Annotated in this window: 59 protein-coding genes, 2 tRNA genes and 1 pseudogene (1 of these 62 only partly in view); 25 read left to right on the top strand and 37 right to left on the bottom strand. The window is 55.1% G+C overall.

The window, feature by feature from the left end:
- From fabD to yceD, 5 genes are all read right to left on the bottom strand, one after another.
- Nucleotides 1-637, bottom strand: partial view of an ACP S-malonyltransferase gene (gene fabD, locus QQF33_RS25140; RefSeq protein ID WP_285150772.1) — the 5' portion only. The gene continues 293 nt to the left of window position 1, outside the view; the window shows 637 of its 930 coding nt (coding positions 1-637); it begins with the start codon at nt 635-637; its stop codon lies off the left edge, out of view.
- 13 nt (nt 638-650) lie between these two features.
- Nucleotides 651-1604: a beta-ketoacyl-ACP synthase III gene (locus QQF33_RS25135; protein WP_282494916.1), complete on the bottom strand. Its 954-nt coding sequence runs from the start codon at nt 1602-1604 to the stop codon at nt 651-653.
- Between the two features lie 6 nt (nt 1605-1610).
- The gene (gene plsX, locus QQF33_RS25130; protein WP_206732569.1) at nt 1611-2645 is read right to left on the bottom strand and encodes a phosphate acyltransferase PlsX; all 1035 of its coding nucleotides are present in this window, start codon (nt 2643-2645) and stop codon (nt 1611-1613) included.
- A gap of 80 nt (nt 2646-2725) precedes the next feature.
- Nucleotides 2726-2899: a 50S ribosomal protein L32 gene (rpmF, locus tag QQF33_RS25125; protein ID WP_071844907.1), complete on the bottom strand. Its 174-nt coding sequence runs from the start codon at nt 2897-2899 to the stop codon at nt 2726-2728.
- A gap of 16 nt (nt 2900-2915) precedes the next feature.
- Nucleotides 2916-3437, bottom strand: coding sequence for a 23S rRNA accumulation protein YceD (gene yceD, locus QQF33_RS25120; protein WP_282494915.1), 522 nt, complete (start codon nt 3435-3437; stop codon nt 2916-2918).
- A 140-nt stretch (nt 3438-3577) separates the two neighbouring features.
- On the opposite strand from yceD, the pseudogene QQF33_RS25115 reads away from it, so the two are divergent.
- Nucleotides 3578-4147 (top strand): annotated as a pseudogene (locus tag QQF33_RS25115) (Maf family protein); the annotation flags it as partial.
- 145 nt (nt 4148-4292) lie between these two features.
- On the opposite strand, the gene rluC reads toward QQF33_RS25115, so the two are convergent.
- Complete coding sequence (gene rluC / locus QQF33_RS25110; RefSeq protein ID WP_282494913.1) at nt 4293-5240, bottom strand: 23S rRNA pseudouridine(955/2504/2580) synthase RluC; 948 nt, start codon at nt 5238-5240, stop codon at nt 4293-4295.
- A gap of 570 nt (nt 5241-5810) precedes the next feature.
- Between rluC and rne the strand changes: the two genes are divergently transcribed.
- Complete coding sequence (gene rne / locus QQF33_RS25105; RefSeq protein ID WP_285150774.1) at nt 5811-8975, top strand: ribonuclease E; 3165 nt, start codon at nt 5811-5813, stop codon at nt 8973-8975.
- A gap of 55 nt (nt 8976-9030) precedes the next feature.
- On the opposite strand, the gene QQF33_RS25100 is transcribed toward rne, so the two are convergent.
- Nucleotides 9031-9963 carry a LysR family transcriptional regulator gene (locus QQF33_RS25100; protein WP_285150775.1) on the bottom strand — a complete coding sequence of 311 codons (933 nt, stop codon included), beginning with the start codon at nt 9961-9963 and terminating at the stop codon, nt 9031-9033.
- Nucleotides 9964-10072: 109 nt separating this feature from the next.
- Between QQF33_RS25100 and QQF33_RS25095 the strand changes: the two genes are divergently transcribed.
- Complete coding sequence (locus QQF33_RS25095) at nt 10073-11287, top strand: MFS transporter (protein ID WP_285158806.1); 1215 nt, start codon at nt 10073-10075, stop codon at nt 11285-11287.
- Nucleotides 11288-11364: 77 nt separating this feature from the next.
- On the opposite strand, the gene flgL is transcribed toward QQF33_RS25095, so the two are convergent.
- The 11 genes from flgL to flgB all read right to left on the bottom strand — a co-directional run bounded on the left by flgL (nt 11365) and on the right by flgB (nt 21219).
- Entirely contained in the window at nt 11365-12318 is a 954-nt protein-coding gene (gene flgL, locus QQF33_RS25090; RefSeq protein WP_282494909.1) for a flagellar hook-associated protein FlgL, read from the bottom strand.
- A 14-nt stretch (nt 12319-12332) separates the two neighbouring features.
- Nucleotides 12333-13976, bottom strand: coding sequence for a flagellar hook-associated protein FlgK (gene flgK / locus QQF33_RS25085; protein ID WP_282494908.1), 1644 nt, complete (start codon nt 13974-13976; stop codon nt 12333-12335).
- Between the two features lie 73 nt (nt 13977-14049).
- Nucleotides 14050-15003, bottom strand: a complete 954-nt coding sequence (gene flgJ, locus QQF33_RS25080; protein WP_282494907.1) for a flagellar assembly peptidoglycan hydrolase FlgJ — start codon at nt 15001-15003, stop codon at nt 14050-14052.
- Complete coding sequence (locus QQF33_RS25075; protein WP_282494906.1) at nt 15003-16100, bottom strand: flagellar basal body P-ring protein FlgI; 1098 nt, start codon at nt 16098-16100, stop codon at nt 15003-15005. The genes flgJ and QQF33_RS25075 overlap by 1 nt, the downstream gene beginning before the upstream one ends.
- 12 nt (nt 16101-16112) lie before the next feature.
- On the bottom strand, nt 16113-16811 hold the full coding sequence (flgH, locus tag QQF33_RS25070) for a flagellar basal body L-ring protein FlgH (protein ID WP_282494905.1): 699 nt from the start codon (nt 16809-16811) through the stop codon (nt 16113-16115).
- 57 nt (nt 16812-16868) lie between these two features.
- Nucleotides 16869-17651, bottom strand: a complete 783-nt coding sequence (flgG, locus tag QQF33_RS25065) for a flagellar basal-body rod protein FlgG (protein ID WP_282494904.1) — start codon at nt 17649-17651, stop codon at nt 16869-16871.
- An 11-nt stretch (nt 17652-17662) separates the two neighbouring features.
- Nucleotides 17663-18418 (bottom strand): flagellar basal body rod protein FlgF, encoded by a 756-nt coding sequence (locus QQF33_RS25060; RefSeq protein ID WP_282494903.1) that lies wholly within the window; start codon nt 18416-18418, stop codon nt 17663-17665.
- Nucleotides 18419-18438: 20 nt separating this feature from the next.
- Entirely contained in the window at nt 18439-19647 is a 1209-nt protein-coding gene (flgE, locus tag QQF33_RS25055; protein ID WP_285150777.1) for a flagellar hook protein FlgE, read from the bottom strand.
- 25 nt (nt 19648-19672) lie between these two features.
- Nucleotides 19673-20383: a flagellar hook assembly protein FlgD gene (gene flgD, locus QQF33_RS25050; protein ID WP_285158805.1), complete on the bottom strand. Its 711-nt coding sequence runs from the start codon at nt 20381-20383 to the stop codon at nt 19673-19675.
- Between the two features lie 11 nt (nt 20384-20394).
- Nucleotides 20395-20799: a flagellar basal body rod protein FlgC gene (gene flgC / locus QQF33_RS25045; RefSeq protein ID WP_282494900.1), complete on the bottom strand. Its 405-nt coding sequence runs from the start codon at nt 20797-20799 to the stop codon at nt 20395-20397.
- Nucleotides 20800-20802: 3 nt separating this feature from the next.
- Nucleotides 20803-21219: a flagellar basal body rod protein FlgB gene (gene flgB / locus QQF33_RS25040; RefSeq protein WP_282494899.1), complete on the bottom strand. Its 417-nt coding sequence runs from the start codon at nt 21217-21219 to the stop codon at nt 20803-20805.
- 158 nt (nt 21220-21377) lie between these two features.
- Here flgB and flgA point away from each other — a divergent pair, with 158 nt between their 5' ends.
- The 3 genes from flgA to flgN all read left to right on the top strand — a co-directional run bounded on the left by flgA (nt 21378) and on the right by flgN (nt 22850).
- Nucleotides 21378-22037 (top strand): flagellar basal body P-ring formation chaperone FlgA, encoded by a 660-nt coding sequence (gene flgA, locus QQF33_RS25035; protein ID WP_282494898.1) that lies wholly within the window; start codon nt 21378-21380, stop codon nt 22035-22037.
- A gap of 92 nt (nt 22038-22129) precedes the next feature.
- The gene (flgM, locus tag QQF33_RS25030; protein WP_282494897.1) at nt 22130-22423 is read left to right on the top strand and encodes a flagellar biosynthesis anti-sigma factor FlgM; all 294 of its coding nucleotides are present in this window, start codon (nt 22130-22132) and stop codon (nt 22421-22423) included.
- Nucleotides 22424-22427: 4 nt separating this feature from the next.
- Nucleotides 22428-22850 (top strand): flagella biosynthesis chaperone FlgN, encoded by a 423-nt coding sequence (gene flgN, locus QQF33_RS25025; protein ID WP_282494896.1) that lies wholly within the window; start codon nt 22428-22430, stop codon nt 22848-22850.
- Between the two features lie 59 nt (nt 22851-22909).
- On the opposite strand, the gene murJ is transcribed toward flgN, so the two are convergent.
- The 4 genes from murJ to rimJ form a co-directional block, all read right to left on the bottom strand.
- The gene (murJ, locus tag QQF33_RS25020; RefSeq protein WP_282494895.1) at nt 22910-24445 is read right to left on the bottom strand and encodes a murein biosynthesis integral membrane protein MurJ; all 1536 of its coding nucleotides are present in this window, start codon (nt 24443-24445) and stop codon (nt 22910-22912) included.
- A 120-nt stretch (nt 24446-24565) separates the two neighbouring features.
- A complete protein-coding gene (locus tag QQF33_RS25015; RefSeq protein ID WP_285150778.1) occupies nt 24566-25489 on the bottom strand; it encodes a Gfo/Idh/MocA family protein in 924 nt (307 codons plus the stop codon).
- Nucleotides 25490-25491: 2 nt separating this feature from the next.
- Complete coding sequence (locus tag QQF33_RS25010; RefSeq protein ID WP_285145849.1) at nt 25492-26142, bottom strand: YceH family protein; 651 nt, start codon at nt 26140-26142, stop codon at nt 25492-25494.
- An 11-nt stretch (nt 26143-26153) separates the two neighbouring features.
- Nucleotides 26154-26738, bottom strand: coding sequence for a ribosomal protein S5-alanine N-acetyltransferase (gene rimJ, locus QQF33_RS25005; protein WP_282494892.1), 585 nt, complete (start codon nt 26736-26738; stop codon nt 26154-26156).
- Nucleotides 26739-27027: 289 nt separating this feature from the next.
- On the opposite strand from rimJ, the gene mdtH reads away from it, so the two are divergent.
- The 9 genes from mdtH (at nt 27028) to QQF33_RS24960 (ending at nt 33773) form a co-directional block, all read left to right on the top strand.
- Entirely contained in the window at nt 27028-28236 is a 1209-nt protein-coding gene (gene mdtH, locus QQF33_RS25000; protein WP_282494891.1) for a multidrug efflux MFS transporter MdtH, read from the top strand.
- Between the two features lie 127 nt (nt 28237-28363).
- Nucleotides 28364-28924, top strand: coding sequence for a lipoprotein (locus tag QQF33_RS24995; RefSeq protein WP_282494890.1), 561 nt, complete (start codon nt 28364-28366; stop codon nt 28922-28924).
- A gap of 140 nt (nt 28925-29064) precedes the next feature.
- Entirely contained in the window at nt 29065-30111 is a 1047-nt protein-coding gene (gene pyrC / locus QQF33_RS24990; protein ID WP_285158804.1) for a dihydroorotase, read from the top strand.
- 74 nt (nt 30112-30185) lie between these two features.
- Nucleotides 30186-30431: a DNA damage-inducible protein I gene (gene dinI / locus QQF33_RS24985; protein ID WP_285150779.1), complete on the top strand. Its 246-nt coding sequence runs from the start codon at nt 30186-30188 to the stop codon at nt 30429-30431.
- Between the two features lie 271 nt (nt 30432-30702).
- Nucleotides 30703-30957, top strand: a complete 255-nt coding sequence (bssS, locus tag QQF33_RS24980; protein ID WP_095281565.1) for a biofilm formation regulator BssS — start codon at nt 30703-30705, stop codon at nt 30955-30957.
- Nucleotides 30958-31074: 117 nt separating this feature from the next.
- Entirely contained in the window at nt 31075-32193 is a 1119-nt protein-coding gene (solA, locus tag QQF33_RS24975) for an N-methyl-L-tryptophan oxidase (protein WP_285158803.1), read from the top strand.
- 60 nt (nt 32194-32253) lie between these two features.
- A complete protein-coding gene (locus QQF33_RS24970) occupies nt 32254-32367 on the top strand; it encodes a YceO family protein (RefSeq protein ID WP_282495016.1) in 114 nt (37 codons plus the stop codon).
- A 261-nt stretch (nt 32368-32628) separates the two neighbouring features.
- A complete protein-coding gene (locus tag QQF33_RS24965; RefSeq protein ID WP_285158802.1) occupies nt 32629-33195 on the top strand; it encodes a cytochrome b in 567 nt (188 codons plus the stop codon).
- Between the two features lie 2 nt (nt 33196-33197).
- Nucleotides 33198-33773, top strand: coding sequence for a YceI family protein (locus tag QQF33_RS24960; RefSeq protein ID WP_282494885.1), 576 nt, complete (start codon nt 33198-33200; stop codon nt 33771-33773).
- Nucleotides 33774-33810: 37 nt separating this feature from the next.
- On the opposite strand, the gene trhO is transcribed toward QQF33_RS24960, so the two are convergent.
- Nucleotides 33811-34860, bottom strand: coding sequence for an oxygen-dependent tRNA uridine(34) hydroxylase TrhO (gene trhO / locus QQF33_RS24955; protein WP_282494884.1), 1050 nt, complete (start codon nt 34858-34860; stop codon nt 33811-33813).
- A 220-nt stretch (nt 34861-35080) separates the two neighbouring features.
- Between trhO and QQF33_RS24950 the strand changes: the two genes are divergently transcribed.
- The 3 genes from QQF33_RS24950 (at nt 35081) to QQF33_RS24940 (ending at nt 37818) form a co-directional block, all read left to right on the top strand.
- Nucleotides 35081-36007 carry a Kdo(2)-lipid IV(A) acyltransferase gene (locus tag QQF33_RS24950; RefSeq protein WP_285158801.1) on the top strand — a complete coding sequence of 309 codons (927 nt, stop codon included), beginning with the start codon at nt 35081-35083 and terminating at the stop codon, nt 36005-36007.
- Between the two features lie 123 nt (nt 36008-36130).
- Complete coding sequence (gene mdtG / locus QQF33_RS24945) at nt 36131-37357, top strand: multidrug efflux MFS transporter MdtG (RefSeq protein ID WP_282494882.1); 1227 nt, start codon at nt 36131-36133, stop codon at nt 37355-37357.
- Nucleotides 37358-37443: 86 nt separating this feature from the next.
- Complete coding sequence (locus QQF33_RS24940) at nt 37444-37818, top strand: MysB family protein (RefSeq protein WP_285145843.1); 375 nt, start codon at nt 37444-37446, stop codon at nt 37816-37818.
- Between the two features lie 6 nt (nt 37819-37824).
- On the opposite strand, the gene QQF33_RS24935 is transcribed toward QQF33_RS24940, so the two are convergent.
- Genes QQF33_RS24935 through mdoG form a run of 3 tightly spaced genes read right to left on the bottom strand, consistent with a single transcriptional unit; the run spans nt 37825 to nt 42183 of the window.
- Nucleotides 37825-38052 (bottom strand): YceK/YidQ family lipoprotein, encoded by a 228-nt coding sequence (locus tag QQF33_RS24935; protein WP_285150786.1) that lies wholly within the window; start codon nt 38050-38052, stop codon nt 37825-37827.
- A 56-nt stretch (nt 38053-38108) separates the two neighbouring features.
- Nucleotides 38109-40637, bottom strand: coding sequence for a glucans biosynthesis glucosyltransferase MdoH (gene mdoH / locus QQF33_RS24930; protein ID WP_282494879.1), 2529 nt, complete (start codon nt 40635-40637; stop codon nt 38109-38111).
- A complete protein-coding gene (gene mdoG / locus QQF33_RS24925; RefSeq protein ID WP_282494878.1) occupies nt 40630-42183 on the bottom strand; it encodes a glucans biosynthesis protein MdoG in 1554 nt (517 codons plus the stop codon). The genes mdoH and mdoG overlap by 8 nt, the downstream gene beginning before the upstream one ends.
- A gap of 255 nt (nt 42184-42438) precedes the next feature.
- Here mdoG and mdoC point away from each other — a divergent pair, with 255 nt between their 5' ends.
- Entirely contained in the window at nt 42439-43578 is a 1140-nt protein-coding gene (gene mdoC, locus QQF33_RS24920; RefSeq protein ID WP_285158800.1) for a glucans biosynthesis protein MdoC, read from the top strand.
- A 30-nt stretch (nt 43579-43608) separates the two neighbouring features.
- Here mdoC and QQF33_RS24915 read toward each other — a convergent pair whose 3' ends face one another.
- The 6 genes from QQF33_RS24915 to csgB form a co-directional block, all read right to left on the bottom strand.
- Nucleotides 43609-45093 (bottom strand): phospholipase D family protein, encoded by a 1485-nt coding sequence (locus QQF33_RS24915; RefSeq protein ID WP_285145888.1) that lies wholly within the window; start codon nt 45091-45093, stop codon nt 43609-43611.
- The gene (ymdB, locus tag QQF33_RS24910) at nt 45029-45571 is read right to left on the bottom strand and encodes an O-acetyl-ADP-ribose deacetylase (protein WP_282494876.1); all 543 of its coding nucleotides are present in this window, start codon (nt 45569-45571) and stop codon (nt 45029-45031) included. The genes QQF33_RS24915 and ymdB overlap by 65 nt, the downstream gene beginning before the upstream one ends.
- Nucleotides 45572-45678: 107 nt before the next feature.
- On the bottom strand, nt 45679-45999 hold the full coding sequence (locus QQF33_RS24905; protein WP_282494875.1) for a type 1 fimbrial protein: 321 nt from the start codon (nt 45997-45999) through the stop codon (nt 45679-45681).
- A gap of 114 nt (nt 46000-46113) precedes the next feature.
- The gene (gene csgC / locus QQF33_RS24900; RefSeq protein ID WP_285145838.1) at nt 46114-46437 is read right to left on the bottom strand and encodes a curli assembly chaperone CsgC; all 324 of its coding nucleotides are present in this window, start codon (nt 46435-46437) and stop codon (nt 46114-46116) included.
- A gap of 60 nt (nt 46438-46497) precedes the next feature.
- The gene (gene csgA, locus QQF33_RS24895) at nt 46498-46953 is read right to left on the bottom strand and encodes a curli major subunit CsgA (protein ID WP_282494873.1); all 456 of its coding nucleotides are present in this window, start codon (nt 46951-46953) and stop codon (nt 46498-46500) included.
- A gap of 39 nt (nt 46954-46992) precedes the next feature.
- Nucleotides 46993-47448 (bottom strand): curli minor subunit CsgB, encoded by a 456-nt coding sequence (csgB, locus tag QQF33_RS24890; protein WP_282494872.1) that lies wholly within the window; start codon nt 47446-47448, stop codon nt 46993-46995.
- A 741-nt stretch (nt 47449-48189) separates the two neighbouring features.
- Between csgB and csgD the strand changes: the two genes are divergently transcribed.
- The 4 genes from csgD to csgG are packed head-to-tail and all read left to right on the top strand — an operon-like array spanning nt 48190 to nt 50536.
- The gene (csgD, locus tag QQF33_RS24885) at nt 48190-48840 is read left to right on the top strand and encodes a biofilm master transcriptional regulator CsgD (protein ID WP_282494871.1); all 651 of its coding nucleotides are present in this window, start codon (nt 48190-48192) and stop codon (nt 48838-48840) included.
- Between the two features lie 4 nt (nt 48841-48844).
- A complete protein-coding gene (gene csgE / locus QQF33_RS24880; protein WP_282494870.1) occupies nt 48845-49234 on the top strand; it encodes a curli production assembly/transport protein CsgE in 390 nt (129 codons plus the stop codon).
- 25 nt (nt 49235-49259) lie between these two features.
- Nucleotides 49260-49676, top strand: a complete 417-nt coding sequence (csgF, locus tag QQF33_RS24875) for a curli production assembly/transport protein CsgF (RefSeq protein ID WP_282494869.1) — start codon at nt 49260-49262, stop codon at nt 49674-49676.
- 26 nt (nt 49677-49702) lie between these two features.
- Complete coding sequence (csgG, locus tag QQF33_RS24870) at nt 49703-50536, top strand: curli production assembly/transport protein CsgG (RefSeq protein WP_282494868.1); 834 nt, start codon at nt 49703-49705, stop codon at nt 50534-50536.
- 45 nt (nt 50537-50581) lie between these two features.
- Here the strand turns inward: csgG and QQF33_RS24865 are convergent, their stop codons facing one another.
- The 4 genes from QQF33_RS24865 to ghrA all read right to left on the bottom strand — a co-directional run bounded on the left by QQF33_RS24865 (nt 50582) and on the right by ghrA (nt 53497).
- Entirely contained in the window at nt 50582-51073 is a 492-nt protein-coding gene (locus tag QQF33_RS24865) for a DUF1097 domain-containing protein (protein ID WP_282494867.1), read from the bottom strand.
- A gap of 87 nt (nt 51074-51160) precedes the next feature.
- Nucleotides 51161-51715 (bottom strand): TorD/DmsD family molecular chaperone, encoded by a 555-nt coding sequence (locus QQF33_RS24860; RefSeq protein ID WP_282494866.1) that lies wholly within the window; start codon nt 51713-51715, stop codon nt 51161-51163.
- Nucleotides 51716-51735: 20 nt separating this feature from the next.
- Complete coding sequence (locus QQF33_RS24855) at nt 51736-52473, bottom strand: phosphatase (protein WP_282494865.1); 738 nt, start codon at nt 52471-52473, stop codon at nt 51736-51738.
- 85 nt (nt 52474-52558) lie between these two features.
- Complete coding sequence (gene ghrA, locus QQF33_RS24850; RefSeq protein WP_282494864.1) at nt 52559-53497, bottom strand: glyoxylate/hydroxypyruvate reductase GhrA; 939 nt, start codon at nt 53495-53497, stop codon at nt 52559-52561.
- Nucleotides 53498-53729: 232 nt separating this feature from the next.
- On the opposite strand from ghrA, the gene QQF33_RS24845 reads away from it, so the two are divergent.
- Both QQF33_RS24845 and QQF33_RS24840 read left to right on the top strand, forming a co-directional pair.
- Nucleotides 53730-53817 (top strand) — tRNA-Ser (locus QQF33_RS24845).
- A 204-nt stretch (nt 53818-54021) separates the two neighbouring features.
- Nucleotides 54022-54109: transfer RNA gene (locus QQF33_RS24840), tRNA-Ser, on the top strand.
- 114 nt (nt 54110-54223) lie between these two features.
- Here the strand turns inward: QQF33_RS24840 and QQF33_RS24835 are convergent.
- Nucleotides 54224-55014 (bottom strand): IS3 family transposase (locus tag QQF33_RS24835; RefSeq protein WP_285158798.1); only part of this gene is annotated, 791 nt, incomplete at its 5' end.

Here is a 55014-nt window from a genome sequence, read left to right as displayed (position 1 = left end):
CCAGTTTATCAGCAGCCGGTTTCATCAGCGCACAGTGAGACGGAACGCTCACCGGCAGCGGCAGTGCGCGCTTCGCGCCTGCAGTTTTACAGGCTGCGCCTGCACGCTCAACGGCTTCTTTGTTACCCGCGATCACAACCTGACCCGGCGAGTTAAAGTTTACCGGAGAAACCACCTGCCCTTCGGCAGACTCTTCGCAGGCTTTTGCGATAGAAGCATCATCCAGACCAATAATGGCGGACATGGCGCCAGTCCCTTCTGGTACCGCTTCCTGCATGAATTTGCCACGCATTTCGACCAGACGCACGGCATCAGCAAAACCAATGACGCCCGCACAGACCAGCGCAGAGTATTCACCCAGGCTATGACCCGCCAGCATCACAGGCGCTTTACCGCCCTGCTCCTGCCAGACACGCCACAGTGCGACAGACGCGGTCAGCAGCGCAGGCTGCGTCTGCCAGGTTTTGTTCAGCTCTTCCGCCGGACCCTGCTGAGTCAGCGCCCAGAGATCGTAACCCAAAGCGTCAGAAGCTTCACGGAAAGTGGCTTCAATAATTGGGTACTGTGCCGCTAATTCAGACAACATCCCAACGGACTGAGAACCCTGACCCGGGAACACAAAAGCAAATTGCGTCATTTTTAATCCTTAATTAGAAACGAACCAGCGCGGAGCCCCAGGTGAAACCGCCACCAAAAGCTTCAAGCAAGACCAGTTGGCCTCGTTTAATTCGTCCATCGCGTACCGCTTCGTCAAACGCGCAAGGTACCGATGCCGCAGAGGTGTTGCCGTGACGATCGAGCGTCACCACAACGTTATCCATGGACATGCCCAGCTTTTTCGCCGTGGCGCTGATAATGCGCAGGTTCGCCTGATGCGGCACCAGCCAGTCCAGCGCAGAGCGCTCGAGATTGTTCGCTTCCAGCGTCTCATCGACGATGTGCGCCAGTTCCGTCACCGCCACCTTGAACACTTCATTGCCTGCCATTGTCAGGTAAATAGAGTTTTCCGGGTTAACGCGATCGGCGTTAGGCAGCGTCAGCAGCTCGCCGTAGCGGCCATCGGCATGTAAATGCGTGGAGATAATGCCCGGCTCTTCTGACTGACCTAACAGTACAGCGCCCGCACCATCACCAAAAATAATGATCGTTCCGCGATCTTCCGGGTTGCAGGTCCGCGCCAGCACGTCTGCACCAATCACCAGCGCATATTTCACGGCACCCGACTTCACGTACTGATCGGCCACGCTCAGCGCATAGGTAAAACCTGCGCAGGCCGCCGCAACGTCAAACGCCGGGCAGCCTTTGATGCCAAGCTTAGCCTGAATCTCACAGGCTGCGCTCGGGAAGGCGTTCGGTGCTGAGGTGGTTGCCACCACGATCAGACCGATCTCTTCTTTATCAATACCGGCCATTTCCAGCGCGCGCAGGCCCGCTTCGTAGCCCATCGTGGTTACTGTTTCATCTGGACCGGCGATACGGCGTTCACGGATACCTGTGCGGGTGACAATCCACTCGTCAGACGTATCGACCATTTTTTCCAGATCGGCGTTGGTTCGCACTTGTTCAGGCAGAAAACTGCCGGTACCTAAAATCTTTGTATACATGTACGCTCAGTCACTTTTAGCTAATACAGATTCCAGGCGAGCGGCAATCCGCTGTGGGACTTGTCGCTGCACCGCCTGCACTGCCTGTTCAATCGCGACGGTAAAGGCTCGCTGATTGGCCGCACCATGACTCTTAATCACCGTGCCGCGCAATCCTAACAGACAGGCGCCATTATACTGGTCGGGGTTGAGGTGACTGAATCGCCGCGCCAGGCTTTTTTGTAACCAACGCTTCAATAAAATGAGCCACCAGGACCGTTTTTTCCCTTCGCCCTGCGATTTCAGCAGGGAGAGGAACATCCGTACCACCCCTTCCATCGTTTTTAACGTTACGTTGCCGGTAAACCCGTCACACACCAGAACATCGGTCTTGCCGGTCAATAATTCATTAGCTTCAAGATAGCCAATATAGTTGATTGACGGCATGGATTTTAGCAATTCTGCGGCATCGCGAATGCTATCGAGACCTTTCGTCTCTTCTTCGCCAATATTCAGCAACGCAACGCGGGGATTCACAATCCCCACCACTTCTTCAGCCAGCACCGAGCCCATAATGGCAAACTGGGCCAGCATCGTACTATCACAATCCACGTTAGCGCCCAGGTCGAGCACCACCGTTTTGCCCTTCTGCTGATGCGGTAACACCGTCACCAGCGCAGGACGCTCAATCCCCTCAATGGGCTTGAGCATTAATTTCGCCAGCCCCATCAGCGCACCGGTATTTCCGGCGCTGACGCAGGCTTCAGCCCGCCCTTCTTTCACCAGTTCCAGCGCAATTCGCATTGAGCTTCCGCGACTGTTGCGGATCGCGTGCGACGGCCTGGCATCACTGGCAATAACTGACTGCGCAGGGATAATCTGCAGACGTGAACGTTGTTCAAAGTCAGCTTTTGCAAGTAATGGCGTGATGGTGTCGGGATTGCCGACTAAAAGAAGTGTGAGTTGCGAATTAGAATTCAGTGCCTGCAAAGCTGCAGGCACTGTCACGGAAGGCCCAAAATCTCCTCCCATGACATCTAACGCCAGGGTTAGACGTGTCAAGGTATATTCGCTGCCCGGCTCGGTGTATCCCCCGCTTTCGCGGGGAATGCCTCACTAAGCTTCATCACGCTTGCGCGTGATTACTTAGTGATTACCTTGCGGCCACGGTAGAAACCGTCGGCAGTCATGTGGTGACGCAGGTGTTTCTCACCAGAAGTCTTGTCTACAGACAGGCTGGTAACTGCAGTCAGCGCGTCATGGGAACGACGCATGCCACGTTTGGAACGGGTTGGTTTATTCTGTTGTACGGCCATGGACCTTACTCCTTAATTACTTACGCTTTAAGCTGGCTAATACGGCAAATGGGTTTGGTTTTTGCGCTTCATCAGGCAGTTCCCCAAAGACCATGTCCGCGTCGGACACTTCACAGTGTTCAGAATCATGCACCGGAACTACAGGCAGGGCGAGGATGACTTCATCTTCAACGACTGCAAGCAGATCGATTTCACCGAATTCGTTAACCTCAATCGGCTCATACGCTTCCGGGAGTGCTTCAGCCTGTTCATCAGAACGAACCGGACTGAAACAATACGTTGTGTGAACATGACGTGTGAACGGTTTCCCGCAACGCTGGCACTCGAGCGTTACCGTGACCTTTGCATCACCGTTTAACACGGCCAGGCGCTGGTTATCGATAGCGAACGACATGGAGCATTCCACGTCAGTATCCACACTGACCACAAACTCGGCGATACGCTCAACCTGATCGGCGGTATAAATACCGTCGTAATCGAGGCGTTTTTGAGCCGTACGAACCGGGTCAAGAGTCAGGGGTAATTTTACTTTTTGCATAGGGCGCGCATATTAACTTTGTAACGTCATAGAGTCAAAGAAAAAGGCAACCAGGGCTGCCTTTTGCCAATTATTCGCACACATTGCGGGCTGTAGTTTAAAATGGCTGGCATCGATACGCTATATCTGGTGAAAAAAATATGCCAAATCTCGTGCTCGCTTCCACTTCTCCCTACCGCCGTGCATTGCTCGAAAAGCTGGGAATACCTTTTGAATGCGCCGCGCCCGTCACCGACGAAACGCCGCAACCGGCTGAATCGCCACGTCATCTGGTGTTGCGCCTGGCGCAGGAGAAAGCGCAAAGTCTGGCCGCTCGCTACCCCAATCATCTGATTATAGGCTCCGATCAGGTTTGCGTGCTGGACGGCGAAATCACCGGTAAACCGCACACCGAAGAGAACGCGCGCCTGCAATTAATGAAAGCGCGTGGCTCGATCGTCACGTTTTACACCGGCCTTGCGCTCTACAACACCTCCACGGGCCATCTGCAAACCGAATGCGAGCCTTTCGACGTTCATTTCCGTCATCTGAGCGAGCAGGAGATTGAGGATTACGTGCGCAAAGAGCGCCCACTCAACTGCGCGGGAAGCTTTAAAAGCGAGGGGCTGGGGATTGCGCTGTTTGACAAACTGGACGGCCGCGACCCGAACACGCTGGTCGGTTTGCCGCTGATTGCGCTGTGCCAGATGCTCAGACGCGAGCACTGTAACCGCTTTCGGCGTGAGTGTTGCCGGGTGGCGCTTACGCTTACCCGGCCTACGTATGCACGGTGCGGGGGAATCGTCGGGTGGCGCTGCGCTTACCCGACCTACAAACCCCGTAGGCCCGTGCAAGCGTAGCGCCGCCGGGCAAAGATTAGCCGCGCAGGACTTTCAGACAGCGCTTCAACTGGTCATCCAGCGGCGCTTCGACCCGCATTACCTCACCCGTACCCGGATGGGTAAATTTCAGCGCGGCGGCATGCAGGAACAGACGGGAAAGCCCCGTCCCGGCCAGCTGTTTATCAAACTCACGGTCGCCGTAGCGATCGTCAAACGCAATCGGGTGTCCGGCGTGCAGCGTGTGGACACGAATCTGGTGAGTACGTCCTGTGACCGGGCTGCAGCGCATCAGGGTCGCGAAAGCGTAACGCTCTTCCACTTTAAAACGGGTTTCCGACGGTTTGCCTTCCTGGCTGACACGCACAATGCGCTCGCCGCTTTGCAAAATATTTTTAAGCAAAGGAGCCTGCACCGCTTTCACATGCGACTGCCACTGACCGCGCACCAGCGCCAGATAGTCTTTCTGCATCCCCTTCTCGCGCAGCTGTTCGTGCAGCGATCGCAGCGCAGAACGCTTCTTCGCCACCAGCAGCACGCCGGAGGTATCGCGGTCCAGACGGTGCACCAGCTCCAGGAAACGCGCTTCCGGGCGCAGAGCGCGCAGGCCTTCGATCACGCCAAAGCTTAACCCGCTGCCGCCATGCACTGCCGTACCGGAAGGCTTATTCAGCACCAGGATATGATCGTCTTCATACAGGATAGCGTCCGTCAGCGCGGCCACTTTATGCAGGTGCGGCGACACCGCCTCTTCTTCGCGCTCAGCGACGCGCACAGGCGGAATACGCACTTCATCGCCCGCTTCGAGTTTGTACTCAGGTTTGACGCGTTTTTTGTTCACCCGCACCTCGCCTTTACGCAAGATGCGATAAATCATGCTTTTTGGCACGCCTTTCAACTGGGTGCGCAAAAAGTTGTCGATTCGTTGCCCCGCTTCGTCATCAGCGATAGCAACCATTTTTACGGATGGAGTCTCTGTTTTCATGGTTGGCGATTCTAAATATCGATACGCATTAGCGCCACTCATTTTTCTATGCTTATATTTACTTTTATCCGGGCAGCTTTCTTTGTACGCAAACGATTTGGTGGTTATTAGACCAATCGTCTCGTTGAAGTGGAGAAACTGTGAGTAACCGGGTGATAAATGGTAAAAGTCATCTTGCTATAACCGGGTTAGCAATGGAATAATGAAGTCGTATTCCGCGTTAAATCCGTGTTTTGTAAGGATGTCGACGGAATGACCCATTTTGTCTGACCGATCATCCACGCAGCAATGGCGTAAGACGTATTGATCTTTCAGACAGTTAGCGGGCTGCGGGTTGCAGTACTTACCGGTAAATGGAATCTTCTCTGGAGAGTGTTCCCAGGCTGTTCCCCTGATAATTGCGCTGTGTTTCCGTATGAAATACAGGCAACCGACACTTTGCGCCTCTTAAGCGAGCGACAACCGTGAGGTTGGCGACGTCAATAGTCACGAGGCCATCGGTTCAAACCCCGGAAAGCGTCACCTTGCCCGCAGCTTAGTCGTCAATGTAAGAATAATGAGTAAGTTACGATGAAAAGAATGTTAATCAACGCAACTCAGCAAGAAGAGTTGCGTGTCGCCCTCGTGGATGGGCAGCGTCTGTACGATCTGGATATCGAAAGTCCTGGACACGAACAGAAAAAAGCGAACATTTACAAAGGCAAAATCACCCGCATTGAACCAAGCCTTGAGGCCGCATTCGTCGATTACGGCGCTGAGCGTCACGGTTTCCTTCCTCTTAAAGAAATTGCCCGCGAATACTTCCCTGCTAATTACAACTCCCATGGTCGTCCGAACATCAAAGATGTGCTGCGCGAAGGCCAGGAAGTTATCGTTCAGATTGATAAAGAAGAACGCGGCAACAAAGGCGCTGCGCTGACCACCTTTATCAGCCTGGCAGGCAGCTATCTGGTTCTGATGCCGAACAACCCGCGTGCGGGCGGTATCTCTCGCCGTATCGAAGGCGACGACCGTACAGAGCTTAAAGAAGCGCTGGCAAGCCTTGAACTGCCAGATGGCATGGGTCTTATCGTTCGTACCGCAGGCGTTGGCAAATCTGCCGAAGCGCTGCAGTGGGACTTAGGGTTCCGTCTGAAGCACTGGGAAGCTATCCAGAAAGCCGCAGAAAGCCGTCCGGCTCCGTTCCTGATTCACCAGGAAAGTAACGTTATCGTTCGTGCCTTCCGTGACTATCTGCGTCAGGACATCGGCGAAATTCTGATTGATAACCCGAAAGTGCTTGAGCTGGCTCGCCAGCACATCGCGGCGCTGGGTCGTCCGGATTTCACCAGCAAAATTAAACTGTACACCGGTGAAATCCCGCTGTTCAGCCACTATCAGATTGAATCCCAGATCGAGTCCGCCTTCCAGCGTGAAGTGCGTCTGCCGTCCGGCGGTTCTATCGTTATCGACTCCACCGAAGCGCTGACCGCTATCGACATCAACTCCGCACGCGCAACCCGCGGCGGCGATATCGAAGAAACGGCCTTCAACACCAACCTTGAAGCCGCAGATGAAATTGCCCGTCAGCTTCGTCTGCGCGACCTGGGCGGCCTGATTGTTATCGACTTCATCGACATGACCCCGGTTCGCCATCAGCGCGCTGTGGAAAACCGTCTGCGTGAAGCGGTGCGCCAGGACCGTGCGCGTATCCAGATCAGCCATATTTCTCGCTTTGGTCTGCTGGAGATGTCTCGTCAGCGCCTGAGCCCGTCACTGGGTGAATCCAGCCATCACGTCTGCCCACGCTGTAGCGGCACGGGTACCGTACGTGACAACGAATCGCTGTCCCTCTCCATTCTGCGTCTCATCGAAGAAGAAGCGCTGAAAGAGAACACCAAAGAAGTTCACGCGATTGTTCCGGTGCCAATTGCCTCTTACCTGCTGAACGAAAAACGTGAAGCGGTGAGCGCCGTTGAAACCCGCCAGGGCGGCGTGCGTTGCATTATCGTGCCAAACGACCAGATGCAGACCCCGCACTACTCCGTTCTGCGTGTGCGTAAAGGCGAAGAGACCAGCACCCTGAGCTACCTGCTGCCGAAACTGCACGAAGAAGAGATGGCGATGCCTTCTGATGCAGAGCCTGCAGAGCGTAAGCTTCCTGAACAACCGGCGCTGGCCACCTTCATCATGCCAGAAGCACCTCCGGCTCCAGCCATGGAAAGCGCACCAGCGAAAGCGGCTGCGCAGAAACCTGCCGCTGAAACCAGCGCTAAACCTGCTGAATCTGGCCTGCTGGGACGTTTCTTCGGCGCGCTGAAGAAAATGTTCGCCGGTGAAGAGCCTCAGCCGGAGCAGCCAGTCGTTGCACCGAAAGAAGAGAAACAAGAGCGTCCGCAGGATCGTCGTAAACGTCAGAACAACCGCCGCGATCGTAATGACCGTGACCGTCGTGATAACCGCGATAATCGTGGTGACCGTGACAACCGCGGTGAGCGCGATAACCGTTCCGACAACAACGAAGGTCGTGAGCCGCGCGAAGATAATCGTCGCAACCGTCGCGAGAAGCCACAGCAGCAAAAAGTGGAAGATCGTGAAATCCGCCAGCCAGCGGGCGATGAGTCTGAAAACACCAGACAGCGTGACGAGCAGCAGCCACGTCGTGAACGTAACCGCCGCCGCAATGACGACAAACGTCAGGCGCAGCAGGAAGTTAAAGTCGTTAACACTGAAGCCCCTGTTGAGCAGGATGCGGATCAGGAAGAACGCGTTCAGGTGATGCCGCGCCGTAAGCAGCGTCAACTGTCGCAGAAAGTCCGCTTCGCCTCTGAACAAGCTGAAGTGGCGACCGTTGAGGCCGCTGAGCCGGTTGTTGAAGCCGCTCAGAACACCCAACTGGCGAAACTGGATCTGCCAGCCGTCGTTGAGTCTGCTGCAGAGCATGATGACAATGGCGAAGCCCGTGATAACAACGGTATGCCGCGTCGCTCCCGTCGCTCTCCGCGCCACCTGCGCGTGAGCGGTCAGCGTCGTCGTCGTTACCGTGACGAGCGTTACCCGACCCAGTCTCCGATGCCTCTGACCGTGGCCTGTGCGTCACCAGAACTGGCCTCCGGTAAAGTCTGCATCCGCTATCCGATTGTGCGTCCACAGGATCAGCAGTTCGACGAGCAGAACGTCGCGTCTGAAAACGTTGAGCCGATGGTTGAAGCGCCAGTTGAAGTGGCAGCCGCCGCTGTGGTCGCTGAAGCCGTGCAGCAGCCTGCCGTTGAACCACAGCCGGTTGTTGAAGTTGAGCCAGTGGCAGAGATTCAGCCGGTCGTTGAACCCGCAGAAATCGAAACCACGCATCCGGAAGTGATCGAAGCGCCAGTGGAAGAGCAGCCTCAGTTCATCGCACAAGAAGATGTCGCTGTGGCTGAACAGGTTGCAGAAGAAGCTGTACCGGCTGAAGCGGCGGTTGAAGCAGAAGTGGTGACAGAAGCGGTTGCTGAGCAACCGGTTGAAGTCACTCCTGAACCACAAGCGCCAGCCCCGGTTGCGAAACCAGAGCCTGTTGTTGCCGTAGTTGCTGAACATCATCACGCCACTGCACCGATGACTCGCGCTCCGGCACCTGAATACGTTCCAGAAGCGCCACGTCATAGCGACTGGGTGCGTCCTGCGTTCGATTTCGATGGTCGCGGTTCTGCAGGTGGTCACAGTGCCACCCACCAGGCAACGGCTCCGGCCACGCGCCCACAGCCTGCTGAATAACTCGCAGTCATAACGAAAAGCCGACCTTGATGGTCGGCTTTTTTTTGGCCCTGATTTACGGGAGAGGTTTTCGCATCCCGCTCAATTGCGGCATCACCTCGCGCATCATCTCCAGAAAACGTCGCAAGCGCGCCGGATAATAGCGTGACCACGGATAAACCAGATGCACCGGAAGCGGCGCGGGCTGCCAGTCGGGCAAGAGATGCACCAGCCTCCCGGCACGAATATCCTCCTCCACTGTCCAGCTCGACACCACCGCCACCCCTAATCCATTCAGAGCCGTATTGCGTGTGACATACAGGCTGTCTGTGCTCAGACGCGGCGAAATCGCCACGCGCGCGGGCTGCGGGGAAACCCCATCGAAGAGTTCAATATGTTGCTGGTAGAAGGTGTTCAGCGCAATCCAGGGGAGTGCACTAAGGTCGTCCGGTTTCTCGGGTACGGAGTAGTGCGCCAGCAGCGCCGGTGTGGCGACCACACAGCGCGGAACCTCCGCCAGCAGAACTGAGACCGTCGCCGGGTCGATCTCCGCCCCCACGCGGATCGCGCAGTCGATGTTGTCACTCAGAAAATCGACCGAACGGTCATTGAGCTTCCATTCGACAGAGAGCTGCGGGTAGCGCTGCAAAAACTGGCACAGCGGCGCAAGAAGCTGCTCCTGCCCAAACGCATGCGGCGCTCGCACCCGGAGCGTGCCGACGGGTTCATCCTCCGACTGCCCCACTTCATCTTCCAGCGCCAGCCAGCTGTCGATCACCTTTCTGGCGTGTTGATAACACCGCTCACCGTCGTCCGTTAGCTTAGTGGCGTGGGTGGTACGCAGGAGCAGTCGCACGCCGAGTAAGGTTTCCAGGGATTGCAAGCGACGGCTGACGGTCGCCTGCGTGGTGCCCAGCTGACGCGCAGCGGCAGAAAGCGAACCCGATTCCACGATACGCACAAAAGTACGCATCAGCTCAACCCTGTCTATACGCTCTGCTCGTTTCATTTTTATTCTGGCTATACGTTTAACGTATAAACGTTTTACCACTCCGCTGGCTACCGCCTCAAGCGCGAATGCAGAAGAATAGCCTCACTCCATGAATGAGGACCACCGAATGAACACCACGACTCTCGCCCATGCCACCCGCCGCTGGATGATTTTTATTCTCGCCATCGGCGCCGGTTTTAGCGTGGCATCGATTTACTACGCTCAACCCCTGCTGCCGTTGATGGGTGCCGATCTGCATCTGAGTATCGAAGGGATGGGTCTGGTCCCTACCCTGACGCAGACGGGTTACGCTCTCGGCATCCTGTTCCTGCTTCCGCTCGGCGACCGTCACGATCGGCGGACGTTGATTCTCATCAAAAGCGCGGCGCTGGCGCTGTTTCTGCTGGCCTGTAGCCTGACCGGGCAACTGCACTCGCTGCTGTTGGCGAGCCTGCTGATCGGCATGGCCGCCACCATGGCGCAAGATATCGTCCCGGCCGCGGCAATTCTGGCCCCGGAAGGCCAACAGGGCAAAACCGTCGGCACGGTGATGACCGGCCTGCTGCTCGGGATTCTGCTGTCACGTACGGTGAGCGGCGTCGTCGGTGAAGCCTTCGGCTGGCGCGTGATGTATCAGCTGGCCGCCGCCAGCATTGCGCTGATCGGCGTGGTGATGTGGGCGGTGCTGCCGCGCTTTGCGATTCACTCCACGCTCAGCTATCCGGCCCTGATGCGCTCGATGGAACACCTGTGGCGTCGCTACCCGGCCCTGCGCCGTGCGGCGCTGGCGCAGGGATTTCTGTCGATAGCTTTTAGCGCTTTCTGGTCCACACTGGCGGTGATGCTGCTCGAGCGCTATCACCTCGGGAGCGCCGTGGCGGGCGGGTTTGGTATTGCAGGTGCCGCCGGTGCGCTGGCAGCCCCGCTGGCTGGCGGGCTGGCCGATAAACTCGGCGCGGGCAAAGTGACGCAACTGGGCGCGGCGCTGGTGACCGTTTCGTTTGCCCTGATGTTCCTGATGCCCGCCCTCGGCACTCACGGACAGCTCGTTCTGATTGCCCTCTCCGCCGTCGGGTTTGATCTCGGGCTTCAGTCGAGCCTGATCGCTCACCAGAATCTGGTCTATAGCCTTGAACCCCAGGCGCGTGGCCGCCTCAATGCGCTGCTGTTTACGGTGGTATTTATCGGCATGGCGCTGGGCTCGGCGTTAGGGAGCAAAGTGTACGCCGTGGCAGGCTGGCAAGGTGTGGTGGCACTGGCAACGCTCTGCGGCGCGCTGGCGATGGTGATTCGCCTGATGGAAAGCGCCCGCGTGTTACACGCCCAGGCACAAAATCAGTAAAAAAAAGCCCAACCTGAAATAGGGTTGGGCAGACAGAACCTATCCAGTTTCAAGATAGGTTCTAAGAGGCTAAAAGATTATTTATTCAGCTGGAACAGCGACATGCCCTGCATATCACTGAACGCTTTGTACGAGGCCTGAAGCGCCGCCTGCTGCATGGTGTAAGACGAAATCGCTGAGTTCCAGTCCACATCGACCAGGTCACTCATCTGCTTCGTCTGACCGAGGGCGCGATCGGCGCCCAGCGCATCCAGCTTATCCAGTTCATTCATTTTGGTACCAACATCAGCTAATACGGTCAGGACGTTGTTCTGCGTATTCTTGATACCTACCGCGGAAGCCGCGACGATGGCCCCCTGAGTTTCGGCCGCCGCAGGATCATTGGCGACAGGCACTTTCAGTGCCGCGATGGCGTTATCCAGAATTTTGAACATATTGGTGTCACCATAACCGCCGCCTGGGATCTCTTGCGCGTTGCTGGTGATACTTTCAAATACCTGCTGCCCCGTGTGGCTGACGGACATGTTTCGGGCGGAATCCACCTGCTGAGAGATAGCTTCAGTGCCGCCGGAATACGCCCCGGTCGCCGAATCAAACGGCGCAGACTCGGTTTTGTAGCCCGCGAAAATATAGCGTCCATTACCGTCGGTGGAGTTGGCCAGGTTCATCAGCTGATCGCGAATCCCCTGTAAATCCGTCGACAGGGAGAGACGGTCATCGTCGCTCAGCGTGCCGTTCCCGGCATACACCAGTTTTTCTTGCGCGCTGGTGATAGCCGTATTCACCTGGCTTAAAACGTTATCTTCCAGCGAGACTTTCTGCGAGGCGAAGGTACGTGCCAGCGCAAACTGGCTGTTCTGAGCCTGGGCCTGCGACAGGACAACCGCCTGTGAAGCCGCAATCGGGTCATCTGACGGGCGGTTCACACGCTTGCCCGTCGACATCTGTTCGCCATATCCCAGCCATTTGCTTTGGGAGTCCGTGATCCCGCGCATATTCTGCTGGTACATCATTTGGGTGCTAATACGCATTGTTGACCTCGGCCTTAGCGAATATTAATTAACGCATCGAAGAGCGTACTGGCAGTTTGCAGAACCTGCGCATTCGCGAGGTAATACTGCTGGAAACGCTGCAGGTTGCCATACTCTTCGTCGAGGTTAACCCCGGAGATAGACTGCTGCTGATTGCTTAACTGGGTGACCACGTTGCTCTTGGTCGCCGCGCTGATTTTCAGTGAATCCGTGGTGCTGCCGACGGTACTGACCAGCGCTGCGTAGGAGTCGTTAAAGGTTTTATTTCCGCCGACGGCTTTGGCATTCTGCAACGCCACCAGCGCTTTACCGTTCACGTTATCACTCTCACCGCCCGTCGCCGAACCGGCCATCGCCAGTTTGGATTCGTCGCTGATGAGCAGATCCATGTTCACGATCGCATCGACGACCGGTTTCACCGTGAAGCTGTCTTTGTTGGCCGCCGCGCCGCTGACATTGACGGTTAAACCGTCGAAGGTCATGTTGCCGCTGCCATCTGGCGTCGCGGTAAACGAGGTTTTGTCAGAGCTGCGCGTCACGGTCCAGTTGGAGCCGTTATATTCGACCTTATAGTCAGTCGCCTGCACCTTAGTGCTGTCGGTAACCGTCGCGGTCATACTCGCGCCCGGCATACTGTTTTTCGCGTTGCCGGTGACAGCAGGAGAGCCGATGCTGAACAATGCGCCGCCAGCATCGCCGTTGGCGTCGAAACCTTTTTCGTGCTGCTGGTTCATTGAATCCGCAAACGCGAGTGCCAGTTGGTTCAGGGAGTTACGCGCTTTATCCAGATCGTCGTTACGGAATGAAATCAGACCGCCCAATGAACCGGTAGTCAGCTCTTTATCAGGAATTTGGATATTGCCCGCAATGGGATCGACAAACGCCACGGTGGTACGCGCAGGATCCGCGTTCGATGGCACGGCCGCGAGCTGATTGGCTTTGCTGCCCTGCACCAGGTTGTAACCGTTACCGAAGGAGACGTTGTAGGTGCCGCCGTCCTGAACCGCGACTTCCACACCGACGATCTGGTTCAGTTCGCTCACCAGTTGATCGCGCTGATCGAGCAGGTTGTTTGGCGAAGCGCCTGCACCGACGCCGGTCAGACGGGAGATCTGATCGTTCAGATTCGCAATCTGCTTCGCATAGGTATTGATCTGATCAACGCTGGTCGCCACCGCGGTATTTACCTGGCGGTCCTGATCGCGAAGATACTGGTCAGTGGTTTTGAACTGGTTCACCAGGCCATCGGCTTTCCCGAGCACGGTCTGGCGCGCCGCCGGATCTTCCGCGTTGCTCACCAGCGTTTGCATGCTGGTAAAGAAATCCTGCAGCGTGGCTGAAAGGGAGTTAGTGGTATCAGACAGCACGTCGTCAATTTTCGACATCTGCTGATAACGCGTGGTCAGACCGCTGCTCTGGGTCTGGGCCGCACGCAGCTGGTTGGTGATGAATGAATCGTATTCGCGCTGCACGCCGGAAACATAAACGCCATTGCCAACCCAGCCGCCGCCGGTCAGGGTACTGTTCGCTGCACCCAGCACCGTGGTCTGGCGGGTATACCCGGCCACGTTATAGCTGGAAATGTTGTTACTGACGGTATTCAGTGCCGACTGTGCCGCACTGAGGCCACTCATGGCGCTGTTAATCAAACTGGACATTGAGGTTCCTTGTAAACTTTCAGACACGAGTCCTGATAAGGATTATCGACACCGCGCGCTCAAACTTGAGCCCTTAGAACAGATTTTCGATATCGGTGCTATAAGCCTTGCTCACTTTCTCGCCCATCGCTTTAAGCTGTTGAATCATCCCTGTCAGCTTGCGGGCATACTGCGGATCGGTCGCGTATCCGGCGTTTTGTAACGCCTGTGCGCCCTGCTCCGGCGTTGCGGCCTGCGTCACCGCGGCATAGCGCGGATTGCGGCTCAACAGCCCAACATAATCTGACAAGGCTTCGAGGTATGAACTGTAAACACGGAATTTGGCTTTGGTTTTCACCGCCGCGCCGTTTTCATATTCCGTGGTGGTGATCTCTGTGGTCGGCCCCTTCCATCCCGGCGTCGCTTTCACGCCGAAGATGTTAAAGCTCGGCTCGCCGTTCTCACGGCGAATCTGGCGTTGCCCCCAGCCGGATTCCAGCGCGGCCTGCGCCAGAATCAGGTGATGAGGCACCCCGCTCTGCTCACTCGCCAGACGTGCCGGGAGCGAAAGTTGTGCGAGGAAGTCTTTGCTGTCGCCAGACAGCGGTTCATCGCTCGGCCCGGACGGTTTCGGCATCGCTTTGCGTACCATCTGCGTCACGGCCTGGTTCTGATAGCTGGTCACCGTTTCAGGGTCAAACTTCATTGGCACTTGCCGGGACAGGGTTTCAGTCTGGATCCCCTGCGCCTGCTCCATCTGTTTGACGATCATATCGGCGAAGCCCAGCCCTTTCCCGGCGGTCATCTGCTGGGCAATCTGTTGGTCATACATGCTGGTGTAGAGCCGCGTCGAATCGCTGCTGAACATTCCGTCTTTCGGCAGCGCATCACGCATGCTTTTCAGCATCATCTGTACAAACATCCCTTCCGCCTGGCGGGCGACCGGGCGGAGGTTGGCCGCCGGGTCAGTGCCTGCTTTGGCTTTCAGGTCGTTGAGCGACTGGGCATCCCAGGCCGCACTAGTCAACAGCTTGCTATCACCCAGCATTAGATGATTTCCAGTTTCGCGCGCAGGCATCCTGCACTTTGCATCGATTGCAGAATCGACATCAGATCCATCGGTGTCGCACCCAGCGCATTCAGCGCCCGGACCACGTTGTTCAGGTTGGCGCTGGAACGCACGCTTTGCAGCGAGCCGCCGCTCTGGCGAAGATCGATCTGCGTTTGCGGTGTCACGACCGTCTGACCGCCGCCAAATGGCGTATCCGGCTGGCTGACGTTGGCCGAGCGGTTGACGCTGATTGAGAGGTTACCCTGTGCAACGGCGCAGCTGTCCAGCGTCACTTCGCGGTTCATGACCACGGATCCGGTACGCGAGTTGATGATCACTTTCGCGTCCTGGACCGGCACGTTAACTTCCATATTCTGGATATCCGCCAGCATACGTACCTGATTGCTGCTGCCGCTTGAGGTGCGGATCTGCACGGTACGGGCATCCAGCGCTGTGGCGCTGCCAAAACCGCGGCTGCGGTTGATGGTGTCAGCGATCTGCTGCGCCATGGTGAAGTCTTCGTTGTTCAGCTGCAGGTTGATGGTGTTCCCGGCGCCAAACTGCGTCGGCAGTTCACGTTCGATGATCGCACCGTTGGTGATACGTCCGCCGTTGAGCTGGTTCACCTGCACGCTGCTGCCGCCCGCCGATGCACCCGCACCGCCGACCAGAATGTTACCTTGCGCCAGGGCATACACCTGACTGTCCACGCCTTTCAGCGGGGTCATCAGCAGCGTACCGCCGCGCAGGCTTTTGGCGTTACCCATCGAGGAGACAACCACGTCGATGGTCTGCCCCTGGCGCGCAAACGCCGGGTAGGATGCGGTAATCATGACCGCCGCCACGTTTTTCAGCTGCATGTTGGTGCCCTGCGGGACGGTGATCCCGAGCTGGGACAACATGTTGTTCAAACTCTGAGTGGTGAACGGCGTCTGGGTGGTCTGGTCGCCCGTTCCGTCCAGGCCGACCACGAGGCCATAGCCAATCAGTGAGTTTTCACGTACGCCCTGTACACTGGTGAGATCGCGAATGCGGTCGGCCTGGGCGCAGGTCGCGACCAGGATCAACAGCATGGCGAAGAGGGATTTAAACATGGGTCACCTCGCTTACATCGGCGATAAATTAAGGAAGAAGCGTTGCAGCCAGCCCATATTCTGCGCTTCATTGATGTAGCCGTTACCGACGTACTCAATGCGCGCATCCGCCACCTGGGTGGACGGTACGGTGTTGGTGCCACTGATGGTGCGAGGGTTAACCACACCGGAGAAGCGAATGAATTCAGTGCCCTGGTTAATGGCGATCTGTTTTTCACCCACCACGTGTAAATTGCCGTTCACCAGAACCTGGTCGACGGTCACCGTGAGCGTACCGCTGAAGGTGTTGCTGGCGTTCGCGCCGCCTTTGCCGTTAAAGCTGTTGCCGCCAGAAGCGTTCACATCGGCACGCGCATTGCCAAACAGGCCCTGCAGATAGCGCGGAACGGTATCAAAACCGAAGTCGGTTTTGCCGTCGCGGCTGGCGTTCGCCGAGGAGCTTTTGCTCGCGCTGACGTTTTCCTGCAGCGCAATGGTCAGGGTATCGCCCACGTTACGCGGACGACGGTCTTCAAACAGCGGCTGATAACCGTAGTTAATCGGCTGCGCTGACTGGAAAATGGAGCCGTTTACCACCGGCGTCGGGCCGGGAACGGGTTGGGCGGTAGTCGCACCCTCTACCAGAGGTTTTGACGGGATCAAGGCACACCCGCTGAGGGTAACGGCCAGGACAGTCAGTATTGGATAACGAAAAACCGCGTTTTTTTGCATTGCCTTCATCTTCGAAAACAGGGAGCCGGTACGGCGGAAACCGCACCGGACTACACCTTAAAGTTGCGTCAGTTTTTGCAGCATCTGGTCGGTCGTCGACACTGCTTTGCTGTTAATTTCATACGCGCGCTGCACCTGGATCATGTTTACCAGCTCTTCCGCCACGTTGACGTTAGAGGTTTCGACATAACCCTGATACAGCAGACCTGCGCCATTCAGACCCGGCGTACTTTCATTCGGGGTACCGGAGGACTGGGTTTCGGTGTAGAGGTTCTCACCAATACTTTCCAGACCGGTATCGTTCATGAAGGTTGTCAGGTTCAGCTGACCCACCTGAACAGGCGCGGCCTGCCCCTGCTGAGTCGCGCTCACGATGCCATCACGCCCGATAGTAATGCTCAGGGTGTTCGCCGGAATGGTGATCGCAGGCTGGATCTGATAACCGCTGGAGGTCACCAGCTGACCATTCTGATCGACCTGGAAAGAGCCGTCGCGGGTATAGGCTGAGGTTCCGTCAGGCAGCTGCACCTGGAAGAAACCCTGGCCTTTGATCGCCACGTCTTTGCTGTTGTTGGTCTGGGACAGGTTACCCTGGCTGTGCAGACGTTCGGTCGCAACCGGACGCACACCCGTACCAATCTGCAGCCCTGACGGCAGCGTGGTCTGCTCGGACGACTGTGCGCCCGGCTGACGAATGGTTTGATAAAGCAAATCTTCGAAGACGGCACGCTGACGCTTGAAACCATTGGTGCTCACGTTCGCCAGGTTGTTGGCGATCACATCCATGTTGGTTTGCTGCGCGTCGAGACCCGTTTTCGCGATCCATAAAGAGCTGATCATAAGAAATCCTGTTAACTCATAGACAGCAGTTGGTTAGCACGGCCTTCGTTTTCATCGACGCTGGTGATAACCTTCATTTGCATTTCGAAACGGCGGGCGTTGGCGATCATATCGGTCATGGCTTCAACCGGTTTGACGTTACTGCCTTCCAGTACGCCGGACATCACGCGAATGCTCGGATCCGCCTGGAAGGTTGGGCCACGCGTGGTTTGTGCCTGTGCGGATGGACGGAATAAGCCGTCATCGCTGCGCACCACTTCCTTATCCTCGGCTTTCACCAGCTTCAGTTTCCCCACCGGGGCCACCGTGTTCGCCGGATCGCCAGGGTTCAGGGCCGATACTGTCCCGTCCGCCGCAATCGTCAGCTGCGATCCTTCCGGAACCGTCAGCGGACCCGCTTCGCCCATCACCGGACGTCCCTGGATCGTCAACTGACCCGCCGCATCAACCTGAATGTTACCGTTGCGGGTATAGCCTTCAGTGCCATCAGCCGCCTGTACCGCCAGCCAGCCGTCCTGTTGCATCGCAACGTCCAGCGGGCGAGAGGTGTAATCCAGCTGACCAGGGGTCATATTGGCACCTGGCGTAGAGGCGATAACCAGCGTACGCGTCGGCAATGTCAGCCCCTGGACCGGCACTGCGCGCAGTGCATTGAGCTGCGCACGAAAGCCCGACGTCGAGGAGTTTGCCAGGTTACTGGCCGTCACTGCCTGCTGATTTAACGTCTGGCTGGCAGCGCCCATCGCCGTATATATTGCGTGATCCATGACATCATCCCGTTAGACGATTAACGCAGGTTGACCAGCGTGTTGAGGATCTGATCCTGGGTTTTGATGGTCTGCGCGTTCGACTGGTAGTTACGTTGCGCGACGATCATGTTCACCAGCTCTTTACTCAGGTCGACGTTGGAGGCTTCCAGCGCGCCGTTGGTCAGGGTACCGAAGTTACCGGAACCCGCCGTACCGAGCAGCGCCACGCCAGAGGACTGGGTGGAAGACCAGACGTTGTCACCTTCAGATTTCAGACCTTCGTTGTTGGCGAAGTTCGCCAGCACGATCTGGCCCAGAACCTGAGTCTGTTCGTTGGAGTAGTTACCCACAACGGTGCCGTCATCGTTGATCTGATAGCTCACCAGGTCGCCCGGCTTGTAGCCGTTCTGGTTGGTTGCCACGATGTTGTTCGCGCCGGTGTTCTGCTGCATGGAGTTCGCAAAGTCCAGTGCAAAGGTCGCCGGTGTCGCACCAGGCATGGTCGCCGTCGTGACGTTAACTTTGCCACCGCCGGTCAGAACACCGTTGGCGTCAAAGGTCAGCGTGGTGGCCGTTGCGACAGGGCTACCTGCTACGCTGCCATCCTGGGAATAGACCTTCCAGCTGTTCGCGGCAGTGTCTTTGACGTAAAACAGGTTCATGTTGTGCGCATTACCCTGGCTGTCAAAGACAGTGATGGTCCCTTTTTTGTTGTAGGAATCCGGGTTGGTCGCATCAAACGGGGACACGGACGGCACGGCATCCGTGGAGTTCAGGTTGATCTGCTGAGACGCGTTGGTGGTGGACTTTGCCGCCATCAGCGTAGTCGGAATGGAGATCCCCTGCGGGTTCGCACCGGTCTGAACTGTTGGTGGCGTCCCTGCAACCGGATAACCGGTCAGCTGCAAACCCTGCATGTTGACCAGGTTACGGTTTTCGTCCAGCTTGAACTGGCCGTTACGGCTGTAAAACACAGAGCCGTTTTGGTCGACCATACGGAAGAAACCGTTCTGGCTGATCGCCACATCCAGCCCGCGGCCAGTGTTAGTGGTGGTACCGTCGGTAAAGTCCTGGGTGATGCCCGCAACTTTAACACCCAGACCCACTTTAGAGCCGGCAAACATGTCTGCGAAAGAGGCTGAACCTGATTTAAAACCATAGGTCGCGGAGTTGGCAATGTTGTTGCCAATGACGTCCAGGTTGGTGGCCGCAGCATTCAGGCCGCTGACCGCTTGAGAAAAGGCCATGACTTACTCCTGATAATGTTAAGTCTTAAATAATCTGTCGAACTTCGTCGAGTGTGGTGGTGCCAGAAGTACCCAAATCCAGTTTGTTGCCATCAGAGCCACGAGTCACACCCTGCACCAGAGCGAACTGCAGTGGCTGAGCCACCAGCTGAGTCGACCCGTTGCTGGCAGAAATCGCCACTTTGTAAGAACCGTTAGGTGCCATGGTCCCGTCAGTCAGGCTGCCATCCCAGGTAAAGGTATGGACGCCCGCTTTCAGATCACCAATGTCGATAGTGCGTACAACCACACCGTCTTTGTTGGTGATGGTGGCAGTGACAGTATCGGCCGGCTGTTGCAACTCAACGCCAAATGGCGTGGTTGTGGTGGTGCTGCTTCCCTCGGCGCCGCTGGTCCCAGCCAGAATGGTGGTCCCAGGGATCATCACGCCATGACCGATCAAGCTCGCAGCCTGCAAAGACTGGCTGTTGTCGATCTGGCCTGAGACAGAACCCAGCGTAGTGTTAAGTTTTTCGATGCCGCTCACGGTACTGATCTGCGCAAGCTGCGTGGTCAGTTCGTTGTTCTGCATCGGGTTGGTCGGATCCTGGTTTTTCAACTGCGCAACCAGTAACGTCAAAAAGCTGCTCTGTAAATCGGCAGCGTTATTCCCGGTTACCGAGCTGGAGCCGGCGGAACTACTCGCGCCGGTGACACCAGATGTGGTCGGGTCATTCATATTGACGGTGATGGACATGGGCGTTTCCTTTACTGACCGAGAGTAAGCGTTTTGAGCATCATGCTCTTCACGGTATTGAGCACCTCAACGTTCGCCTGGTAGCTGCGCGACGCTGACATGGTGTTCACCATTTCGCCGACCACGTCGACGTTGGGCATCTTGACGTAGCCGTTGGCGTCCGCCAGCGGATTGCCTGGCTCGAACACCAGTTTGTCCGGCGCCTGGCTCTCAACCACATCCGCCACTTTCACGCCGCCGGTTGCCGCGCCCGGCGCAGCATTGACCTGAAACACGACCTGTTTGGCGCGATAGGGCTGACCGTCGGGTCCGGTCACGCTGTCGGCGTTCGCCATGTTACTGGCGGCCACGTTCAGACGCTGGGACTGCGCGGTCAGTGCTGAACCCGCGATATCAAAAATGTTCAGTAAGGCCATAAATTAGTTGCCCCCCTGCAGGACGGTCTTCATGCTGTTGATCTGTCCGCCGAGAACGGTCAATCCCACCTGATATTTCAGGCTGTTATCGGCAAACTGGGTGCGCTCCCGGTCCATATCGACGGTGTTACCGTCCAGGGATGGCTGGTCGGGAATTCGGTAAAGTAAATCCGTAGAAGGCGCAGTCATTGCCTGAGCGGGAATATGGCGTGAAGACGTCAGCGCAAGGGAAACACCCGTCCCTTCCGCCCGTCCGCGATCCATCACTTTTTTAAGCTCACTGGAAAAATCCATATCGCGCGCCTGATACCCTGGGGTATCCGCATTCGCGATGTTAGAGGCCAGGACTTCCTGCCTCTGGGCGCGCAGATTGAGCGCTTCCTGTTGAAAACGTAACGCGGCGTCGAGTTTATCGAGCATGTCTCCTCCGCTGATGGCGAAATTTCAGCATGTAGCTTAAATCTCAACCCGTCCGCTTTATCGACGGAATAAACGCAAAATGCGTCGCTATTTGTTGCGTTGATAGGAAACCCTAAAGGGTAGAATTGTGTTAAATCCAGGAACCGCGGGAATTTGAGATGCTGACGTTTAAAAGTGGCCTTGCCGCAACCCTACTGCTGTTAAGCCCCCTGTCACAGGCGGCGGATCTTAACGCCCAGTTGAGCGCATTTTTTGCCGAGAAGCTGGCCGGGGTGAGCGATGACGTGACGGTCACGGTGAAGACGCAGCCTAATCTTCTTCCCTCCTGTGACCAGCCTTCGTTCAGCGTCAGCGGCAGCGCGAAGCTGTGGGGCAACGTGAACGTGCAGGCACGCTGTAATAACGAAAAACGTTTTTTACAGGTGGTGGTTCAGGCGACCGGCAATTATGTTGTCGCCGCTCAGCCGATCTCCCGCGGCAGCGTTTTACAGCCCGCTAACGTGGCCTTAAAACGGGGCCGTCTGGATGAGCTTCCACCGCGAACGATGCTTGATATTAATCAGGCACAGGACGCGGTCAGCCTGCGCGATGTCGCGCCAGGTCAGGCCATTCAGCTGTCGATGCTGCGCCAGGCATGGCGCATTAAAGCCGGGCAGCGCGTGATGGTGGTAGCAAACGGAGATGGCTTTAGTATTAATGGTGAAGGCCAGGCGTTGAACAACGCTGCGGTCGCCCAAAGCGCCCGAGTAAGGATGTCTTCAGGTCAGGTGGTGAACGGAACCGTCGGAAATGATGGGATTATTCTGATTAACCTATAATCTTTTTAAAGATTTCACGGCGGCTGCCGATAAATATTCAACAAATGATGATGTCAGGCGCCCACGCCGCGAACCTCTATGAGGACAACACTATGAGCATTGATCGTACATCGCCCCTGAAGCCGGTTAGCACTGTACAACCTCGCGAAACGACCGACGCGCCAGCCCTTAAAGCGCGTCTGGAAAAATCGTCCACGGCCAACAGCACCAGCGTCACCTTAAGTGATGCGCAGTCCAAACTGATGCAGCCGGGGACTAACGATATCAACATGGAACGCGTCGAAGCGCTGAAAACCGCGATTCGTAACGGCGAACTGAAAATGGACACCAGCAAAATTGCTGATGCGCTGATTCAGGACACGCAGAACTTCCTTCAGAGTAAATAACCGTATGAGTCGACTGTCAGAAATATTGGATCAAATGACGGTAGTCCTGAACGATCTGAAGACGGTGATGGATGCCGAGCAGCAGCAGTTATCCGCAGGCTACGTCAGTGGCAGCGCCCTGCAGCGCATTACTGAAGATAAAAGCTCGCTGCTGGCGACTCTGGATTATCTGGAGAAGCAACGTCGTGCGGAGCAAGACCCGCGACGCAGCGCCAACGACGATATCGTTGAGCGCTGGCAGACCATCACGGAAAAAACGCAGCACCTGCGCGATCTCAACCAGCATAACGGCTGGCTGTTAGAAGGGCAGCTTGAACGTAACCAGCAGGCGCTTGAGGTGTTGAAACCTCATCAGGAGCCGGGACTGTATGGCGCAAATGGCCAGACATCCAGCTCGCGCGGTGGTGGGAAGAAGATTTCGATTTAATCGCCCGAGCGATTAAGCGGGAAACGGGGAGCACCAGCAGGTGACTCCCCTTTAGTCGTTTATGCCGTGCGGCGAGCGAACTCTTTCACCTTAAAGCCCAGCACGGCGAGTGTCGCAAAGTAAGCCACAATCCCCACCACCACCACCGCCATCAGGCGCAGCAGACGATACGGCATGGTGCCGAGCGACCATTCCGGCATAACGTACATCATGCCCACCAGCGCCGCCGCCATCACCACGACCGCAATCAGCAGGCGAATCAGGAAACTCATCCAGCCCGGCTGCGGCGTAAAGATCTTCTGCTTACGCAGCTGCCAGTACAGCAGCCCGGCATTTAGACACGCCCCGAGACCAATCGACAGGGACAGACCGGCGTGTTTCAGCGGGCCAATAAACGCAAGGTTCATCAGTTGGGTCATCACCAGGGTGACTATCGCAATTTTGACCGGCGTTTTGATGTCCTGACGGGAATAGAAACCCGGTGCCAGTACTTTCACCACAATCAGCCCCATCAGGCCGACCGAATAGGCCACCAGCGCGCGCTGGGTCATCAGGGCATCAAAGGCGCTGAATTTGCCGTACTGGAATAAGGACACGGTTAAGGGTTTCGCCAGAATCCCCAGCGCCACGGCGCTTGGCAGCGCCAGCAGGAAGCACAGGCGCAGGCCCCAGTCCATCAGGCGGCAGTATTCATCGTGATTGCCGCTGGCGAAGCTGCGCGACAGCGACGGCAGGAGAATCGTCCCCAGCGCCACGCCCAGCACGCCGGACGGGAACTCCATCAGACGGTCGGCGTAGTACATCCACGACACGGAGCCAGAAACCAGGAACGACGCGAAAATGGTGTTGATGATCAGCGAGATCTGGCTGACGGACACGCCGAGAATGGCCGGGCCCATCTGTTTGATGACGCGCATCGCCCCCGCATCGCGGAAGTTAATGCGCGGCAGGACCAGCATGCCAATCTTTTTCAAATGCGGAAGCTGGTACGCCAGCTGCAGCACGCCGCCGACGGTCACCGCCCACGCCAGAGCCAGCACCGGAGGATTAAAGTGCGGTGCGGCAAACAGAGCAAAGCCGATCATGCTGACGTTTAAAAACGTCGGGGCAAACGCCGGAACGGAGAAGCGGTTCCAGGTGTTGAGGATCGCCCCCACCAGCGAGGCCAGGGAGATCAGCAGAATATAAGGAAAGGTGATGCGCAGCAGCTGCGTCGTCAGGGTGAATTTTTCCGCCGTATTGGCAAAGCCCGGTGCGGTCACCATGATCACCCAGGGCGCAGCCAGCATCCCAATGACGGTGACGACCGCCAGGGCCAGCGTCAGCAGGCCCGCGACGTAAGAGACAAACACGCGGGTCGCGTCTTCGCCCTGCTTGCTTTTGTACTCGGCCAGGATCGGCACAAACGCCTGCGAGAACGCCCCTTCGGCGAAAATACGGCGCAGCAAATTAGGGAGTTTGAACGCCACGAAGAAGGCGTCCGTTGCCATCCCGGCGCCAAAAACCCTGGCCACAATCGCGTCGCGCGCAAAACCGAGCACGCGAGAAAACATGGTCATCGAGCTGACGGCTGCCAGCGATTTTAATAAGTTCATTAACGTGAATTTCCACAACCACACGGCAAAACGCCTGCATAGCAGGCGTGAAAAGTGCGCTTAGTCTACCCGTATTTAAGCGAATTACTATCCGCAGATGTTACAGGGATTAAACTGTTTTTATTCGCTCATCGCCTCGCGCCAGAGCTTGTCCACGATGCGCTGGGCCAGGATCGCCTGTTCGCCCGCGGTTTCAGGAACCGTCTGATTTTGTACGCACTCGATGAAGTGACGCGCACAACCCGCAAAGCCGCGCTGCTCGAGCGTGCTCTGCCAGCCAGGGACTGGACGTGTCACCACCCCGCTGCCTTTTTCCTCACGCCATTCGCGCATATCGGTGACATCAATCAGTGCGCCATCGGTCACGGCCTGCACGGACTCGCGCTGGCTGCCCGCACGACGATGCATGCTGGTCGTTACCTGCAGATGCTCAAACGCAAAGTGATGCTCGGCATAAACCATCTCACCCTGATCGTTGGTTTGCAGGGTCCCGCTTTTCAGCTGCGCGTTGCCATTGGTCAACCACAGGGCGGTATCCACCACGTGGAGATAATCGTCCAGCAGGGTAAAACGCAGATCGTTTGGCCCAATGCTGTCGGTGCGGTGCTTGTCCATGCGCAGCGACGCCGCCGCGCCGAGCTGGGCTTTGAGATCCTGATACAAAGGCGCAAAGCGACGGTTGAACCCGACCATCAGAGTCAGATTTTTACGCGCCGCCAGCTCAATCAGACGCTCGGCGTCCGGCACGTTTTCCGCCAGCGGTTTGTCGACGCAGACGTGAACACCCGCGTTGAGCAGTTCGCTCACCACCTGATAGTGCGTTGCAGTCGAGGTGTGAACAAATACCGCGTCGCAGTCGCGCGCCAGATCGACCATAGAGGCGGCATACGGAATGCGCCAGGTGTCGCAGATCCGCTGCGCTTTTTCGCGCGTTGGCGACCATGCGCCCTGCAGCGTCCAGTCGGTCGCCGCGCCGAGAACCGGCAGCCAGGCCTTTTGCGCGATCCCGCCCAGACCGACCACGCCAATGCGTAATTTACTCACCGTTAGTCTCCTAAATGGGCCAGCAGAGAATCCAGTCGTTGCTTGAGCTCCGCCACTTCGTTTTCCAGGGCTTCAACGCGCGCCGCGAGAGTTTCATCCTCGGCGGGAGAGACCGCTTCAACGACATTAATCAGCGTTTCCACGTCGCCGCTAAAGAGGTGCATATAGCGGCTTTCGCGCTTGCCCGGCTCGCGCGCCAGGCGCAGGACGAACGGACCATCTTCGCGCGCGGCGAGGTTTTCCAGCGTCTGCTCCACCTCCTGCATATCGCTGAACTCATGCATTCTGGCGGCGCGGGAACGTAATTCGCCCGGCGTTTGCGGCCCGCGCAGCAGCAGCGTGGTGATCACCGCCACTTCGGCGCTGCTCAGTTTCAGATCGCCAAATTCGGAATTGCAAAAACGCTGTTCATACTTGGTGACGCGGTTGCCAAACCCGCTGACGGTGCGCAGATAGTGACGTTTGACCAGCGCGTCCAGATGCTCCTGAACTTCATGTTCACTCAGGTTGAGCACCGGCTCGCGGTTAGTTTTCTGGTTGCAGGCGAGGGTTACAGCATTCACTGACAGAGGATATTGCTCTGGCGTGGTGACCTGCTTTTCCAGCAGGCAGCCAATCACGCGCGCTTCTGTGGCCGTTAACTGATATTTCATGAGAGAGCTCCTTAGCGACCTGCGGTCCATTCTTTGGTGGTTAACGCCGTCAGCACGTGGTCACGCCACTCGCCGTCGATCAACAGATAATCTTTCGCGTAGCCTTCTTTCTCAAACCCCAGACGCGCCAGCAGATCGCCGCTGCGCTGATTGTGGGGCATGTAGTTGGCCATGATGCGATGGATGTGCTGGGAGCGCTGCATATAGCGTATCGCGCTGGTGAGGGCTTCGAACATCAGCCCCTGCCCCTGCCATTTCTGGCCGATGGAGTAGCCGAGATAACAGGCGTGGAATGAGCCGCGCACAACATTCGAGAAATTGGCGATGCCGATAATCTCTTTCTCTTCCGGGTCCAGCAGCGCGAAATAATAGGCGCTGCCCTGTTTATGAAATTCGGCAATCATCCCCAGGCGAGCCTGCCAGCCAGAGGGATAGCAGTGGCTTTCATCCCGAACGGGTTCCCAGGGCTTTAAAAACTGGCGATTCTCGGCGTAATAATCCGCCAGACGCCAGGCATCACGCTCATGCACCAGACGAACGACCAGTCTGTCTGTTGTCAGGCGCACTTTTGGCACATTACTGCGATAGCCAAACATCGATACCACTCCTTCCCGTCACTTCTGCTCTAGCTGTTAGCTTTACTATACCTGCGCCGGTGCTTTCTGTGAAAACAGTGACATACCCTTTTTCACAGAATTCACAAAATTCGATTAAAAAGCTGAATCAAACCACTCTTTTGATAAAAAAATATTGTCGCTGGATGGGTGGGAAAACAGACGCTAACCCCGCAGAATATTAGCGTGCTCACCTTTATATACACCTAAGCCTTCAGGCTCCCTTTTGGGCAGCCCGAAAGGTGATGTGTATTTCCCCTCTGGAGGGAAGATGTCCCGCGTATCACAGGCCCGGAGCCTGGGTAAATATTTCCTGTTGGTCGATAACATGCTGGTCGTGCTCGGCTTTTTTGTCGTGTTCCCCCTGATCTCCATTCGCTTTGTCGATCAAATGGGCTGGGCGGCATTAATGGTCGGCATTGCGTTAGGGTTGCGTCAGTTTGTTCAGCAGGGGCTGGGCGTGTTTGGTGGGGCGATTGCCGACCGCTTTGGCGCAAAACCGATGATTGTCACCGGCATGCTGCTGCGCGCGGCAGGCTTTGCCACCATGGGCATTGCGCACGACCCGTGGCTTCTGTGGTTCTCCTGCTTCCTCTCCGGGATTGGCGGCACGCTGTTTGACCCGCCGCGCACCGCGCTGGTCGTCAAACTGATTCGCCCGCAGCATCGCGGTCGTTTTTTCTCCCTGCTGATGATGCAGGACAGCGCTGGGGCGGTCGTCGGCGCGCTGCTCGGCAGCTGGCTGCTGCAATACGACTTCCGCCTGGTGTGCGCTACCGGCGCGGTCCTGTTTATTCTGTGCGCCGGGTTTAACGCCTGGCTGCTGCCGGCCTGGAAACTCTCGACGGTGAAAGCCCCCGTCCGCGAAGGTCTGGGTCGCGTGCTGGCCGATAAACGCTTCGTCACCTACGTCCTGACGCTGACCGGGTATTACATGCTGGCGGTGCAGGTCATGCTGATGCTGCCGATTATGGTTAACGACATCGCGGGATCGCCTGCGGCCGTCAAATGGATGTACGCCATTGAAGCCTGTCTGTCGCTGACGCTGCTCTACCCTATCGCGCGCTGGAGCGAAAAACGTTTTCGTCTGGAACATCGTCTGATGGCGGGCCTGCTGCTGATGACCCTGAGCATGATGCCGATCGGATTAGTCGGCACCCTGCAGCAGCTCTTCATCCTGATCTGCACCTTCTATATTGGGTCGATCATCGCTGAACCGGCGCGGGAAACCCTCAGTGCCGGGCTTGCCGATCCGCGCGCTCGCGGCAGCTATATGGGCTTTAGTCGTCTGGGTCTGGCCTTTGGTGGCGCGCTGGGATACGCCGGTGGCGGCTGGTTGTTTGATGCGGGCAAAGCGCTGAATCAGCCTGAACTGCCGTGGATGATGCTCGGCGTGGTGGGCTTTATCACCCTCATCGCCCTGTGGTGGCAGTTCAGCCCGAAACGCAGCACCAGCGGGATGCTGGAGCCGGGCGCATAAAGAGACATTTCGGGCGAATGGGACTCTTCCCCCCCTGATTATCAGGTTTTTCTGCTGGTAACTGGTATACCCCCCTGACATACTGAGGCGTCAGGACAGAAGCGCCGACATCATGTTGAGGAACCCCATGAAAAAGATCGTTATTGCTGCTGCGTTCGTTGTCAGCGGCCTGCTGGTCGGTTGTAACCAGCTTACGCACTACAGCGTCAGTGAGCAGGAAATCAACCAGGCGCTGGAAAAACACAATAACTTTTCGAAGGATATCGGCGTGCCCGGCGTTGCCGATGCCCATATCGTACTGAACCACCTCGTCAGCCAGATTGGCCGCGAGGAGCCGAACAAAGTCACCCTCTCCGGCGATGCCAAACTGGATATGAACTCCCTGTTCGGTAGCCAGAAAGCGAACATCAAACTGAAGCTGAAAGCGCTGCCGGTGTTCAACAAAGAGAAAGGCGCGATCTACCTGCAGGAGATGGAGATCGTCGACGCGGAAGTGACGCCGGAGAAAATGAAACCGGTGCTGCAAACGCTGATGCCGTATCTGAACCAGTCCCTGCGGAACTATTTCAACCAGCAGCCGGCATATGTGCTGAGCGAAGACCGAAGCAAAGGCGAGGCCCTGGCGAAGAAATATGCCAAGGGTATCGAAGTGAAACCGGGTGAAATTATTATTCCATTTACGGATTAACCCTGAGGGCGCCACTGGCACCCTTTTTTACACACCTATTTAACGGAAATGAGTGCAAACGAAAACGTTTCCGCCTATGATTTGTGTCCGGCAAAAACAGCCATCCTTATGACTGATTCCTGATAAGCCGGAGCATATCAATGACTGCACATCCCCAGGTTCTGAAAATCCGCCGCCCTGACGACTGGCATATCCATCTGCGCGATGGCGATATGCTGAAAACCGTTGTCCCTTACACCAGCGAAATCTATGGCCGCGCGATTGTCATGCCTAACCTGGTTCCGCCAGTCACCACCGTGGATGCCGCGATTGCCTATCGTCAGCGCATTCTCGACGCCGTTCCGGCAGGCCATGATTTTACTCCGCTGATGACCTGCTATCTGACCGACTCCCTCGATCCGAACGAGGTCGAACGCGGCTTTAACGAAGGCGTGTTTACCGCCGCCAAACTCTATCCGGCCAACGCCACCACCAACTCCAGCCACGGCGTCACCAGCACCGATGTGATTATGCCGGTGCTGGAACGCATGGAAAAACTGGGTATGCCGCTGCTGATCCACGGCGAAGTGACACACCCGGACATTGATATTTTTGACCGCGAAGCGCGTTTCATTGAGACCGTCATGGAGCCGCTGCGCCAGCGTCTGCAGGGGCTGAAAGTGGTGTTCGAGCACATCACCACTAAAGATGCCGCAGAGTACGTACGCGACGGCAACGAACTGCTCGCCGCGACCATTACCCCCCAGCATCTGATGTTCAACCGCAACCACATGCTGGTCGGCGGCGTGCGCCCTCACCTGTACTGCCTGCCGATCCTCAAGCGCAATATCCACCAGCAGGCGCTGCGTGAACTGGTGGCCAGCGGCTTTACCCGCGCCTTCCTCGGGACCGACTCGGCACCACATGCGCGTCACCGCAAAGAGGCCAGCTGCGGCTGCGCAGGCTGTTTCAACGCCCCAACCGCGCTCGCCAGCTACGCCACGGTATTTGAAGAGATGGGTGCGCTGGAGCACTTCGAAGCCTTCTGCTCACTCAATGGCCCACGCTTCTACGGTCTGCCGGTGAATGAAAGCTTTATCGAACTGGAGCGCAAAGAGAGCCAGGTCGTCGATGCTATCGCCCTGACGGACGACACCCTGATCCCGTTCCTGGCCGGTGAAACCGTTAACTGGACGGTTAAACAGTAATTTTTTGTCGCCCCCTGTTGTAAGTTCGACATGATGCCTGTATAAATACACAGTATATTACACAGGGGGCCATTATGCGTATTGAAGTCACTATCGCCAAAACCACCGCTTTGCCTGCTGGCGCGCTGGATGCGCTGGCCGGAGAACTCTCCCGTCGCATTAACGAGACCTTCCCCGATCAAAACGGGAACGTCACCGTGCGTTACGCCACTGCCAACAATCTCTCCGTTCTCGGCGGGGCGAAAGATGATAAAGATCGCATCAGCGAAATCCTGCAGGAAACCTGGGAAAGCGCCGACGACTGGTTTATCACCGAATAATTATTTCTCCCTCATTGTCTTTTTTTGCCGGGTCGCCCCGGCTTTTTTTATGCTTTTAAAATAAGTTCAAATTAATTGCGTATCTTCTTAAAAAAACGTGAATAAGATGGCGTTTTATTGTTCAAACAATCCTAAAAAGCAGAAAAATGTGTTGCTACCTGTTTATTTTCCCCTGCATATCCCTTATTTATTGATATACTGAAGTTGCTTCAGAAAAACACGCATTGAACCTCACAGTCGTTGTCTTCTAACACGTATTACGGGGGTTATGATGGAAAAGAATAATGAAGTCATCCAGACCCATCCTCTTGTCGGATGGGATATCAGTACCGTAGACAGCTACGATGCACTGATGCTGCGTTTGCACTACCAGACCCCGAATCAGCCTAGCCGTGAAGAAGCGGAAGTTGGTCAGACACTGTGGCTGACCACCGATGTTGCACGCCAGTTTATTTCTATTTTAGAGGCAGGCATTGCCAAAATAGAGTCTGGCGACTACCAGGAAAATGAGTATCGTCGGCATTAAATTTATGCCCTACATTCACTCAACAGGCACCTTAACGGTGCCTCATTTATTTCTCCCTTGAATAAGCCTTTCATCTTAATTACTCTGCAAACTTAAGTCCTGGTTTAAGAGATTCTCATGAAATACGACTTGATTATTTTAGGCAGCGGCTCGGTCGGTTCTGCTGCGGGTTATTACGCCACCCAAGCTGGCCTGAACGTCCTGATGATCGATGCCCACCTTCCTCCACACGCTGAGGGGAGTCACCACGGCGATACCCGTCTCATCCGCCACGCCTATGGCGAAGGCGAGCGTTACGTCCCGCTGGTGCTCAGAGCACAGCAGCTCTGGGATGAATTATCGGCCCTGAGTGAAGAGAAGATTTTTGAGCGCACGGGTGTGGTGAATCTCGGCCCGGCGCATTCGGAATTTCTGGCGAACGTCGAGCACAGCGCGCGCGAATTCAATCTGGACGTTGAGCGCCTCGATGCCGCGGCCGTAATGAAACGCTGGCCGGAAATCACGGTACCAGAAGATTACATCGGGCTGTTTGAATCCAGGTCCGGCGTGCTGCACTGCGAAACGGCGATCAAAACCTGGGTCTCCCTGGCAGAACAGGCTGGCTGCGCGCAGCTCTTTAACTGCCCGGTGACGGCCATTCATCATCACGACGACGGCGTAACCGTCGACACGCCGGAAGGCCCTTACACGGCAAGCCGTCTGCTGGTGAGCGCCGGAACCTGGGTGACAAAATTACTTCCCAACCTGCCGGTTCAGCCTGTGCGTAAGGTCTTCTCCTGGTTCCAGGCCGATGGCCGTTTCAGTACGCAGAACAAATTCCCGGCCTTTACCGGTGAACTGCCGAACGGCGATCAGTTCTACGGCTTCCCGTCCGAGAAAGACGCCCTCAAAATCGGCAAGCATAACGGTGGCCAGGTGATCTCCTCGCCGCAGGAGCGTAAACCCTTCGGCGATCTGCCGGGCGACGGCTCCGAGGCGTTTAACTTCCTGCGCAACGTGCTGCCGGGCGTCGGTGGACTGCTCTACGGCGCCGCCTGCACCTACGACAACACCCCGAATGAGGATTTCATCATCGATACGCTGCCGGGACACAGCAATACGCTGCTGATCACCGGGCTGAGCGGCCACGGGTTTAAATTCGCCTCGGTGCTGGGTGAGATCGCAGCGCAGTTCGGGCAGGGAATGACCCCGCAGTTTGATCTGACGCCCTTCTCTCTCTCGCGTTTTGGCGGATAATCCTCTCTTCAGGCTCCGACTTTCGGAGCCTTTCTCTTTCTACTCTCGGTAACAAAAATGATGCGCAGGATCTTCGATTATCTGGTTAACAATATTCGCGAACATTTCATGCTCTATATTTTGTTATGGTCCTTACTGGCTATCATCGATGTTATTTATATTGTATTTTTCTGAAAAGAGATGCTGACGATAATTGACAATACTTTATATTACCTTAATTTTGCAGCAAATAATTTGATTGCAACATATCTTCCGCATTGCCCTTTCCCACTCGAAACAGCGACTTACCCACGAATGAATTGAAGCAAAACCGCATTACACAATCAAAAATATTGAAATAGAAAAATGAATATTCCTAATGCTTAAATATCAGTTGCAATAAACGTTTTCACAGGCCATTTTTACCCTTCAAATTAATTAGGGATGGTCATCATTATGCAACTGCGTAATTCTTCTGCACGCTATGGAATAATATCCATGAGTTTGCACTGGTTAATTGCTCTCGCGGTTTATGGCATGTTCGGCTTAGGTTTGTGGATGGTGACGCTGAGCTATTACGACGGCTGGTATCATCAGGCGCCTGAACTGCACAAAAGCATAGGTATTCTGCTGATAATGGCGCTGGTCGTCCGTATCCTCTGGCGACACCTCTCTCCACCTCCCCCGGCGCTGAAAAGCTACAGCAAACTGACGCGTATCGGTGCCGCCGCTGCTCATATCATCCTGTATGTCCTGCTGTTTGCCATTTTGATCAGCGGCTATCTGATTTCCACCGCCGATGGCAAACCGATCAGCGTCTTTGGCCTCTTTGAGGTTCCGGCCACGCTCGCGGATGCCGGTTCGCAGGCCGATCTGGCGGGCCAGGTGCATCTGTGGCTTGCCTGGGGCGTGGTGATCATCTCTGTCCTTCATGGCCTTGCGGCCCTTAAACATCATTTCATCGATAAGGACGCCACGCTCAAGCGGATGCTTGGCCGATCGTCTGTTGACTCTGGAGCATAAAAATGAAAAAACACCTGCTGGGTATCGCGTTAGGTTCGCTGGTATTTGCCACCGGCTCTGCCGTCGCCGCTGACTATAAAATTGATAAAGAGGGCCAGCACGCCTTCGTTAATTTCCGTATTCAGCACCTGGGTTACAGCTGGCTGTACGGCACCTTTAAAGATTTCGACGGCACCTTCACCTTTGACGAAAAAAATCCCGCAGCGGACAAAGTGAATGTGACCATCAACACCAACAGCCTGGACACCAACCACGCCGAGCGCGATAAACATCTGCGCAGCGCGGAATTCCTGAATGTGGCGAAATTCCCGCAGGCGACCTTTACCTCAACGGAAGTGAAAAAGGATGGCGACGGGCTGGATATTACCGGCAACCTGACCCTGAATGGCGTGACCAAACCGGTGACGCTGGATGCGAAACTCATTGGTCAGGGTGATGATCCGTGGGGCGGCAAACGCGCAGGCTTCGAAGCTGAAGGGAAAATCCGTCTGAAAGATTTTAACATCACCACCGATTTAGGCCCGGCGTCGCAGGAAGTGGATCTGATTATTTCCGTGGAAGGCGTCCAGCAGAAGTAAAAAAATCCCGGCCGCATTGCGCGCCGGGATAACTTTTTCACTCCGGGTCAGGAATACCCAGTTTGGTATTCAGTCGACCGCGTGATTTGTTGAAGATCTTGTTGCCGTTTTCACGCCCCGCGCGACGGCGACGCTGCTCTTCTTCCGGCAGAACGCTCTCTTCACTACAGAGTTCGCTACAGCAGCCGCGGAACTTCTCCGCACACGCCGGACACTGGATAAACAGCAGATGACAGCCGTCGTTTTTGCAGTTGGTGTGGGTATCGCACGGCGTACCGCACTGATGACAGTGCGCAATCACGTCTTCGGAAATACGCTCGCCCATGCGCTCGTCAAAGACGAAGTTCTTGCCGATAAAGCGCACCGGTAAGCCCTGCTCACGCGCGCGACGAGCGTATTCGATAATCCCGCCTTCAATGTGCCAGACCTTATTGAAACCGCTGTGCTTCATGAAAGCGCTGGCTTTTTCGCAGCGAATGCCCCCGGTGCAGTACATCACAATTTTTTTATCTTTGTGCTCCTGCATCATCTCCACGGCTTTCGGCAGCTGCTCGCGGAAGGTATCCGCCGGGATCTCAAGCGCGTTTTCGAAATGGCCCACTTCATATTCGTAGTGGTTACGCATATCGATAAACACGGCGTCGGGATCGTCGAGCATGGCGTTCACTTCCGCCGCTTTCAGGTATTCGCCGACGTCAGCCGCGTTAAACGTTGGGTCGTCGATACCGTCTGCCACGATGCGTTCACGCACTTTCATGCGCAGCACCCAGAAGGATTTCCCGTCATCGTCGAGGGCCACGTTCAGGCGCAGGTTGTCGAGCGCGGGATCAAAACCGTAAAGCACATCGCGGAAGGCGCTCACTTTACTTTCTGGCACGCTGATCTGGGCGTTGATGCCTTCATGAGCCAGGTAAACGCGGCCAAAGACATTCAGTGCTTCGAAAGCCTTGTAGAGTGCGTCGCGGGTTTCCTGCGGCTCTGAGATAGTAAAATATTTATAGAATGAGATAGTTACACGCGCTTCGGTTTCCGCCAGCATGCGTGCTTTCAGGGTCTCATTCGAAATGCGGTTGTGTAACACTGGCATGGTGTACGGTTCCTGCAATCGTTAAGAGAAAGAAAATCGGCGGCATCATATAGCATACAATGAGAATTTACATCCCCACATTTTGCGCTACATTTCTCTCATCCAAAAAATAATGTAGCAACAATTGCTGCAAAAGCGCTCATTCGGCGCCCATTCGTTTTGGTTATGGTTTTAAAAAATGCGAGAATGACGGCATAAGGACGAAAAAGACAGGAAAGACATGACCCGATTACCCCAATTTTCTGCGGCGCTGCTTCACCCACGTTACTGGCCAACCTGGGCCGGCGTCGGCCTTTTATGGTTGCTGGTACAACTGCCCTACCCGATGATTTATCGCATCGGTTGCGGTCTCGGCCACATTGCTCAGCGTTTCATGAAACGTCGCGTTAAGATCGCGAGTCGCAATCTGGAACTCAGTTTTCCTGAGATGGGCGCGCAAGAGCGCGAGCGTATGGTCAGGAAAAATTTCGAATCCGTCGGCATGGGCCTGATGGAGACCGGAATGGCCTGGTTCTGGCCTGATAAGCGCATGGCGCGCTGGTATGACGTCACCGGAACCGGGATGGAACCGGTGCATACGCTGCAGGCGCAAAAAACCGGCGTGCTGCTGATCGGCATCCACTTTCTCACGCTCGAAATCGGCGCGCGGATGTTTGGCATGCAGGCTCCCGGCATCGGTGTCTATCGCCCGAACGATAATCCGGTGATCGATCTGCTGCAAACCTGGGGCCGTATGCGCTCCAATAAGAGCATGATTGACCGTAAAGACCTGAAAGGCATGATCCGCGCCCTGAAAAATGGGGAAGTGATCTGGTACGCGCCAGACCACGATTACGGGAAGCAATCCAGCGTGTTTGTCCCTTTCTTCGCCGTTCAGGAGACCGCGACCACCACCGGCACCTGGATGCTGGCGCGCATGTCAAAAGCGGCGATTGTGCCTTTTGTACCGCGCCGCAAACCGGACGGGAAAGGCTACGAGCTGATGATGCTGGAGCCGGAATGCGCTCCGCCGCTGGATGATGCCGAAACGACCGCCCGCTGGATGAACGGCGTGGTCGAGAAGTGCATCATGCTCGCCCCGGAGCAATATATGTGGCTGCACCGCCGCTTTAAGACTCGCCCGGAAGGTATGCCGTCGCGCTACTGATCTCAATGCGGCCTCCGAGGCCGCATCCCTTTTAGCTTTAAAAGCCCTTCGCATTGCAGCAATCATCACCCAGGCGCATAATTAGCAGGCTTACTACCTTCTCTTCTCGCGTTACGGATTGCTATGTCACCCTCAGATGTCCCCATAAACTGGAAACGTAACCTCGTGGTTGCCTGGCTCGGCTGTTTTCTGACCGGTGCCGGATTTAGCCTGGTGATGCCTTTTCTGCCGCTGTATGTCGAGCAACTCGGCGTCACGGGGCATAGCGCCCTGAATATGTGGTCTGGCCTGGTGTTCAGCATTACGTTTCTGTTCTCCGCCATTGCGTCCCCTTTCTGGGGCGGGCTTGCCGACCGAAAAGGCCGCAAAATCATGCTCCTGCGCTCCGCGCTCGGTATGGCGATCATCATGGTGCTTATGGGGCTGGCGCAGAACATCTGGCAGTTTCTGATTTTACGCGCGCTGCTTGGGCTGCTGGGCGGGTTTGTCCCCAACGCCAACGCCCTGATCGCCACGCAAATTCCGCGTCATAAAAGCGGCTGGGCGCTCGGGACGTTATCGACCGGCGGCGTCAGCGGCGCACTGCTAGGTCCCCTCGCCGGGGGGCTAATGGCCGATACCTACGGGCTGCGCCCGGTGTTCTTCATCACCGCCAGCGTGCTTTTCGCCTGCTTCCTGCTGACCGCGTTCTGTATCCGCGAAAAATTCACCCCGGTGCCAAAAAGAGAGATGCTGCATGCACGCGATGTCATCGGCTCGCTAAAAAATCCGAAACTGGTGCTGAGCCTGTTTGTGACGACGATGATTATCCAGGTGGCGACAGGTTCTATCGCCCCGATTCTGACGCTGTACGTCCGCGAGCTGGCCGGTAACGTCAGCAATATCGCCTTTATCAGCGGCATGATTGCTTCCGTGCCCGGCGTCGCTGCCCTACTGAGCGCCCCGCGTCTCGGTAAACTGGGGGATCGCATTGGGCCGGAGAAGATCCTGATTGCCGCTCTTGTGATCTCAGTTGTGCTGTTGATCCCCATGTCGTTCGTGCAAACGCCGTGGCAGCTCGGCGTGCTGCGCTTTTTACTCGGCGCTGCTGACGGAGCGCTGCTTCCGGCGGTGCAAACGCTGCTGGTCTACAATTCGACGAACCAGATTGCCGGGCGGATATTCAGCTACAACCAGTCTTTCCGCGACATTGGCAACGTCACGGGGCCGCTGGTCGGGGCCGGGATTTCCGCGAGCTTTGGCTTCCGCGCCGTGTTTATCGTTACCGCAAGCGTCGTGCTGTTCAACGCGATTTACTCGTGGTGGAGCCTGGCCCGCGCGTCGCAGCCCGCGCTTAATGCCTCCTCCTGATAACTTATTGGCGCATTCATACTTGCAAAATCGGAGAATCAGCTATTCTTTCCCTGAACACCACTGCGAATCACAGGGAGATACCGATGACCATGTATGCCACGCTGGAAGAAGCCATTGATGCCGCTCGTGAAGAGTTTCTCGCCGATAACACCAATATCGAGGAGGAAGATGCGGACATTCAGCAACTCAATATTCAAAAATATGTCCTGCAGGATGGCGATATCATGTGGCAGGCCGAATTCTTTGCGGACGAAGGTGAAGACGGTGAGTGTCTGCCGGTGCTGAGCGGCCAGGCGGCTCAGGCCGTTTTCGACGGTGATTATGAGGAAATTGAGTTGCGACAGGAGTGGCTGGAGGAAAACACCCTTCACGAATGGGATGAGGGTGAGTTTCAGCTTGAGCCGCCGCTGGATACCGAAGAGGGGCAAACCGCAGCGGACGAGTGGGACGAGCGTTAACCGACCTTATTCATAAGGACCGTGCTGCGCGTCGATAGGCAGCAATAGCGTGTCGAACACCAGCGAGAACGGCAGGTCGAGGATCGTGACATAGCGCCATGCGGAGTCGCGAACGTCCCATTGTACGCCGGGATAATACTGGTTGCCATGGCCCTGACCGGGAATGGTACGGCTGATAATGCTGCCGCACCCGCTGAGCAGCAGCGCCATCATCACCACGATGAGTATTCTCATTCAAACCTCATATAAAAAAATACCGGCCAAGGCCGGTATTTTTACTTTCGTTCGGCTTACTTCGCCTTCAGGGCCAGCGGATTGAGCTTAATCGTCGTGTAGTAGTTCACCCACGAGGAGTATCTCTCCGGAGAGGACCAGACGCGATAGTGCAAGCGGGCCATGGTGACCGGGTCGCTTAACAGCACCAGACGGCGATCGCGGTTCAGTTTTTCCGGCGTTTCGTTCAGCGCTTGCTCGATGTGGCGATCGCGGGCGATCTCCAGCACCTGGCTGGCGCGGTGACGCGCGGTGGCCATGGCAGTCGCGAGAGCGTTAAACGACGGGTTAAACACCGCGTGGATAAAGCCATCGTCCAGCGAACGGCTGCGGTTCAGCACCAGATACTTGTCGGTGTCCACCAGCACCTGCGGCGGAGAATACTCTTCCGGGATCAGGAACAGTTTCCAGCGTTTGGTACGCAAGCCCACCGTTGAACGGCTGGAGATCACGGAGACAAACGGCGACAGGATCAGGGAGAACACGATCGGCGCGAGCCAGAACAGGAAGCGTAAATCCAGCCACGCCATACCGGCAGCCCACACCAGACCCAGCAGCATCTGCGAGCCATGACGCATGAAAGCTTCGCTCCACGGCGTGGAGTCATCGTCACGCTGCGGTGAGTTCCAGACCACTTCCCAGCCGAGGAACGCGCTGACCACAAACACCGTGTGGAACAGCATGCGCACCGGCGCCAGCAGCACCGAGAACAGCACTTCGAGCAGCAGGGAGAGCGTCACGCGACAGAAACCGCCGTACTCTTTCGAGCCTTTGCACCAGATCAGGATGATACTGAGCAGCTTAGGCAAGAACAGCAGGATCATCGTCGAGGCAAAGAGTGCAATCGCCAGCTCAGGACGCCACTGCGGCCACACCGGGAACAGCTGGCGCGGTTGCAGGAAGTACTGCGGTTCGGTCAGGGCATGGACCACCTGCAACGCCGTCGACAGGGCCAGGAACATAAACCACAGCGGCGCAGACAGATAAGACATCACGCCCGTCAGGAACACGGCACGGTGAACCGGGTGCATCCCTTTCACAAGGAACAGACGGAAGTTCATCAGGTTGCCGTGACACCAGCGGCGGTCACGTTTCAGTTCATCCAGCAGGTTCGGCGGCAGCTCTTCATAAGAGCCCGGCAGATCGTAAGCAATCCACACACCCCATCCTGCACGGCGCATCAGCGCCGCTTCCACGAAGTCGTGAGACAGAATGGAACCGGCAAACGAACCTTCGCCCGGCAGCGGTGCCAGCGCACAGTGTTCGATGAACGGCTGCACACGAATAATGGCGTTGTGACCCCAGTAGTGGGATTCACCCAGCTGCCAGAAGTGCAGACCGGCGGTAAACAGCGGACCGTAAACGCGGGTCGCAAACTGCTGACAGCGCGCATACAGCGTATCCATACCCGAGGCTTTCGGCGACGACTGGATGATCCCGGCGTTCGGGTTCGCTTCCATCAGACGCACCAGCCCGGTCAGACACTCACCGGTCATCACGGAGTCGGCGTCCAGCACCACCATGTAGCTGTACTGATTGCCCCAGCGGCGGCAGAAGTCATCGATGTTACCGCTTTTACGCTTCACACGACGGCGACGACGACGGTAGAAGATCTGCCCTTCGCCCTGCACTTCGGCAATGAGTTCCATCCAGGCTTTCTGCTCGGCAACGCAGATATCCGGGTTGTAGCTGTCGCTCAGGATGTAGACGTCGAAATGCTCGGCGTTACCGGTCGCCTTAACAGACTCCCAGGTGGCGCGCAGGCCCGCGAATACGCGGTCAACGTCTTCGTTACAGATAGGCATGATAAGCGCCGTACGGTGCTCAGGGTTGAGTGCTTCATCCCCGACCGTTGACGCCGAAATGCTGTATTTGTCACGCCCCATCAGCAATTGCAGGAAGCCCATCAGCGCGGTCCAGAAACCGGCCGAGACCCAGCAGAACAAGACCGCGAAGAGGAGGAGGATCCCACTTTGCAGAATGTACGGCAGGAGCTGCATGAAGGAGACCCACAGATCTTGCCCGACCATGTCAGCCGGATTGATCAGCGCCCAGCCCTGATAAGGCAGGATGGTTTTCATGTACCAGGTGGCGACCACGGTCTGGGCCAGGGTCAGCACCAGCAGGGTGTAACGACGGATCGTGCCGACGGTACGCCATTTCTGCTCAGACGCCTGCTGCTCTTTGGTCAGACGAGACAGATAGCGCGGCGCCACATCGCGACCGCGCAGACGATCCCAGAAGCGGCCTACCGGGTTGGTACGCCACGGATCCGGGAACATGGAAGAGCGCGTCGCTTTCGGCATCGCCTGAAGCTGGGTGCGCCCTTCATCGTCTTTAATCAGCTGCCCTTCTGCCAGCGAATCTGGCCAGGCCTGCTCCAGGCGCGCCTTGACTGACCCCAGAGGCGTATCGTCATCACGGGTAAATTCGTGATGCTCGCCATCCAGCGCGGTATGAACCGCGCGGATGTCGCTCTTGGGCAGCGCCGCTTTCTCAATATCTGTCAGCGGCATGGCATCGATATATTCAGATGTATTATTCATTGGCAGGTAGCTGATAGCTCCAGGTTTCACTCAGCGTCTGATCGGCATTGACCAGCGCAGCGCGCATTTCCGTGGTCTGTTTAGGATCTTTCACTTTTACGCGCAGGGTTAAGCGCCACCCTTTGGTCACCGGGTTGTAACGCACGGTGTTTTCAACGATTTCACCGTTATCACCAATGCTGGTTTGCGCGGTGACAGGCGTATCCGGCGTCAGTTTTTTCATATCCTGACCGGCGAAATCAACCACAAACGCCACGGTGCCATCAGGCTGGCGAATGAGATTCGACTGCTTCACATCGCCCGTTGAGCGGCGAGTCTGCATCACATACGCGTTGTCCGGCGCATGCAACTTATCTTCATCGCGGCTGAAGGTGATGGTGTATTTGAAGTTCATCTCTTTCCCGGCTTCCGGCAGCTGATCCGGCGTCCAGTAAGCGACGATGTTGTCGTTGGTTTCGTCGTTGGTTGGAATTTCAACCAGCTCGACTTTGCCTTTACCCCAGTCCCCTTTCGGTGTGACCCAGGCGCTTGGGCGCAGATCGTAACGATCGTCGAGATCTTCAAAGCGAGAGAACTGACGACCGCGCTGGAGCAGACCAAAGCCCTGCGGGTTTTCCATCGCAAAGCTGCTGACTGCCAGGTGTTTCGGGTTGTTCAGCGGACGCCAGATCCACTCGCCGTTGCCAGCAAGAATGGACAGACCGTTGGAATCATGTAGTTCCGGGCGGAAGTTGGTCGCCGGAGACGGCTGATTTGGCCCGAACAGGAACATACTGGTCAGCGGCGCGACGCCCAGTTTGCCCACTTTGTCGCGCAGGTAAACTTTGGACTGCACGTCGATCACCGAGTCACGACCCGGAATGATCACAAAGCGGTAAGCACCGGTCGCACGCGGAGAGTCCAGCAGTGCGTAGATAGTCAGGCGTTTGTCCGTAGGTTTTGGACGCTCAATCCAGAACTCACGAAAACGCGGGAATTCTTCACCAGACGGCAGCGCCGTATCGATTGCCAGACCACGCGCAGACAGACCGTAAACCTGGCCTGAACCGATCACGCGGAAATAGCTGGCCCCCAGCATGCTGACAATTTCGTCGTTTTTATCTTTGCTGTTGATGGGGTAAAGCACTTTAAAGCCTGCGAATCCCAGGTCTTTAACGGTGTCTTTGTCGTGTTTCACATCGCCAAAATTAAAATAATCCGGGCTGTATTTGATCTTACGTACCGCAGTGGCCGTCACTTCATTGATAGCAACCGGGGTGTCGAAGTACATGCCCTGATGATAAAACTCAAGCTTGAACGGGGTCTTAATGTTGTTCCAGTACGCTTTATCGTGATTGAACTGGATCTGCTGATAGTCCGCATATTTCATGTCGCGGAAGACGGAGGGCAGGTTACTTTTTGGCGCCTCATAGCCTTTGTCGGCCAGCGATTTTGCCTGTTTTGCGACATCATCGATGGAAAAAGACCATGCAGAAGAGGTATACAGTGACAACAAGACTGCTGCACCCAACCAACGCATTTTCATCATTTGTGGTTTATGTTTCATAATAAGTAAGCACTTCCCCCTTTGTGTGCTTAATTCGATCCGATCCATTTTACTGGAAATTCAGGCAATCCGACAACAATATCACTGCTTTGTTCAGCGCGCTGGCTCATGGATTAAGCAACCAGAAGAACCCTCTCTTCACTTTGCGTGCTTATCCTGGAGACAGGGTGTCGGTCTTGGTGTAGGGTTGGCTTCGAATGTAACCACTATTAGTCTTATGGATAAGACGAAAAGTCCGAGAATGCAAAAAGTTATATGACCACTGCACCCGTACAACGTGAATATTTCCTCGACTCGATCCGGGCATGGCTGATGCTGTTGGGGATCCCTTTTCATATCTCCTTGATTTACTCCAGCCACACCTGGCATGTTAACAGTATAGAGCCCTCATGGTGGCTGACACTGTTTAACGACTTCATCCACTCTTTCCGCATGCAGGTGTTCTTCGTCATTTCCGGCTATTTCTCCTACATGCTGTTTCTGCGCTACCCGATGAAACGCTGGTGGAAAGTGCGCGTCGAGCGCGTCGGCATCCCGATGCTGACCGCCATTCCGCTGCTGACGCTGCCCCAGTTCATCATGCTGCAGTACGTGAAAGGCAAAGCCGATAACTGGCAAAACCTGACCTTCTACGAAAAGTACAACACACTGGTCTGGGAACTGGTATCACACCTGTGGTTCCTGCTGGTGCTGGTGGTGATGACCACCGTTAGCCTCTGGATTTTCAGCAAGTTGCGCCGCCATCTGAGCCGCCATCACGAAACGCAATTCCCTCACATCACCTGGGCGAAACTCTCCCTGATTTTCCTGGTGCTGGGTATCGCCTACGGCGCGATTCGCCGCATTCTGTTCATCGTTTATCCGCCGATACTGAGCGATGGGCTGTTCAACTTCGTGGTGATGCAAACCCTGTTCTACATCCCGTTCTTTATGCTGGGCGCGCTGGCCTTTATCTCGCCAAAACTTAAAGATCTGTTCACCACGCCGTCGTCGTGGTGCGCCGTGGGTTCCGCGCTGGCGTTTGCCGCCTATCTGCTCAATCAGCGTTATGGCAGCGGCGATGCGTGGATGTATGAAACGGAAAGCGTGATTACGATGCTGCTGGGACTGTGGATGGTTAACGTGGTGTTTGCCCTGGGGCACCGTCTGCTGAACTTTAAGTCGACCCGCGTGACCTATTTCGTCAACGCGTCGCTGTTTATCTACCTGGTTCACCACCCGCTGACGCTCTTTTTTGGTGCATATATCACCCCGCACATTAGTTCTAACGCATTAGGCTTTTTCACCGGGCTGGTGTTTGTGGTGGGCGTTGCCATCCTGCTGTACGAAATTCACCTGCGCATTCCGCTGCTGCGTTTCTTGTTTTCCGGTAAACCGCAAACCAAAACGGCTTAATGACGCTTCGCGCCGGGCCCTCCGGCGCGATTACAACAGCCACTCAACCGGTAACCACCACGCCAGACGCACCAGCACCCGCTGCCAGAAGCGTGTTTTTGGCTCTTTCTTCAGCACAATCTCTTCCCCGTCTTTTTGCTCGACCCAGTTCAGACGCCCGAAGTTATCGAGCCGAATCTGCCACGCCTCGTGCTGACGGCTTTTCAGGAAGCGGCGATGGATCAGGCGCGCCAGGGTTTCACTTTCAATCACAAAGCCCATTTCCGTGTTGAGCATCGTCGAGCGCGGATCAAAATTCAGCGAGCCGATAAACACTTTCTGGCTATCGATGCTGAAGGTTTTGGCATGCAGACTGGAGCCGGAATTCCCCGTCAGGCCGCGATCCCGCAGCCCCGGAACGAAGTCCTGAGTGGGTTTCAGCTCGTAAAGCTCAATCCCGTGACGCAGCAGTTTTTTGCGCCAGCGCGCGTAGCCCGCATGCACCACGGCCACATCGTTAGCGGCGAGGGAGTTGGTGAGAATGGCGATTTTGACGCCCTTGCGCACCAGCTGCAGCAGCTGTGCAACGCCCGCGCGGGTGGGTACAAAGTAGGAGGAGATGATATCGATCTGCTCCGCCGGGGTGCCCATCACATCCAGCAGACGCTGAGGCAGCAGTGAGTGGCGCTTCGCGCGCCCTAAGCCTTTGCGCGGGTCATCGCTGAGTAAACGGGTTTTCGCCCAGATCAGCGGCAAATCGCGCGCTTCGAGGCGGGTAATAAACTGGCTCGATTCCAGTTTATCCAGATAGCGCTGGGCTATTTCGTTTTGATACCAGTCATCCGGCGGCTGGAGGCGAGATCCGATCTCCTCCTCCGATAATTCCAGTACCTGCTTTAGCGTCGAGACGCAGGCGCTCTGCCAGTAGCGTTCGAAATCATTAGCCACTTCCGCCACCACCGGCCCGATCGCCATCACATCCAGATCGGAAAAGAGCGGTGCCTCCCCTGCCCCGAAATAGGCATCACCGACGTTGCGGCCACCGATGATGGTCGCTTCGCCATCGACGGTGAAACTTTTATTGTGCATGCGGCGGTTAAGCCTGGCGAAATCGGTGAGATAACCCAGCGCGCGCAGGGTGCGGAACGAGAAAGGGTTAAACAGACGGACATCGATGTTGGGGTGGGAATCGAGCAGGCGCAGGATCGCGTCCAGCCCTTGCGTGTTGTTGTCATCCAGCAGCAGCCGGACGCGGACACCGCGTGAAGCGGCGGCCACCAGCACGGAAAACAGCAGCCGCCCCGACATATCGTCTTCCCAGATGTAGTACTGCACATCGAGGGTTTTCTCCGCCATTTCCGCCAGCCGGTAGCGGCAGGCGAAGGCATCGAGGCTGTCATCCAGGGGGAGCAAACCGCACAGCCCTGGATGTTCGGCATTGACGGGCGCGATCGCCCGCCCGAGCCGCGTATTATGCGTCGAGTTCTTGTCCTCGCTGGGTAAGAAGTCGCTGGTAGAGCCGGGCATTTTCTTCATCATAGCAAACGAAGTATACCCGCTCCGGCAGGGGTTTGCGGGTGAGATAGTCTGAAACCGTCGCCACGGCTATCGCGGCGGCAGCGGCCTTTGGAAAACCATAAACGCCGGTGCTGATGGCCGGAAACGCAATAGTTTTATAACCATTGGCGGCCGCCAGGCGCAGACAATTAAGATAGGCATCCTCAAGGCTTCGCGCCTCATGATGCTCCCCGCCTTCCCAGATTGGGCCGACGGCGTGGATCACCGCTTTCGCCGGAAGATCCCCGGCAATCGTAATCACCGCATGGCCTGGCGCTAGCTCACCCTGCTGTTGACGGACAATTTTGCAGGCTTCCAGCAGCTGCGGTCCGGCCGCACGATGAATGGCACCGTCAACGCCGCCACCGCCCATCAACGAGGGATTGGCTGCATTAACAATGACATCAACGTGCTGTGTGGTGATGTCCCCGAGGACAACGTCAATTTGCGGTTTCATATCCATTCCTCTACTACCCGACTTTTATTAAGTGTATAGCAGGGGCTGGTTGCGAAGAAGAGCCAGATGAGAAAAGCCCTCCGGTCCGAAGACGAGAGGGCTCTGTCCTAACGATAGTTGACTTGCACAACCGCCAACGTTTTTTCCGGATTGATATATTTCATACTCACCGTGGCGACATCTGGGTAAGGGTTACGCCCCCGCAGGGCTTCACCGTAACTTACCTGGGTGGTTTGCACGCGTCCTTCGTGCGGGCATGACAGCGCAAACTGATTATGTTGCGGGGAGATCACACACGGGTCTTCTACAATCGCCCCGCGAAAATGAATCACACCGCCGTTAACCGTGGTTGCCGCTAATGCTGGAGTCAGTGCCGATAAAGCAATAATACCTGATGCAATAATACTTTTTACAATGGACGCTGCCATGGTTGGCTCCTCAATGAGAAATCATCCTTGAGGGGTCGCGCATTCCTTATTCAAATCATAGAAACATTCATTGGGAACCGCCAAATTATCCAATATATTGATTTCGTGAATATATTATTCAGAACCCGGCCATTGTTTTGATAAGTGTAGCGATTGCCCGTCAGAGACATTAACGACAATTCTCACGGAATCTTTAGGGCTAATATTCAAACTGAGGCGAGTTAAATCAATCGGCTGGTTAGCGGGAATGGAAATCGTGTTGCGCTGACTGGAAGTGCTTTGTCCTCCCTGCCCTTCCCGCGAGGAAATGATTTGTACCTGACACACGCAGGGTTCAGTCAGAATGACCTGCGGAATAATGGTCGTCATCTCCCCGTCGTGGGTGGTTTTAAAGGTGATCTGGCTGGAGAGGGCAGCAAGCAGTAATAAGGTATGCATGATCAACTCCCGAAAAAAAACAGGGCAAGCGCCCTGTTTTTTTATAGTACAGATTCGAAATTAGTACTGATGCGCAGTCGCGTTGTTGCCGAAACCAACCTGGTGCACAGTTACAGTTGAACCGGAAGCTGTCTGGTCCACTGCCGCGCCGTTACCGCCGCCGAACTGTTTAACTTCCATGGTGGAGTTTTTACCATTCCACTGATCGAGGGTTGCGCTGTTACCAAAGCCTTTCTGCAGCAGGTCAATGGAGCTGTCATCAGAGCCCTGTCCTACGTCAGCACCGTTACCGCCGCCGTGCTGAGTAATAGTCAGGTCAGAATTTTTAGCGTCAGATTGCAGAGCAACAGCTGAGTTGCCGCCACCGTACTGATAAATGCTCAGAGTTGAATTAGGGCCGCTGTTACCGCCACCCCAACCACCACCGCCGCCACCGCCATATTGAGGAACCGCACCAGCCAGAGCACTGCCAGAAACAAAGATTGCTGCAATTGCTGCCACTTTGAAAAGTTTCATGGTAAACCCCCATCGGATTGATTAAGTCGTCGTAAATAGTTAGCGTTGGATAACGCGGATAGCCATTTGCGACTGTCTCTGAACTACAACTGCTGTTTTTTGCGTACCATACTGCGTAATATTCGCTTTGTTACCCGAGCCTTTCTGGATAATCATTGCGGTATTACCAAAAGCCCCTTGCTTAATACTCGCATCATTGCCGTTGCCGTCCTGATCGATATAAGCAAGGTTATAAGTCCCTGATTGATCAACTTTCGCTCTATTGTTCCCACCCTCCTGTGAAACAACGGACAGTAATTTAGAACCGCCCTGACGAACATCGGCATTATTTCCTGAACCGTGTTGACCAATAATGGCTGCCTGATTATATGAAGACTTGCTTAATTCATTAACCGCGAAGTTATATTCCGAACCTGCCAGGTCCGAACCTGCCGCGATTGATAACCCAGGCGCACCCAGTAATGTAAACATCATAAATAACGTTCTGTTTTTCATGTTGTCACCTGGACCTGGAAATAATTAACTGCACGGTGTTAACGCGATTCGTTTTTTGTTAACGCTGCGTTACGATGAAGAGTATGTCTATCGAAACAATTTAAATATCTCACCCGCGCGGCTTATTTTGATTTATTCGCTCACCTCAAAGTATTAATTCACGCCAAAAATTTCAGTCAGCAGCGTAAGTTAGTTTTTTTTAATTTATTTCTTCGGCAAGTTGGCGCTTCGTTCAGGGCAGCTTGTCACCCTTGTCACGTCTGTACTTTACGCTTTACAGAGTTCATTGCCTGACAGACTTGTCACGGGTCACTCGATTTCTTAAGGGCTTTCGCTTAGCATGCAAAGTCTTAGGGATTTCGCCAATCTCATACCTGAGATCAGAGAATCACAAATAATAAATACTGAATTAAATCAATTCACTATAATTATTTGTATGATTTTTAAAATGTGTGCAGCATTATTAACGTGTACAACTTTTTTATCATTCCTGAACTTTTTTACCACTTGAAATTCACAAATTAATATTAATTTTTACATCTTGTTACACCATTAACACTTGATTTAAAAATCGTAATAGCTAGATTGAAATCAGCAGTACGAATTATTTTTTATATTTACCTCCTGCTGGAGGTTATGGTCTGATTCTACACACAGCAGTGCAACATCTGTCGGTACTTCTGGGTCCCCCGAATATATCGGGGGCAACTGCCGGGTGTAATAAAAAAGTGGGGTTTCATCATGTTTAATGAAGTCCATAGTTTACATGGTCATACATTACTGTTGATCACAAAGCCTTCTTTACAAGCGACAGCCTTATTACAGCATTTGAAGCAATCTCTTTCACTGAACGGGAAATTGCACAATATTCAACGTTCTTATGATGATATTGCTCCTGGCAGCATCATTCTCTTCGATATGATGGAAGCGGATAAAAAGCTTATCCATTACTGGCAGGATAACTTAAGCAGGAAAAACAATAATATCCGCGCGCTATTGTTGAATACGCCTGATGAGTATCCTTTCCGCGATATTGAAAGCTGGCCGCACATCAACGGCGTCTTTTACGTCACTGAAGACGAGACGCGTGTGGTGGAGGGGCTGCAAGGTATTTTACGTGGGGAATGTTATTTCTCGCAAAAACTTGCCAGCTATCTCATCACTCACTCCGGAAATTATCGCTATAACAGTTCAGAATCTGCTTTGCTGACCCACCGCGAAAAAGAAATTCTGAATAAATTACGTATTGGTTCTTCAAATATTGAAATCGCCCGTTCGTTATTTATCAGCGAAAATACAGTCAAGACTCATCTCTACAATCTTTTCAAGAAGATAGCTGTTAAAAACAGAACTCAGGCAGTTTCATGGGCAAACGATAACCTCAGGCGTTAACAACATGAAACGCACGTCAAGATGGATAGTGGCAGCGGGCTTTCTGCTTGCTGCCGGAAATCTTCACGCTGTTGAGGTAGAAGTTCCTGGATTATTAACCGACCACACCGTCTCTTCTATCGGCCACGATTTTTATCGGGCGTTTAGCGACAAATGGGAAAGTGATTATCCTGGCAACTTAACAATCAATGAGCGGCCCAGTGCTCGATGGGGAAGCTGGATCACCATAACGGTTAATCAGGACGTGGTGTACCAGACCTTTTTATTCCCGACGAAACGAGATTTTGACAAGAACATCAGTATTGCACTGGCACAAACTGAAGAAGCGGTAAATCGCCTGCAAATCGACAAGGCTCTGTTGAGCACTGGCGATTTAGCAAAAGATGAATTCTAGCGACAAATAATCTCCGGAGGCTGTAATGCGTCTCGCACACACAGTGATTTCATTAATGCTGATTGCACCGTTGAGCTGGGCCGGGAATATGACTTTCCAGTTCCGTAACCCAAACTTTGGTGGCAACCCGAATAACGGGGCTTTTTTACTCAACTCAGCACAAGCTCAAAACTCTTATAAAGACCCCAGTTTTAACGACGATTTTGGGGTTGAAACGCCGTCCGCACTGGATAACTTTACTCAGGCTATTCAGTCACAAATATTAGGCGGCTTATTAACCAATATTAATACCGGCAAACCCGGTCGCATGGTGACCAACGATTTTATTGTCGATATTGCGAATAAAGACGGGCAGCTGCAGTTGAATGTGACCGACCGGAAAACGGGCAAAACGTCCACCATTCAGGTTTCAGGTCTTGCCACCAATTCAACTGACTTTTAAACAACGACGAAATAAGGACAACGATCATGCAGCGCTTTCTGATTCTTGTTGCAGTGTGCTTATTGAGCGGTTGTTTAACTGCTCCACCTAAAGAAGCCGCCAAACCCACGCTGATGCCCAGGGCGCAAAGCTATCGCGACCTGACGCATCTGCCGGCGCCGACGGGTAAGATATTTGTCTCGGTTTATAACATCCAGGATGAAACTGGCCAGTTCAAACCGTATCCGGCAAGTAACTTCTCGACCGCCGTTCCGCAAAGTGCCACCGCCATGCTGGTCACCGCGCTCAAAGATTCACGCTGGTTTATTCCTCTGGAACGTCAGGGGCTGCAGAACCTGCTGAACGAACGCAAAATCATTCGTGCAGCGCAGGAAAACGGCACGGTTGAGGTGAATAACCGCGTACCGCTGCAATCACTGGTTGCCGCGAACGTGATGGTGGAAGGGTCCATTATCGGCTACGAAAGTAACGTGAAATCGGGCGGCGTCGGGGCGCGGTATTTCGGTATCGGGGCTGATACGCAGTACCAGCTCGACCAGATTGCCGTCAACCTGCGCGTGGTTAACGTGAGCACCGGTGAAGTGTTGTCATCGGTCACCACCAGCAAAACGATTCTCTCATATGAAGTGCAGGCCGGTGTATTCCGCTTCATCGACTACCAGCGTCTGCTGGAGGGTGAAATCGGTTATACCTCGAATGAACCGGTGATGATGTGTCTGATGTCAGCCATCGAAACAGGGGTCATTTTCCTGATTAACGACGGTATCGATCGCGGGCTGTGGGACCTGCAGAATAAAAACGACGTGAAAAATGAAGTGCTGGTGAAATACCGTGAAATGTCGGTGCCTCCGGAATCCTGATTCTGACGGCACCAAAAAAAAGCGAGGCTCTGAGGCCTCGCTTTTTTATTTGCTTAATTCCGGGAGATTTTGCGCCCGCGATCGCCGGGCAGCCAGCCAAAGCCCGCTGTTCTTCATCGCGTAGCCAAACACCAGCCCCAGCAGCAGAGACGGAACAATCATTTTCCAGTCGCCCTGCCCGGCAAAGGTCGCACACGCGCCGATGAAGGTGCCAGGAACAAACGACAGCAGCAGGTGTTTTGCCTGAATGCACATCAGAAAAGCCACCACGCCCGTCATCATATAGCCGACGATCTCCAGGTGCGGAGCCAGCGCGCTGCCGTGCATGATAATCAATGCCCAGACCACGCCGCTCATCATGGTGCAACCGGAGATAAACAGCCCTTTGAGTCCGCCCTGCGGGCAGGCGAAATAGGCCGTACAGCCCAGGAAACCGGCCCAACTGAGCAGTCCCAGAGACACGGCAACCCATCCCCATATCCCGGAGAGGATCCCTGTTGTGATGGCAATAGAAAGTAATATATTCATGGCGCGCATCTTATCAGATACGCGCCGATGAAATGAGATCACTAGCACATTTTATGCAAGATGAAATGTACCGTTACATTGACAATGTGATGCAAATCACTCTTCATTCTCTTCCTGCAATTCATCCCACATGGCGGAGATCGCTTCGCGGGTCAGCGGTGCCATGGTGCGCCAGAAAGGTGAAGTGGCGTGGGCTTCGATCTTACCGAGGAATGCACCGCACCATGGCAGAATGTAATCGCCAAACAGAGTTTCCAGGGCTTCACTTTCGTCTTCACCGGAGTGATCTTCAATCCAGGAGGCGGCCAGCAGCAGCGTACCGATATGATCGGCAGGCGCATCGCTCAGGGGCATACCGCGCTCAGAAAGGAACGCGCGCACTTCAGACTCCGTCGCCCCCTCTTCCCAGGAAGAGCGATACGGTGAAACGCGGCCCTCTTCGCCCACAAACAGGGCGTTGTAATCCGCCGAAATCTGCTGCATATCGCAGCTCTTTTGCAGGCGCTGCAACAGCTCGTCCTGCTCCAGCGGCCAGTTGTCCGCGAGCTTACCTTCGCGAATCAGCGTAAAGAGCGGAACCAGCAGCGGATCTTGCGGCTGGCGATAGTACAAAGTGCCCAGTACGCGGCAAAGGATTGAAAACTCGTTCATTTGATTATTCCATGACTATATTAAAGTTCAGCAAATTCAGGGATAGCAGGCATACCGCGTGATTCAAGGAAATCGAGCATCCGACGCGGCGTGACGTTCAGAATTCTCTCTTCCGGGAAGCCCACTTCATCTAACACTTTTCGGCACTCGCCGAATTCACCCAGCGTGAAGGCGGTGTGAGAGTCAGAACCCAGCGCCACCATGCCACCTGCATCACGCACGGCTGCCGCCACGGCACGACAGTTGGCTTCGCTGCCGATACGCGAGTGGGTAAAGGAGGAGTTGTTGATTTCCAGCGCCACGCGATGTTTCGCCGCAGCTTGCGCCACGGCCTGAATATCGATAGGGAATTTCGGGTTGCCGGGGTGGCTAATAATGTGGACGTTGCCGCTGGCAATGGTCGCGATCATCGCCTGGGTATTCGTCTCTTTATCCTGTGGCGCAAACACCGGCTCATGAAAACCGGCGATAATCAGATCCAGAGAAGTCAGCATCGGGCCCGTACAGTCGATCTCGCCGTCCGTATTTTTGATATTCGCCTCAATGCCGCGCAGGATCCCGACGCCCTCCACCAGACGAGGCCAGATGCGCATATTCACAAAGTGCCAGTAGTGCGGCGCATCTGCCATATCAGGACCGTGGTCGGTAATCGCAAAGAGCTTAATCCCTTTCAGTTTGGCTTGGGCGATGTAGTCATGAAGGGTGCTGTACGCGTGGGTGCTGGCGACGGTGTGCATATGCAGGTCAACGGGATACATCTCTCTCTCCTCTGGTGTTTTACCCCAAGGATAGCAGGTCTGCCCGGTGTTTATTAGCAAAAACCCGGCGAATGCCGGGTTGCTGTTAGTAGCCGCGCTGTCTGTCGACCTGCCCCGTCGCCGGTTTCCCCTGCTCGAGCAGGCCGATGGTGCGGGTGATATAGTCAACCGCTTCCGCCGGACGCGTCACCGCCGCAATGTGCGGCGTCATGGCGACGCGCGGATGCGCCCACAGCGGGCTTTCCACCGGCAGTGGCTCACGGCTGTAGACATCCAGCATCGCGCCTTTCAGCTTGCCGCTATCCAGTGCTTTAAGCAGATCGGCTTCCACCAGATGCACGCCGCGCGCCAGATTCATCACGTAGCTTTGGTCCGCCAGCTGATTAAGCAGATCGTGATTGATAATTCCCACCGTCTCCGCCGTATTCGGCAGCAGGTTGATCAATACGCGCGTGCCCTTCAGGAAGGCCGGGAGTTCTTCGGCACCGGCAAAGCTTTCTACGCCCGGATATTCCTTGCGCGTACGGCTCCAGCAGCGCAGCGGGAATCCCCACGGGGCCAGCGCTTCCGCCACTTTCGAGCCCAGCACGCCCGCGCCCAGCAGCCCGACGGTAAAATCTTCGCGCTGATAATCGGCCAGCGGCTCCCAGTGTGATTGCTGCTTCAACGCCTGATAGTCATCAAAGCGGCGGAACCAGTGCAGCACCTGGCTGACGGCATATTCCTGCATTTGCTGGCCCATACCGGTATCTTCGAGTCGGAACAGGGGAATATGTTCAGGCAACATCTCTGGATGGGCTTTTAACTTGCTCAGGATGGAATCCACGCCCGCGCCGAGGGCAAACACCGCTTTCAAATCGCGCCCCTGTAACATCTCCACTGGTGGATGCCAGACCAGAGCGTAATCCGCGTGTTCGTTATCGCCCCGCTTCCACTCGCGAACGCGCGCGCCGGGAATGGCTTCCGACAGCGCCTTGATCCAGTAAGAAGTATCAAACGTAGGGTGATAGAAGATGATATCCATAATGACTCCTGCCTTTTTATTGCGATGATTTATAGGTGTTTTCAAGAGGATTATCAGGATAACAAATAAACCGCCGGCTGTGTTGCTGATAAAAAAAGCGCTTTCAGCACATTCAGGAATCACATTGCTGAAACTTTGTCTAAACGCGCCAAATATCTGAAAAAGATGATTGACGCCAGTGCCCCTTTTACTTACATTAGCGCCCGTCCCAGCAACAACGGGATGACAATACGGTGAGGTGTCCGAGTGGCTGAAGGAGCACGCCTGGAAAGTGTGTATACGGCAACGTATCGAGGGTTCGAACCCCTCTCTCACCGCCATATTTGAAGAAGAGCTCGCATGAAAATGCGGGCTTTTTTTCGTCTGCAGAAAACCCACTCCCCGACCTTAACGCCAATTATTGTCCACAGTGATTAATGCTTAACCGAACAGCCACTCAGGCATAAAATTTGCTTGACCGTTTTAGCGCAACTCCCTATAGTAGCGCCCCGTTGCCCCCGAGAGGTCAGGCAGCGAAACAATACGGTGAGGTGTCCGAGTGGCTGAAGGAGCACGCCTGGAAAGTGTGTATACGGTAACGTATCGAGGGTTCGAACCCCTCTCTCACCGCCATATTTAGAGAAGAGCTCGCATGAAAATGCGGGCTTTTTTTTCGTCTGTCGTTTGGGTTTTACAGAAAGCAAAGCCCGGTTTCTGGACTGACCCCATAAAGTTGGACAGTTCATGTTAAGCGGCTATCGGGGTCTGGGTTCGGTATTCTACCGGACTCAGGCCTTTTAATTTCAGGCTGATCCGCTCGTTGTTATAGTAATGGATATAGTCCTCTATCGCCTTCCTCAGTTCATTCAGATTGCTGAACCTGTTCAGGTAAAAACACTCCGATTTTAGTGTGCCGAAGAAGTTCTCCATCACCGCGTTATCCAGGCAGTTTCCCTTGCGCGACATGCTTTGTGTCATACCCTTCGCCTTTAACTTTGCCTGATAACCTGCCATTCGATATTGCCAGCCCTGATCCGTGTGCAGCAACGGTGCATCCTCCGGTTCGAGCACTGAGAATGCATCATGCAGCATCGTATTAACCATCTCCATCACCGGCCTTTCCGACAGGCTGTATGAGATGATTTCCCGGTTAAAAAGGTCCAGCACCGGCGACAGGTACAGCTTTTTACCCTGCACCGAGAACTCGGTGACATCCGTGACCCATTTTTCATTGGCTTTCGATGCACCGAAGTTCCGGCCCAGGATATTGGGTGCAGCCTTGCCCACCTCACCTTTCCAGGCACGATATTTCTTCACCCTTATCAGAGAGCGGAGCGACAGCTCTGCCATCAGCCGCTGCACTGTTTTATGGTTTACCAGCAACCCTAGTTTTCTCAATGAGAGCGTGATCCTGCGGTAGCCATAACGCCCTTTGTGATAGTGGTAAATCTCTCTGATTTTGTCTTTCAGCCCGGCATGCCTGTCCACTCGCTTCAGCGCATTTATATTGTGATACCACGTACTGCGGGACATGCCCG

The sequence above is a fragment of the Lelliottia wanjuensis genome, from assembly GCF_030238365.1.
GTDB lineage: Bacteria > Pseudomonadota > Gammaproteobacteria > Enterobacterales > Enterobacteriaceae > Enterobacter > Enterobacter wanjuensis.
This window is presented reverse-complemented; position numbering and strand designations above follow the sequence as displayed.

Excerpts from the sequence above, each read along its gene's own strand:
- flgL (WP_282494909.1), bottom strand. The coding sequence starts at position 12,318 with ATGCGTATTAGCACCCAAATGATGTACCAGCAGAATATGCGCGGGATC.
- mdoH (WP_282494879.1), bottom strand. The coding sequence starts at position 40,637 with ATGAATAATACATCTGAATATATCGATGCCATGCCGCTGACAGATATT.
- mdtG (WP_282494882.1), top strand. The coding sequence starts at position 36,131 with ATGTCACCCTCAGATGTCCCCATAAACTGGAAACGTAACCTCGTGGTT.
- QQF33_RS24855 (WP_282494865.1), bottom strand. The coding sequence starts at position 52,473 with ATGTATCCCGTTGACCTGCATATGCACACCGTCGCCAGCACCCACGCG.
- csgC (WP_285145838.1), bottom strand. The coding sequence starts at position 46,437 with ATGCATACCTTATTACTGCTTGCTGCCCTCTCCAGCCAGATCACCTTT.
- QQF33_RS24970 (WP_282495016.1), top strand. The coding sequence starts at position 32,254 with ATGCGCAGGATCTTCGATTATCTGGTTAACAATATTCGCGAACATTTC.
- flgH (WP_282494905.1), bottom strand. The coding sequence starts at position 16,811 with ATGCAAAAAAACGCGGTTTTTCGTTATCCAATACTGACTGTCCTGGCC.
- QQF33_RS25075 (WP_282494906.1), bottom strand. The coding sequence starts at position 16,100 with ATGTTTAAATCCCTCTTCGCCATGCTGTTGATCCTGGTCGCGACCTGC.
- dinI (WP_285150779.1), top strand. The coding sequence starts at position 30,186 with ATGCGTATTGAAGTCACTATCGCCAAAACCACCGCTTTGCCTGCTGGC.
- mdoG (WP_282494878.1), bottom strand. The coding sequence starts at position 42,183 with ATGAAACATAAACCACAAATGATGAAAATGCGTTGGTTGGGTGCAGCA.
- QQF33_RS24960 (WP_282494885.1), top strand. The coding sequence starts at position 33,198 with ATGAAAAAACACCTGCTGGGTATCGCGTTAGGTTCGCTGGTATTTGCC.
- flgD (WP_285158805.1), bottom strand. The coding sequence starts at position 20,383 with ATGTCCATCACCGTCAATATGAATGACCCGACCACATCTGGTGTCACC.
- csgE (WP_282494870.1), top strand. The coding sequence starts at position 48,845 with ATGAAACGCACGTCAAGATGGATAGTGGCAGCGGGCTTTCTGCTTGCT.
- QQF33_RS25060 (WP_282494903.1), bottom strand. The coding sequence starts at position 18,418 with ATGGATCACGCAATATATACGGCGATGGGCGCTGCCAGCCAGACGTTA.
- murJ (WP_282494895.1), bottom strand. The coding sequence starts at position 24,445 with ATGAACTTATTAAAATCGCTGGCAGCCGTCAGCTCGATGACCATGTTT.
- yceD (WP_282494915.1), bottom strand. The coding sequence starts at position 3,437 with ATGCAAAAAGTAAAATTACCCCTGACTCTTGACCCGGTTCGTACGGCT.
- rpmF (WP_071844907.1), bottom strand. The coding sequence starts at position 2,899 with ATGGCCGTACAACAGAATAAACCAACCCGTTCCAAACGTGGCATGCGT.
- csgB (WP_282494872.1), bottom strand. The coding sequence starts at position 47,448 with ATGAAAAACAGAACGTTATTTATGATGTTTACATTACTGGGTGCGCCT.
- QQF33_RS24860 (WP_282494866.1), bottom strand. The coding sequence starts at position 51,715 with ATGAACGAGTTTTCAATCCTTTGCCGCGTACTGGGCACTTTGTACTAT.
- QQF33_RS24865 (WP_282494867.1), bottom strand. The coding sequence starts at position 51,073 with ATGCGCGCCATGAATATATTACTTTCTATTGCCATCACAACAGGGATC.
- flgK (WP_282494908.1), bottom strand. The coding sequence starts at position 13,976 with ATGTCCAGTTTGATTAACAGCGCCATGAGTGGCCTCAGTGCGGCACAG.
- pyrC (WP_285158804.1), top strand. The coding sequence starts at position 29,065 with ATGACTGCACATCCCCAGGTTCTGAAAATCCGCCGCCCTGACGACTGG.
- solA (WP_285158803.1), top strand. The coding sequence starts at position 31,075 with ATGAAATACGACTTGATTATTTTAGGCAGCGGCTCGGTCGGTTCTGCT.
- QQF33_RS25100 (WP_285150775.1), bottom strand. The coding sequence starts at position 9,963 with ATGAAACGAGCAGAGCGTATAGACAGGGTTGAGCTGATGCGTACTTTT.
- QQF33_RS24995 (WP_282494890.1), top strand. The coding sequence starts at position 28,364 with ATGAAAAAGATCGTTATTGCTGCTGCGTTCGTTGTCAGCGGCCTGCTG.
- QQF33_RS24915 (WP_285145888.1), bottom strand. The coding sequence starts at position 45,093 with ATGAAGAAAATGCCCGGCTCTACCAGCGACTTCTTACCCAGCGAGGAC.
- flgN (WP_282494896.1), top strand. The coding sequence starts at position 22,428 with ATGAGTCGACTGTCAGAAATATTGGATCAAATGACGGTAGTCCTGAAC.
- csgF (WP_282494869.1), top strand. The coding sequence starts at position 49,260 with ATGCGTCTCGCACACACAGTGATTTCATTAATGCTGATTGCACCGTTG.
- QQF33_RS24950 (WP_285158801.1), top strand. The coding sequence starts at position 35,081 with ATGACCCGATTACCCCAATTTTCTGCGGCGCTGCTTCACCCACGTTAC.
- csgG (WP_282494868.1), top strand. The coding sequence starts at position 49,703 with ATGCAGCGCTTTCTGATTCTTGTTGCAGTGTGCTTATTGAGCGGTTGT.
- flgC (WP_282494900.1), bottom strand. The coding sequence starts at position 20,799 with ATGGCCTTACTGAACATTTTTGATATCGCGGGTTCAGCACTGACCGCG.
- QQF33_RS25010 (WP_285145849.1), bottom strand. The coding sequence starts at position 26,142 with ATGAAATATCAGTTAACGGCCACAGAAGCGCGCGTGATTGGCTGCCTG.
- bssS (WP_095281565.1), top strand. The coding sequence starts at position 30,703 with ATGGAAAAGAATAATGAAGTCATCCAGACCCATCCTCTTGTCGGATGG.
- QQF33_RS24940 (WP_285145843.1), top strand. The coding sequence starts at position 37,444 with ATGACCATGTATGCCACGCTGGAAGAAGCCATTGATGCCGCTCGTGAA.
- flgJ (WP_282494907.1), bottom strand. The coding sequence starts at position 15,003 with ATGCTGGGTGATAGCAAGCTGTTGACTAGTGCGGCCTGGGATGCCCAG.
- csgA (WP_282494873.1), bottom strand. The coding sequence starts at position 46,953 with ATGAAACTTTTCAAAGTGGCAGCAATTGCAGCAATCTTTGTTTCTGGC.
- ymdB (WP_282494876.1), bottom strand. The coding sequence starts at position 45,571 with ATGAAACCGCAAATTGACGTTGTCCTCGGGGACATCACCACACAGCAC.
- QQF33_RS24965 (WP_285158802.1), top strand. The coding sequence starts at position 32,629 with ATGCAACTGCGTAATTCTTCTGCACGCTATGGAATAATATCCATGAGT.
- flgM (WP_282494897.1), top strand. The coding sequence starts at position 22,130 with ATGAGCATTGATCGTACATCGCCCCTGAAGCCGGTTAGCACTGTACAA.
- flgB (WP_282494899.1), bottom strand. The coding sequence starts at position 21,219 with ATGCTCGATAAACTCGACGCCGCGTTACGTTTTCAACAGGAAGCGCTC.
- ghrA (WP_282494864.1), bottom strand. The coding sequence starts at position 53,497 with ATGGATATCATCTTCTATCACCCTACGTTTGATACTTCTTACTGGATC.
- QQF33_RS24905 (WP_282494875.1), bottom strand. The coding sequence starts at position 45,999 with ATGGCAGCGTCCATTGTAAAAAGTATTATTGCATCAGGTATTATTGCT.
- QQF33_RS25135 (WP_282494916.1), bottom strand. The coding sequence starts at position 1,604 with ATGTATACAAAGATTTTAGGTACCGGCAGTTTTCTGCCTGAACAAGTG.
- rne (WP_285150774.1), top strand. The coding sequence starts at position 5,811 with ATGAAAAGAATGTTAATCAACGCAACTCAGCAAGAAGAGTTGCGTGTC.
- flgG (WP_282494904.1), bottom strand. The coding sequence starts at position 17,651 with ATGATCAGCTCTTTATGGATCGCGAAAACGGGTCTCGACGCGCAGCAA.
- mdtH (WP_282494891.1), top strand. The coding sequence starts at position 27,028 with ATGTCCCGCGTATCACAGGCCCGGAGCCTGGGTAAATATTTCCTGTTG.
- rimJ (WP_282494892.1), bottom strand. The coding sequence starts at position 26,738 with ATGTTTGGCTATCGCAGTAATGTGCCAAAAGTGCGCCTGACAACAGAC.
- QQF33_RS24935 (WP_285150786.1), bottom strand. The coding sequence starts at position 38,052 with ATGAGAATACTCATCGTGGTGATGATGGCGCTGCTGCTCAGCGGGTGC.
- trhO (WP_282494884.1), bottom strand. The coding sequence starts at position 34,860 with ATGCCAGTGTTACACAACCGCATTTCGAATGAGACCCTGAAAGCACGC.
- QQF33_RS25095 (WP_285158806.1), top strand. The coding sequence starts at position 10,073 with ATGAACACCACGACTCTCGCCCATGCCACCCGCCGCTGGATGATTTTT.
- rluC (WP_282494913.1), bottom strand. The coding sequence starts at position 5,240 with ATGAAAACAGAGACTCCATCCGTAAAAATGGTTGCTATCGCTGATGAC.
- flgE (WP_285150777.1), bottom strand. The coding sequence starts at position 19,647 with ATGGCCTTTTCTCAAGCGGTCAGCGGCCTGAATGCTGCGGCCACCAAC.
- csgD (WP_282494871.1), top strand. The coding sequence starts at position 48,190 with ATGTTTAATGAAGTCCATAGTTTACATGGTCATACATTACTGTTGATC.
- flgA (WP_282494898.1), top strand. The coding sequence starts at position 21,378 with ATGCTGACGTTTAAAAGTGGCCTTGCCGCAACCCTACTGCTGTTAAGC.
- mdoC (WP_285158800.1), top strand. The coding sequence starts at position 42,439 with ATGACCACTGCACCCGTACAACGTGAATATTTCCTCGACTCGATCCGG.